Source organism: Nocardia flavorosea NBRC 108225 (assembly GCF_001613385.1).
GTDB lineage: Bacteria > Actinomycetota > Actinomycetes > Mycobacteriales > Mycobacteriaceae > Nocardia > Nocardia flavorosea.
Genome location: NZ_BDCG01000002.1, coordinates 688167 through 730311 on the forward strand (window position 1 = coordinate 688167; position 42145 = coordinate 730311).

Here is a 42145-nt window from a genome sequence, read left to right on the forward strand (position 1 = left end):
TGCACGTCTGGCCCACCGCCCACTGCTTCCGCGCGGGCCATCGCCTGCGGATCCAAATATCCAGCGGGGCCCACCCCGTCTACGCCCGCAATCCCGGCAGCATCGGGGAACGCCTCACCGGCACGACACTCCACGTGGCCGACCAGGAAATCTTCCACGACCCAGAACACGAGTCGGTTGTGCTGCTCCCCACTTCGCCATCGCGGAGCTGAAGACGAGGATGCGGGGAAGACAAGTGGTGGTCTTCCCCGCATCCGCCGACGCGGCGGCCGTCACCGGGACACCAATTACTGTCGACTCACCACCGATTCCCTCGCCACAACCGAAGGGATAACGGCGACGGTGGCCTCGTCCGCCGCCGCATTCCGTGCCCTGTTCCGCCCCGGAATGGACAGTCCGGCGAGCGCGGCGAGTCCGAAGACCACACCGAGCAGGAGAAACCCGCGGGTGTAGCCGACTTCGGCGGGAAGCCCCGACGGCAGTACTTGGGCGGCAACGATACTCGACATCACCGCGGTGCCGATCGAGCCACCGATCGTCCGGATATTGGCATTCATACCGCTCGCGATCCCGCTCTGGCCGGCGGGCACGGCGTCGATGATGAGCCCTGCCAGGCAGGCGAAGGCCAGCCCGACTCCCAGCCCCGACAACGCGTTGACGATCATCACCGCGAGCACGCCGTCGTGCGTGACCGCCATGAGGAGCATGCCCGCCGCAGCGAGCAGACATCCCGTGATGACCACCGCTTTAGCTCCCACCCGCGCAGCCGTCGGCGCGGCGATGAGGCCGGCAACGAACGAGGCACACGCCATGGGCAGGATGAGCAGTCCCGATTCGGTGACGGTGGCGCCGAATCCGTACCCCGCCGAGGAAGGCGTCTGGATGAACTGCGGGAGGAAACCGAACGATGCGTACATACCCACGCCGACCAGCAACGCGACGAGATTGGTCGTCCATACACCGCGGCGGCGCATCATCCGCATATCGACCAGCGGGGTGGCGACACGGTGTTCGGTCGCGATCCATCCGGCGGCCAGGAGCGCGGCCGCGCACACACCGGCCAGGAATGTCCGCGAGGTCCAGCCCCACTCCGGAGCCCGGCTCAGCGAGAACAGCAGAGTCACCAGGAACCCGGCGAGCAGCACCGCGGGCAGCAACGACACCCGGCCCCTGGTCCGGACGGGCGAGGCCGGGATGAACAACAGGGCGGCGACCGCAGCCGCTCCGGTGACGATGGCCGGCAGCCAGAACAGCCACGGGTAACCGAGCAAGTCGACCAGCGGGCCACCCAGCACGATGCCGATACCGAATCCGAACGACGTGAGCGAGGAGACGACGCTCAGCGCGGCAGTGACCCGCCGCGGCGGCAGCTCGTCGCGGATGATGCCGAACGCCAACGGCATCACCGCCCCGCCGATGCCCTGCACCACGCGGGCGCCGATCAGCACCCCGATCGACGGTGCCAGGGCAGCGATGATCGACCCGGAGCACAGCGCGAGGAGTGCGACGACGAGAAGGCGCTCCTTGCCCACGGCGTCCCCGATACGCCCGAGAATCGGGGTGAACACCGAAGCCGACAGCAGGTACGCCGTGAGAACCCAGGTCGCCGTGGCCTGGTCGGTCTGCATTTCGGTTTCGATACGCGGGAGTACCGGGACCGTCATCGACTGCATCAGCGCAAAGGAGGCCGCCGCCACCGCCAGCACCGCGAAGATGAGCCAGGAAGGAGTCCGCTGCGGGCGCACTCTCCTCATCGGCTGATCGGGTCGATTCCCACCGAGGAGCGACGGCGCGTTCCGCTGATCATGTTCCGGTCACACATAGTGGCTCCTCGTTCGGCCTGCCGCGCCGGCGACAGCCGATCACAGCAGACAACAGCTAGATAGTTGAACTCTAAAAGCAAACCATTAGCGTAAGCAAGGAAATGGCCGGGGCGTGCGTGGAGTCCGGCGCCGGCTTTCCACCGACCTCTCCGTGGTGCACTGGTTGTTCGGTCGCGGAGATGGAGCAGCCCGAGGCTGCCGATCTGTTCGGCGTCCTCGGGCTGCACGTCGGTGCCGGGTTCGACACCGATGCGGGTCAGCGGTGTTACGGCGTGGGCGGAACCACCGGCAGGATGACGTGAGAGGGTCGCGCTGCGTCGTGGAAAATCGTCTGCTGAGCGGGGCGCATCGTGGCGGGGTCTCCCGTGTTGAGATTGCGGTCCCAGCGCGGGAAGTTGCTGGAGGTGATCTGGACTCGGATGCGGTGGCCGGCGAGGAAGACGTTGCTGGTCGACCACAGGTCGATCTCGTACTCGCCGGGCTCGCCGGGAACGGCCTGGACGCGCTGGATGCCGTCGCACAGGTTGCGTGAGATGCCGTCGGTGCCGACGTCGCACAGTCGCGCGACCCAGTCGGTGGTGGGTGCGTCGGTGGCGGCGTGTAGTCGTACGCGGACCCGGCCGGTGACCTCGAGGTCTTCGGTGAGGGGTTCGCTGGTGTAGACGAGCACGTCGGGACGTTGCTCGATTGCCGCCTGGTCGAACTGGCCGGCCGGATATTCGAGGGCCATGACGAGGTTGCCGCCGCGGGTGCGCACCGGGTCCGCGGGGTCGTAGCGGTAGCTGTCCGGGGTTTGCTCGGCAGTGGGCGAGCCCGGAGTCAGGGTGGCGTCGGCACCGAGATACCAGGGTGTGTCGACCGCTCGGGTGAGCGGCCACTCGGACTCGTCGCGCCACTGGTTGGTGCCCATGACGAAGATCTTTACCGGCGGCGCGGTGTCGACTCCGTTGTCCACACCCTTGATCCAGTGATCGAACCAGCTCAGCTGCTGCTCGTTGAAGGCGATGCTCCCATGGGCCGAGGCCAGGCCGAAGTTCGTCTCGCCTGCCACGGCACCAAACGATCCGGATTTGCTGAGGTGACTCCACGGGCCGACGATCAGCCGAGTGGGCTTTCCCAGGGCGGCCATGGCGGTGTGGTTGTCCAGGGTGCCCTGCAGGAAGACGTCGAACCAGCCACCGCTGTTGAGGGCGGCAGCCTCCACGCTGCTGTGCTTGCCCGCGATCGTGGCTCCGTCGGCATTGACCGGATCGGCCAGCGCACGCCGCACACCGATGTCGGGAGCTCCGTGCCGGGCGACGGCGGGCAGTTCACCCGCGGGCAATTCCCAGTAACCGGCGGGGACGAGCCCGTCGTAGTCCGCGGCGAGGCTTGCGAGGGCGGCCCCTGCTTGGGCTGGGTCCTGCGCCCGCGCCGCGATCTCGCCGGCGCCGGTCATCAGTGACCACCACCCGTTGAGACCCAGTTCGATCGCGCCACCGCGGAAGTGCAGGCCGTCGCTGGGGTCGCTCCAGGTGATCTGCGGGCTGATCGCGCGCAACTCCGGCGGCTTGGCGAGCGCGGCTGCCCACTGGGTGTTGCCGGTGTAGCTGGCGCCGATCATGCCGACCACGCCGTTGCTGCCGGGCAGTCCCGCTGCCCAGCGCACGGTGTCGTAGCCGTCTTCGACCTCGTAGGTGAAGGGCAGCCATTCGCCTTCCGAACGGAGCCGCCCGCGGCTGTCCTGGTGGACGAGCATGTAGCCGCGGGACGCGGCGATGTACGGATCGAGCACCGACTGTATCGAGACGCGCCGGTCGTAGGGCGTGCGGTGGACGAGAACGGGCCACGGGCCGTCCCCGGTCGGCCGATACACATCGGCGCGCAGGACGGTGCCGTCGCGCATCGTGGCCTCGACGTCGAATTCGATTTCCATTCCGGACATCGTTGTCTCGCTTTCGATCTAACTGGGTTGGTGCTGTGTTCAGCGGATGGACGAGCCGATGCCTAGGCCGCCGTCGACGTCGAGGACGATGCCGCTGACGTAGCCGGCGGCCGGTGAGCACAGATAGGCGGCGGCTTCGGCGATGTCGTCGGGGGTGCCGGTGCGGCGCTGGGGGACCTTGGCGATGAGTTTCTCGCGGGCGGGGCCGTTCATCGAGGCGAGCATGGGGGTGTCGATGAGGCCGGGAGCGATGGCGTTGGCGGTTATGCCCTGACGGGCGGTTTCCAACGCGAGGGTGCGGGTGAGCCCGACGATGCCCGCCTTCGCGGCGACGTAGTTGGCTTGCCCGAAGTTGCCGCGCCAGCTCATCGAGGAGAACGACACGATGCGCCCGTATCCGCGCGAGCGCATATGCGGAAGCACCGCTCGGGCGCAGTAGAAGGAGCCGGTCAGCGAGACGTCGAGCACGGCGTGCCAGTCGTCGTCACCGATGTCCTCGACGCGGTTGTCGCGGATGATGCCGGCGTTGTTGACCAGTACATCGATGCGGCCGTGGCGAGCGGCGACGTCGTCGGCCCAGGTAGTGACCTCGGCCGAGGAGGTGACATCGACGGCGTGACTTGTGCAGGTGCGCCCGGTTTCGGTCTGCAAGCGGGTCGCGAGAGCGGTGGCGGCGTCGATGTTGACGTCGGCGATCGCCACGTGCGCGCCTTCGGCGGCGAAGCGCTCGCTCATGGCGGCGCCGAGGCCCTGGGCGCCGCCCGTGACCAGGACGACCTGGTCGGTGTAGCGGTTCAACGGTTTTCCTCTCCGGTGCGGTCCGGTTGGCGGTGCAGGAACGCGGTCAGCGCCGCGGGGACATCGGTGCTGTTCCAGTGCTTCTCGAACTCGGCGAGCTCGGTGGCCAGGCCCTCGTCCTCGTTCATGCCGGTCAAGTGGTGGAGCAGGGATTTGAAAGCCGACTGGGCCGGTCCGGCGGCGGCTGCGAGTTCCGCGGCCAGGGCCGCGGAAGCGGATGCGAGTTCGGCGGGCGGCACAACGGCGTGCAGCCAGCCGGTGGCGGTGAGCTGCTCGGCCGGCAGCAGCGTGCCGGTGAGCGCGAGCCAGCGGGCCATGGAGTCACCGACCTTGCGCGGTAGCCGCACGCTGGATCCGGCCGCGGGAAGCAGGTTGTTGCGGATATGCCCGTCACCGATCAACGTGCCCTCGCTCGCGATCACGACATCACAGGCCAGCGCAAGCTCGAGCCCGCCGGCCACGGCGTGGCCGTGCACCGCGGCCACCACGGGCAGCCGGCTGCGTTCGAGCCGGGTGACGACCGCCGAGACCCGGCGCAGGAATTCCGTCGGCCCGCCCGGGGTGTCGCGCAGGCTCAGGAAGTACTGCAGGTCGGCGCCGGCGCAGAAGCTCTTCCCGGCACCGGTCAGGACCAGGCAGCCGATGCTCGCGTCGGCCTCCGCGTCGGTGAGCGCGTCGTCCAGGGCGTCGATCAGTGCGGGATCGAGGGCGTTGCGGCGGCCGGGCCGGTTCAGGGTGAGGGTGCGGACCGGCCCGGCGTCGGCGACCAGGACCGGGACAGGCGCGTTCATAGCCCGCTCGCGGCGGCCCGGTCGCGGCGCAGCTGCGCGCGCTGGATCTTGCCGCTGGGCGTCTTGGGCAGCGCGTCGACGAAATGGATACGCCGGGGGTAGGCGTGGGCGGCATAGCCGGTCTTGACCCACTGCTGCAACTCGGCGACGAGGTCGTCGGATCCGGCGGTGTCGCGGGCGAGCACGACGAAGGCCTCCACCACCTCCCCGCGCACCTGGTCGGGCGCGCCGACGACCGCACATTCGTCGACCGCCGGGTGGCGCAGCAGAGTCGATTCGATATCGAACGGGCCGATCCGGTAGCCCGCCATGATGATGACGTCGTCGTCGCGGGAGGAGAACCGGATGACGCCGTCGCTGTCGATCGAGGCCAGATCCCCGGTCAGGAAGTAGGCGCCCTCGGCCCGGAAGCGGTCCGCGCCGACACCACCGACATAGCCGTGGAAGGTCATGAACGGGCTCTCGGCCACGACCACGGCCAGCCGCCCGGACTTTCCGGGCGGGGCAGGCACGTCGCGGTCCTCGTCGAGCACGGTCATCGTCCAGCCCGGCAGCGCGACCCCCATCGCCCCGCTGCGCACCGGCACCTCGAGTTGCGGGTGGTGCGGGAAACCGATCGGCATGCCGAGTTCGGTCTGGCCGTAGTGGTCGTGCACCCGCAAGCCGAGTGCTTGCTCGGCCCACTCGTTCACCTCCGGGGTCAGCGGCTCCCCGGCACTGGACAATCGTTGCAGCGCAAGCCCGGCGGGGATCGTCACGGCCGAGGCGCGCAACCCGCGGTAGACGGTCGGGGCGGCGGCGTAGTCGGTCACGGCGAGCTCGTGCAGCAAATCCCAGGTGGTCTCGGGCGAGAATCCGCCACGCAGCAGGATCGTCGGCACACCGGCGGCCAGTGGTGCCACGATCGCGGTGTAGAGACCGTAGGCCCAGCCCGGATCCGCCCCCGACCAGAACGTGCTGTCTGCCCGCACCCCTAGCCCGAATTCGAGGTAGCCCTGCCAGCCCGCGACATAGCGGACCGGATGCACCACACCCTTGGGTTTGCCGGTCGTACCGGAGGTGAACATGTGCACCAGCGCACCGTCACCCCCGACCGGCACCGAAGTGATCCCCCCGGGGTTCTCCGCTGCCATCCGGGCCTGCAGCCCGTCGGTGGCGTCGGTGCCGGCCACCAGCACCGACCAGGGACCGTCGGGTACCTTGGCCAGCTGGTCGTCATCAGCCACCACCAGCACCGCCCCGGCGTCGGTGAGCCGGGAACCGATCGCCTCGCTCGCGAAGGCGGTGAACAACGGCGTGTACACCGCGCCCAGCCGCCAGATACCCAGCACCACCGCGACCAGATCGGCGCTCTTGCCCATCACCGTCGCCACTCGATCACCACGCCCCACCCCGGCCCCGGCCAGCACCGCCGCGACCCGCCGCGACGCCTCGCCCAGCTCACCGTAGGTCCAGGTCGTGACCGACCCCGGTCCCTGCGCCACCGTCAACGCCGTACGGCCGGCCGGATGGCGATCGCACAGCAGCCACGCCACATCGGCCTGCGGCGCCCCGAACTCGTCGAGCAATCGGCCGACCCGCGCTCCGACTTCGTCCATCGACACTCCTAGATTGGGTACTAAACTCACGCATTAAGTACCGAGATAAGTACCAGGCAACCTACCTCACAACCGGAAAGGAGGGAAGAGGGTAAGTCAGAGCACATCTGAGCACCGGGAACCCGATTCGGGGAGACCGGTGCGGCCGCCCCAGCCGCACCGACGGCGGCCGAATGGAGATGTGTCAAACTCGCCGAATGGCCGCAACCTCGTCCAGGGACCGAACTCCAGTGAAGACTCCCCGCCGCCGCCGGGTCGACCTCGCCCGCCGCGAGGAACTGCTCGGCAGTATCCAGCGGATCTTCCTCGATGAAGGCTTTACCACGGTCACCATCGGAGAACTGGCCGACCGGCTGCACTGCTCACGCGCGACGCTCTACAGCGTGGCCTCCACCAAGGAGCAGCTGGTCGTGCTGGCAACCAAGGCCTTCTTCCGCTCCTCCGCCGAGGTCATCGAGCGCCGCGTGAGCGAGCACGACGATCCGCGCCGGCGCATCCTGACCTACCTCGACGGCGTGGCCGAGGCCATGCGGCGCAACTCGCCGGCCTTCTATGACGACATGGTCGCCTTCGCCCCGACCGCCGAAATCTACGCCCGCAACACCGCACGCGCGGCCGCACGCGTGCGCGAACTCATCGAGGAGGGCATCACCGCCGGCCAATTCCGGTCCACCGACGGCAACTTCGCCGCTCACCTGGTCGCACTGGCCATCGAAGGCGTCCAATCCGGAGTACTGCTCGACCGCACCGGCATGACCGCCGCCGACGCCTTCGCCGAGCTCGGCACCCTGCTGCTCAACGGGCTACTCTCCCGCCCGGACTGAACTGACCGCAGCGCGTGGGCCGCCCGGTTCCGTGCCGCAGAGAGCCGTCGTCGTGACCCGCACCGGCCAACGCACTACCGGCTCCGGAACACCGCCTAGGTCGCCATGGCGAGTGCGGCAATGTGTTCGAGAAGTTGTACCAGGACATACTTGGCCGAGTCCCGGTCCCGGGCGTCGCAGAAGACGATCGGCGTTCCGGGCGACACGTCGAGCGCCGCCCCGACTTCGTCGGTGTCGTAGTCGTCGGCGTCGTCGAAGCAGTTCACCGCGACAATGAACGGGATCGCGCGCGACTCGAAGAAGTCGACAGCGGCGAAGCTCGATTCCAGTCGACGGGTGTCGACCAGCACCACGGCTCCCAAGGCGCCCGCGGACAGTTCCTTCCACATGAACCAGAAGCGATCCTGCCCGGGGGTGCCGAACAGATACAGCACCAGTTCCGGACTGATGGTGATGCGCCCGAAGTCCAGCGCCACGGTTGTCGTGGTCTTGCCTTCGATCCCGCTCAGATCGTCGACCCCGGTGCTCAACTCGGACAGTCGTTCTTCTGTCCGCAGCGGCGCGATTTCGCTGATCGACTTGACCAGGGTGGTCTTGCCGACGCCGAATCCGCCGGCGATCAGAACCTTCACGGCCTGGAACCCGCCGAGATCGCGCCCCGTGGCGCGGTCAGAGCTTGCGAACACCTTCGAGCACCGCCTGTATGACATCGAGATCGGGGCCGCGATGGTGTTTCGGCGGCGACCGGAAAATGACATGACCTGAATTGATCAGATCGCTGATCAGAACCTTGACCGCGGCGACCATGAGATCGAGACGCGCGGCTATTTCGACAATGGATTGCGGTCTGCCGTGGCACATCCGCAGGATCTCCCCGTACTCACGATCCCACGACAAGTCGTCGGCACTGGCCTGCACGGTGACCACCAGTGTCAGCAGGTCGAGATTGTGCAGATCGCGTCCCGCTCGGCCCCGAGTCACCGCGAACGGCCTGACCAAAGGCCCCGGATCATCGTCGAACGGCGAGAATATGCCGTCGTTTGCGCTCATGGTGCGTACGACTGTCTGAGCGGCGCCCGCGAAACCCGGGGCGCGGCGGAGAGATGGTCCCGGACCTGGCCGACGATGACGTTCATTTCATACGCCACCATGCCGAGATCGGCGTCCACGGACGCGAGCAGCGCCAAGCAGGCCCCGAAGCCGGCCTCGGTCACGACGAGATAGCCGCCTTCCAGCTCGATCACCGTCTGCTGCAACATGCCTTTGCCGAAATGCAAACCCACCCCACCGGCCAGGCTGTGCAGTGCCGAGGACATCGCGGCCAACTGCTCGGCGTCCTCACGACCCAGGCCCCGCGATTTGGCCAGGGCCAAACCATCGGCCGACAGCACCAGCGCACTCTCCGCTTCCGGCAGCCTGTTGACGAGATTGTCCAGTAGCCAGTCCAGCGCCTCCGGCGAGTTCTGCATTCCCAGTTCGCTATTCATTGTCCGACCGTCCGTTCCACTGCGTGCTGTCTGTTGCTGTCGTTCTCGCACGGCGCGTCCCCTGCTGGAACGACGACATGGCCCGACGAGCCCGGCCGGCGTCACGGGGCGCTCGGCCCACGTCGCGCGCTTGCGGCGCCGAGTCCTCCGGTCCCCGCGCGAGCGAGAGATCCTGCCGAAGTTGCGGAGCGAGGTTGGCGTTGCGTTGTCGCTGCGGAAGCGGCCGGCGAGTCCCACGCGCACGCCCCGGGCGGGTGGCGGGTCCGGTATCCGGTGATGCCGGTCTGGTGGACGGCGCGGCGTTCCAGTGGCTGCCCATGCCCGGCGGGGAGGGCTGCACGGGAGCGGCCGCGATATCCATGCCATCGGTGATGGCAAGATTGTTTGCCGGTAGCGGGCGTGGGACCAATTCTGTCCGTGGAGCGGGAGTCGGATCCGGCGCCCGATGGGTGTGGGTTTCGCGCGCGAAGCCGGAATCGTCCGCATATCCCGGAGCGGGGTCGGCGGCCGATTCCATGAGCCCGGACGGAATCAGGACGACAGCCTTGACCCCACCGTAGGCCGATTCCTGCAGGTTCACCGAGAAGGCGTGCCGCTGCGCCAGCCGGCCGACCACGAACAGGCCGAGGTGCCGCTGCCCGGACAAAGTCATCGCGGCGAAATCCGGTGGATCTCGCAGAAGTTCGTTCAAACGCTCACGCTCCTCGGGACGAATTCCGAGGCCCTGGTCTTCGACCTCGATCACCGCGCCCCGTCCGACGAGATTGCCGCGAACCGCGACCGGCGCCGCCGGCGGCGAGAAAGCCGTGGCATTGTCGACCAGTTCCGCCAGGAGGTGGATGAGGTCGGCCACCACGCTGCCGAGAATGCGGACCCGGGGCAGGCGGACCGCGCTCACCCGGGTGAATTCCTCGGTCTCGGAGATCGCACTGCGCACGATCTCCTCCAGCTCCACCGGCTCACGCCACTTCCGGCCGGGCTGGGCGCCGCCCAGGATCAAGAGATTCTCCGAGTTCCGACGGGAGCGGGTGGCCAAATGGTCGAGTTTGAAAAGCAATTCGAGATGCTCAGGGTCGCCCTGCTTGTTCTCCGCGACTTCCAGGAGATCGAGTTGCCGGCGCACGACGACCTGACTGCGATGCGCGATATCGAGGAATACCCGTTTGAATCCGTCCCGAGTCCCCGCTTCGGCCACAGCAGCGGCTACCGCGGTGCGCTGGGCGATGGCGAAAGCCTCGGCGACCTGGCCGATTTCGTCTCGCCCGCGGTCGACAGGTGCCGTCTCGGCGTCGACGTCGATCGTCTCCCCACCGTGGATGCGATCGATGATCGACGGAAGCTTTTCGTACGCGAGATCCAGACTGTTCGTCCGGAGCCGGCGCAGGCGCCGGATCAGCCGATTCGCCAGGCCGACGGAGATCGCCACCGCCCCCGCGGAAATCAGCGCGACCACGATTCCGGCGGCAACAGACTGGAAGAACAACCGGTCTGCCGCATCCTCGGCCAGGTCGAGGGCATAGTTCGTATGGTCGATGAACACATCGAGCAATTGGGTTCGAACCACCTGCTCGGCGGACCGCCAATCCTCGTACGGCACCGGCAGAACCCCGTTGCCGGTGAGTTCATCCTGCGCGAAGAGCGCCGTACCCCACTCGTTGCTCGACGAAATCTCTTGGAGCCGGCCCCGCTCTGCCGCGGTCAGCCGGGAGGCCAGCCGGTTGAACTGATCGCGATAGGCGCCGACGACGTGGGCTACTGCTCGCCGCTCGCCAGGTTCCAGCACACCTTGCGCCATACCGGCTGCGGCCAAGCCAACGGTCCGCGATTGCAGGTCCGCGACCGCCAAAAGATCAGCGGCTGCCAACTCCTCACTGGCAATGGGCGCATCCGGTGCGTTGTGCGCCGCATTCGCCCGGATACCTGTGGCGACCACGTCCGCCATACCGGTGTAGAAATTGTCGATCTCGGCCGCGTCGCCGCGACCGGACTCGACGGTGCCCCCTATCGCCGGAAGTCTCGATACCAAAGTGGCGAATCCCGAGAGGGTGTCTTCGATCGCTTCCGAGCCTGCGACCTGAGCGGAGCTCGTGATCTGCTTGATCTCCGTCAGAGCGGCGTCCGTCGCAGCGCGATCGGCCGGCAGCGTTGCCGCTGCCCGGCCGTCACCGCCGAGGGTGGCCAGACTGGTTGTCCGCTCGTCCTGGACGGCGGTGAGGTAACGCACCAGCTGATCGGTGACGGTGCTGCGGTACTCGGACCAGTTCCCGGCAGTCCGCGCTTCGGAACCCAGCAGTGCGACCACCGAGATCCCGACGAGTGACAGTGCCACGCTCGGCACCATGACTATCGCGAGCAGCACCGTTCGTATGCTCGCTGTGGAACGGCCCGCGAAGCGACTCAGGAACCTGGCACGCGGTTTCCCCGCATCGGCTTCGCCGGCCCCACGCGAACTCATCCGAAACTCCTCGTCAGTGTGAATACCGGAAGTGAGCGCGCCGAAGTGCTCGCCGAGGCCAGCTGGGCGACCTCGGCGATGTGCATACGAACAGGCAGACCACGATGCGGTAGTGCCGATCTGCACATGGCTACAGCCAGAGGATCGACAATCCCGGTACATAGCTCATTCATTAAGCTGTTTGGGAGCGTATCCTCGGCTCACCACACTGTCAACGGATGTAGTAAGCATGTCCAGGGCATTGACCACGAGAGTCGAGTATTGGCTTGGGTTCACGCGGTCATCGCAACACTCACAACTCTCGAGCGTGAAGGCGTGGCTGCGCGAGCCGCGCACCGGTGTCGTGGCGATATCGCCCCGAGCGACTCGCCATCAGAGCAGGGGATGCAGACCACCGATAAGCCGACCGGACAGCACCTGAATCCGCTCGGCGGAGTCGCTGAGCTCCTTGCCGAGCATGTTGAGCGCGTCGTTGTGCTGGTGTCGCGCGAACGCCTCGTCATCGCGGAAACACTCATAGACGAAGAACTCCCCGGCACCACCACGGAGGCGGTGTATCGACCACGCCTCGGTGCCGTCGTCCTTCTCGGCTTCAACGGACATCCGGGTGAGCAGGTCGAACATCGCCTCGCCGCCGCCGAGGCGCGCGACAACATGCACGCACGCGGCGACAGGGCCTTTCTCGGCGGGTCCAGTACTCATACGACTCCTTCGTGAGTGGCGAGCGCGGCCAGGTCGCGCAGATCACCGAACGTGAGAACCCGGCCGGTGAACGACGTCGGCTGATCGACGAGCCACCGCACCGCTTCGCCGAACTCCTCCGGCGAAGCGCCGGTTCCGGGCGGATCGGCGGTCTCACCGATCATCGCGGCCAGCGCCTCGCTGCGGAGGGCCTCGTCGACCCGCACACAGTTGGCGGCGACGCCGGTGCCGGCGAGCTCGGCGGCCAGGCCGGTCGTGAACCGCTCGAGCCCGGCCTTGGAGACCGCGTAGACCAACTGGGTGCCGAAGTCGGTGGTGGCGGCAGCAGATCCGATATTGACGACCCGGCCCCGCCGCGGACCAGCATGTCCGGCAACAGGATGCGCGTCAGGTCGACGGCGGCATTGAGGTTGACTTCCAACACAAGGTCGGGCGCGCACTTGGCCAACGCATTTCGGTACTGCTCGGTGGCGGGCGACTTGTCGAACCACGGGAACGGTCCGCCGGCCGCGACCGTACCGTCGACAGCCGCGCTCTTCAGCCAGTCGGAATTGATGGCCGGCGCATTGGTGAGTAGTTCAGGCCGGTAGCCCTGCTGTGCGCACGCGTTCGCGCCCCGGAGTACCACCCGCGCAGGCGCGCCGATGCCGAGCGCGTCGACGCCGGCGTACTTTGCCGCAAGGCACGGCGCGGTGTAGTCCGGTGCCGTCCCCGAGATCTTGGCACCGTATGTGAACGACATACCCGCGAAGTGCCGATCGACTGGTACTACGGCGCCTTTCGGTGCGAGCGGGTCGCCGACTGGGGGCGTGGAGTCCCGGCTCATGACGTCGAGCGGCGATATTGCGGTCCAGGCGATCGTCCGACGCCGGCGGTAGAGCCCGCGACGGTGGCCGCGAGCTCTCAGTCTCCGCCCTCCTACCGCCATCGGGCGAAGAAGGTCCCGACCTCCTCGGCGAAGTCGGCCGGCTCCTCCCACGCGGCGAAGTGTCCGCCCGACGGCATGTCCGTCCAACGAACGACGCCGAGTCCACGCTCGACCGCAGATCGCGGGGGCGGTCGGAACAGTTCGTCGGGATAGTTGGCGAACCCCAGGGGGACGGGCGACCGCTCGTCGAACTGCTCCTCCTCCACCACCCCTCGATACATCCAGATCGCCGACTGCACACTGTCCGTGGCCACGTAGGTCATGACGTTGGTGATGACTGCATCGAGACCGAACTTCTGCTCCAGCTCCCCGCGACCACCCGACCACCGGTGGAGCTTCTCCATGACCCAGCACGCGAAGGCCACGGGCGATGAGGCCAAGGCCAGGCCGATGGTCTGCGGCTCGGTGCTCTGCTCGCGCATGTAGGCCGACTCGCGCGCCATGATCCGTGCATGGTCCCGCTTCCACGTCCGGTACTCCTCACTGCCGTCGTCGCACGACGCCCCGAAGAGGATGTTGACGTGTGCGGCCGCCACAACGTCAGCATGGTCGTGAGCCAGAGCGCGAGTCACCATCGCACCCCAGTCGCCACCCTGAGCCCCGAAGCGCTCATACCCGAGAACCTCCGTCATGAGCTCACGCCACATTCCAGCGACCCGTCGGGGACCGATCGGTCGCGGCGGGCGTCCCGAGAAGCCGTAACCGGGCAGGGACGGCACGACGACGTCATGCCCCCTGGCCACGAGCAGCGGGATGACCTCCAGGAACTCCACCACCGAACCCGGCCACCCGTGGGTCAGGATCAGCGGAAGACCGCTCCCACCCTCGGCGCGCACATGGTAGAAATGCACGTCGATGCCGCCGACCCGGGCCACGAACTGCGGGTGGGAGTTCAACGCACGTTCGTGCTCACGCCAGTCGTAACTCGTCAGCCAGTGGTCACGCAACCGCGTGAGAGCTGCGGCATCCGTGCCGTAGCGCCAGTCCGCATCATCGCTGGGTGCGTACCCGATGGGAGCCGCTGCGATGAGGCGCTCGAGCGCCTCGAGCCTCGCCTGCGGCACATCCACGGCGAATGACCGCACGCCGACGTTCTCGCCCTGCTGCTCCATACCGGTGCCTCTCTCCCATCGACCTCGTCGCGTGGAGGTGAGCCTATACCGGGCTCCTAGAATCGTATAAATCATTTGCATGACTTGACGTACAGGGGGATACACCTGCCGGCATCGTTGAACGATTCGAGTGACACTCCTCGCTGCCGGGTCGGCATCGGCACAGATGATGGTCGGTGACTTTCCGCCGAGCTCGAGGTTGCAGCCGATGACCCGGTCGCCGCATAGGTCGGCCACCGCAGTCCGTCGCGACACAGCCAAGATGGCCCGGACCACCCTGGCCAAGACCTACAGCGACGCCGGGGAACTTCGCCCGCAGTGCCCGCACGATCGAAGTGCTCGTCGACCGCGACGCCGTCACTTCTTGAAATTAGTGCATTATTTGATATGTAAATGCGGCGCTACCCCACGCAGCTCACCGACCTGACGAGAACAAGGATTCCCCATGACCGAGATGTCGTCGTCCACCTGGTTGTTCGTGCCCGGTGACCGGCCCGAGCGATTCGCGAAAGCCGCAGCAAGCGGCGCCGACGAGATCGTGATCGACCTCGAAGACGCGGTGGCCGACGACCACAAGCCCACGGCCCGCGACGCCGCAGCGGCCTGGCTGTCGAACGGCGGCCGCGCATGGGTCCGGATCAACGGGGTCGACACCCCATGGGCGGAGGCCGACCTCGCCGCTCTCGTGGCTTCGCCCGGGTTGCGCGGCGTCATGGTGCCCAAAGCGGAATCCGCTAGGCACCTCGCCATGACCGGTGAACGGCTCGGCAGCGAACGTGGCGTAGTCGCTTTGGTAGAAACCGCGCTCGGCGTACACAACGCGTACGAACTGGCCGCATGCCCCGCCGTCCGGCGGCTGGCATTCGGTTCGATCGATTTCGCCCACGATATCGACGCGGCCGAGAACAGCCGCTCGCTACTCCTCGCCAGGTCCACGCTGGTGCTGGCCTCGAGAGTCGCCGGGCTTCCGGCACCGATCGACGGTGTCAGCGTCCGGATACAAGACAGCGAATACGTCGCCGAGGAGGCGGCGCAGGCTCGCGCGCTGGGTTTCGGCGGCAAACTCTGCATTCACCCGGCGCAAGTGTCCGCCGCGGCCGCCGCGTTTCTGCCGAGCGACGAAGAGGTGGAGTGGGCACACCGAACTGTCGCGGCGTTCACAGGGCAGGACGGAGCTGTCCGTATAGACGGGGCCATGGTCGACAAGCCCGTGTTCGAACGCGCCCAGCGGATCCTGGCGCGAGCTTCGGTCACCGAATAGTCATGAGCGGGCCGTGCGGGTCCGGGCTGTCGTCACGACGTCTGTACCCGCGGCTCACGGTGTCGCCTGCCTTCTCCCGGAGCACCGAAAACCACCGAGACGTCGTGCACGAGCACACCTTCCCCCTCCGCACCGACAGTCACCCGCGGCAGTTGTAGTTCGGCCAGCGACGGCAGTTCCTCGACCAGCCACGCCACCCGCAGGATCACGTCCACCACCGCGTCGACGTCTCGTCCCGCCAGCAGCGGGAATGCCCGCACGGAGCGCACCATGCGCGCGGCATCGAGGTCGCTCACCGGGGTGATGTGGAAAGCGATATCGCCGTACAGCGTCATCGACTCGCCGGCGATCCCGAACATGAGCAACGGCCCGAAAACGCTGTCCTCGACGACCGAGAGCGATACCTGGGGTCCGGTGATTCCGGCGTCCGGCCGCCCCGCCAGCCCGGCGGCCGCCAGCAGGTCGCCGGCCTCCGCGGCGCCCGCCGGACCGATTCCGGCGCGCTCGGCGACGGCGCGGACCCGATCGGCCGAGATTCCCCCGGGCTGCCGGACCACGCCGGCGGGCTGGCGCCGCCAGGCCCCGTACGAGGTTGCCCGGCCGAGCGCCGCGGCAGCCGCCTCCGGGAAGGTATAACTCGGCACCGCGAGGTCCTGATCGCCGGCGCCGCGGAGTACACCTTCCGTCCCGTCGAAGCTGGCAACGAGGGTTTTTCCGGGAGCCGACTCCCCCGCTCTCAACAGAGCAGCCACAATCGCTTCGCGGCTCAGCACCAGCGGCGGTATGAACAACGCCAGCACCGAATCGACGGCATCGTCGGCCAGCAGTGCGCGTAACGCCGACTCGTAATGCTCGGCGTCCGCACGGGGTGACAGATCGAAGAAATCGGCCGTATCGCCGGCCGGCGCGATCTCGCGCAATGCCACCATCGTCGGTTCGCTCACCCGAGCCGGACGCAAACCCGCCGCCCGGCAGGCGGCGGCGGTCAGCGCGCCGGGCTGTGTCGCGTTGGTGACCACCGCGACCCGATCCCCACGCGGTACCGGCTGATGGGCGAAAAGCAGTGCGACATCGAACATTTCCGCGAGCGTCCGGGTCACGACGATCCCCGTCTGCGAGAACAGCGTATCGGTCACCGCACCGCGGTCGACGCCGGACGGCACGGCCGCGCTGTCCAGCGACAGCTGCACCGCACTGGTCACGGTCACGATGGGTTTGCGCGCACTGACGCGCCGGGCCAGGCGGGCGAATTTACGTGGGTTGCCGACACGTTCCAGATCCAACAGGAGCACCGAGGTGGTCGGATCCTCCTCCCACCACTGCAGCAGATCGTTCGGCGAAACATCGGCCGATCGACCCAGCGAGGCGAAACCGGAGAACCCGAGCCCGATCCGGCGGGCGTATTCCAGCACGGCGAGCCCCAGAGTGCCGGACTGGCTCGCCATCGCCACCACTCCGGGCTCGGGCAACGACAAGGAGAAGGTCGCGGCCAGGCGCCGCGTCTGCTGCTGCGCGAGAATACCCATACTCGCCGGACCGATGAGCCGCATGCCCTGGCCCCGCGCGTAGCGGACCATGTCCATTTCGGCGGCGCGGCCCTGTTCACCCAGCTCTCCGAACCCGACCGACACCACTATCACGGCCGCCACCGAAGCGGCCGCGCAGTCCCGCAGAATCTCCGGCACGAGTTCGGCCGCGACCGCCACCACGACCAGATCGATCGGTTCGCCGATCGCGCTCACAGTGGAGTAGGTCGGCAAGCCCATCACCGCCGGGGTGTTGGGGTTGACGGCATAAACCTTTCCGGGGAATCCGTGCGTCACGAGATTGCGCACCACCGCGCGACCCAGATTTTCCGGCCCGATTCCGGCTCCGACTATCGCGACGGTCCGGGAATCGAAAATACGCTGCATGGACGAGCGCACTGCCCGATGCTCCCGGCGGTCGGAGCGAGCCAGCACCTGCGCCCGCGGGTGGATGGCGATATCGGCGTGGACAACCGACCCGGGCGGCCCGAACTGAACCGCGTATCCCGAGCTTTCCAGGGTTCGCACCATGGCTACGTTTTCGACGAGTACGTCGGCCTCGAGTACCGCGACCCCGTTGTCGCGGGCAGCGGCCGCGATATGTTCCAGCAGCAGCCCGCCCAGCCCGAGGGACTGGAATTCGTCGATGATCGTGAAAGTCACTTCGGCCCGGTCCGGATGGCCGGCGACCCGGGCGAAGTCCGCGATCCCGACCGCCCTGTTCTCGTGCACGGCGACGAGCGCCAGTTGTTCGTGCGCGTCGAAGTCCATGAACCGGGCCAGGCCGGCCCGGTCCAAGGTGACCACCGGCCCGAGCATGCGCATCGAGATGGTGCGGCGCGACAGCCGATGGCTGAAGTCGACGATGAGCTCGAGATCGTCCCGGGTCAGCCGGCGGACGAGAACCGATCGTCCGTCCTTGAGCAACCCGGGCGTACCGTCGTCGAGATTGCGTTCCGCACCCGCCACACCGCCGCCTCTCGCTCGGAAACTTCACGGTTCGCGGCGCCCGCCCGGGATCGATCAGGACGAGCGCCTGCGGTTACACCTCGATCAGCAGGGTATCGCCGTCCGCGGTCACCCGCCCCGAGATACCGGCCGGGACGTCGGTGATTCGTGCTTTGCGGGCGTCGGTACTGGAGAGCAGAAGCGTACCTTCCGAATCCCGGATGGCCCATTCGGCGCCGTTGACTCGCAGAACGCCCGGAGCGGTGGGCAGTGCCAGCCCGAGAGCCGGCCCGAGCAGGGCGATCAGGGCGGAGTCCACCCCCGCCGCCGCGAGCCGGGCGCGCGCGGCAGGCCTCGCCCAGATGAGCCGGACCTTCCCCAATACCTCCGCCAGATCCGGGTTCTGCGCCGCGACCGCGTCCACGGTGTCTTCGGACAGCCCGATCACCACGGTGATCGGCATCCGTTCCAGCACCGAGAGGAACCGGGCGGAATCCCAGTTGTAGGTCTCGGCCGGTGTGTAGGTCGCCCCGATCTGCCGCAACGCCCGGACGACCGGGCTCAACCAGGGGTTCTCGTGGTTGGGCGTGGTGAGGAGCACATGGTCGTCCGCGGTCACCCCGGCGGCGAGCAATTGCGCGTGGGCCCAGGCGGTATCCCGGCCCAGATCGTCCCAGCCGATTTCGTAGTCCAGGAAGCCGTCACCCACGCGGCACACTCCGATTCCGTAGATCGGCGATCGGGGCAGCCGCCGGGCGGCTTCCAGCATCGTATTTCGTGTCATTCTTTGGCCGTCCTCGGGAATTTGGCAACGCTGGAGCTGTACTGAAGGATGTCCTCGACCGTGAGCAGGACGAGGTCGACACCGACACCCAGCTCGGACTCCAGAACTTCGGTCAACCGGCGCTCGAGGTCGGCGAGATCGGTGGTTCGTTCGGGCGCGTAACCCACCCGCAGGCGCAGCCGGGCCATCGGGCCGTCCGAGCGGATGATCTGGAACATACCGTCCGACAACTCGGGCAGGGTTTCCACCAACTGCCAGACATCGCTGACCACAATCGCTTTGCCGTCGACGACGGTCTCGTCACCACGCCGGCCCGCGAACCACATCCGGGCGTGCGTCCGGCCGATGGGCGACGACTTGCGGGTAACCCGCACCAGATCTCCCGACCGGAACCTGATGTAGGGCGCGACCCGATTGTCGAGATCGGTGGCGACGAGCTCACCGATCTCCTTGTCGCCCACCGGCTCGCCGGTCACGGTATCGAGAACCTCGGGGAGCATCGTGTCCTCCCACAGCTGGAACCCGTCGAAGTCCGGCCCCTCCCACGCGGTCCCGGTGTCACCGGCGCTCGTGTAGGTCACCACCTTCACGCCCCAGTCCTCGGTGACCTTGCGCTTGAGCGCCGCGCCCATGGGCTGACCGGCGAACGAGAAGAACTTCACCGAAGCGAATGCCTCCCGCAGGTCGTATTTCGCTTCCAGCTTCTCGAACTCCATGATGGCCGGCAGGTGTACCTGCATATAGGCCACATTGTGCTTGCGAATCGCCCGGAGCATGGCTTCGCCCTGCCCGAGCCAGCTGTCCGCGAACACCGGAGTCACGCCGAGCGCCGCGTAGAAGTCGTCCCAGTAATTGCGGAAGGCGCCCGCCGGGACGATGACCCGGTCACTCGGTCGTAGTCCGTGCGCGTACAGATCGCGGGCGGAGACGGCCGGCAGGGGCGGAGCGACGGTCCAGATCTCGGGTAGCAGTTCGGGTGCCGAGGTGGTCCCCGATGTCGTGGTCACCGAGGTCAGAGTCTTGGGATCCACACACAGCAACCCGCCGTAGGGGTCGCCGGTACGCTCCCGATACGCCTTGATCTCGGCCTTGGTCAGGGTCGGGATCTTGGTGGTGAAATCGTCGAGGCTGCGGATATCGTCCGGCGAGACACCGGCGGCACCCCAGTGCTCGCGATACAGGGGCGAGTTGTCCCATGCGAACGCCACCAGATCCAGCACCGCGGCTTCCTGGTCCGCTCGGATCGACTCCCGCGAAGCGCACTCCACCTCCGGTTCCAGGAACTCGCAGGCCGCACCATCGACCGTGGTCTGCGGGTTCGCCGGCCCACTGATAGTCGTCACAATCTCCTCCATCGCCGGGGCACTGCCACGCTCGGGACGCTCCGCGGCACAGTCTGAACGGCGGGAACATCCCGCGTGATCCGACGCACAGACTAACAGGATAAATATCTACCTGTATAGAGGAGGAGTGAAACGAATCTATTCCGATACGTCACGCTGCGTGTCGAGCCACCGATAGTGCTGCTCGAAGTGCGAGTCGGGTCGCCTGACCATGATCGCGTCGGCCTCGGCCACAACGGCTCCGGAGCTCTCCAGTTCCAGTGTCGCCCGGACGAAAACCCGCCGGCCCTCTTCCTTCACCGCCCACGCGCGCCCGATCAGCTGCCACCCGACAGGCACCGGACGCACGAACTTGACGGTCAAGCTTCCGGTGACGCCGAATTGGTTGTTCAGCATCAACGCGTGCCCCACGAGCTCGTCCATGACACCAGCGGTCCAACCGCCGTGCGCGACCTCCGGACCACCCTCGTTCTCCAGTGCGCACACCACCCGGCTGACCACCACTCCGTCGTCGCCCATATGTTCGCTCTCGACCCCCAGGCGGCACCGGTTCAGCGCGTGACAGCCATAGCAGAGGCGCACCCCCTCCGGCGATACCGGCGTATCGAGAGCTGCCGACAGATCGCTGCGGTCGACCGCCGCGTGCTGCCGGACATCCCCCGCAATCGCGTTCGTTCCGGATTCGGACACAGGCAAACCCCTTCGATATCGGTGAGCCGCGCCCGGAAGCCGAGACGCGGACGATGAACGGACCCGGACACGGATCCACGGAGTGGAACACCCCGGAAAGAAGGAAGCCGTACGGTTCGCCGACCGGCGCTGGGCCGGCCATCGAACCGTACGGCCATATCAGAGCGGGCGACCCGCGGGTGCCGGCCGATCAGGCGGCAGCCGCCACCGGGAAGAGTTCGTCGAACGCCCCACGCAGTACACGGTCGCGGATCCGCGTATCGACGTCGTCGAAGATGGTGTGCAGCGTTTGCTGCGTATGCCCGTAGGTGCCTTCCAGATGCGGGTAGTCGTCGCCCCACAGCACATTGTCGTAGGCGGTGTCCTCGATGACCTGGACCGCACTGATGTCGTGCTGGAACGAGGCGTACACCTGCTGGCGGATGATCTCGCTGGGCAGCCGCGACAACCGCGGACGCACGAACATACCGTGCTGCCGGTAGGCCTCGTCCATCCGGTCACCGATGGCCGGCACCCAACCCGCGCCACCCTCGGCGACCAGGACTTTCAGGCCCGGATGACGGTCGAGCGCACCACCGGCGACCAGGTGCGTGACCACGCGCATACCCGGATATGTGGTCTCCATGTAGTTCACCACCGCGCCGCCGGGTCCGCGGTAGACGACGTTCGCCGCGCCCGTGCCGATATGCCAGCACAGCGGTAGCTTCAGCTCTTCGGCGGCCGCCCACAGCGGCTCCCACAGGTCCAGCCCCCAAGCCCGGTCGTCGTCGATCCCGCACGGGAAATAGAGCGCCCGGAAGCCCATTTCGGCCGCGCGTTCCGCCTCCGCCACAGCGTTCTTCACATCCCGCAGCGGCACGATCGCGGGGGCGAAGATCCGGTCCTGCCGGCCCATCACCTCTTCCATCGCCCAGTCGTTCCACGCGCGAGCGACCGCGACCTCCAGTTCCGGGTCCTTGATATTGCAGGTCCAGAAGCCCATCGAGGGAAACGCGAGCTGGTTGCGCACACCCTCCTGATCGAGGTCCTGGAGCCGGATGTCCAGGTCCTTGAAGCCCGGCGGGCGCATCGCATCCATGAAGTCGTTGAGCTGACGATCGATCTGCGTGCCGTCGATGTAGACGATCTCGTACTTCTCACCCCGCTCCGAGCGGGGCGCCCGGTCCGCCAGCCGCTTGGGGAGCCGCGAGGTCCACAGATCTTCCGGTTCCATCAGATGGGAATCACCGGAATTGGCCCAGATCTTGTCCTCGTCGGCCTGTTCTGCGACGGCGGCCATCGCCTCTGTCATGGATTTCTCCTCGATCGAGTGACTTCCGGGCCGAACCACGGCGGACCGGCCCGCTATATTATTTACACTGTAACGAAAAAGGGGCATCCTGTATAGCGAAACTCGAACCCAGCCTGGGAGGGCACCATGGAACCGACGACCGGCAGTACGACACTCACCCGCGAACAACGCGACAGCTACCTCCGCGACCTGAACGAGGAGAGTCTGCCCGCACTGATGCGTTCCACCTGGACCTGGGATGATCGCGCGCTACGCCGCCGGTTGAGCGAACTGCTCACCGGTTTGACCGCGGTCGATCGACTACGGGCCGGCAAGGTCGAATGCCCCCGGCCGGTCCTCGACGCGGCGGAGGCCCGGGTCCTTGCCTCAGCAGGCGAATTCGTCGCCGAGGTGCTGGGACCGCGACTGCTCGCGGATGCGGGCAATCCCTTTCGGGCACAGCTGCTTCCGCTCGTTCGCGCGACCGGCGAACTCACCGCCGAAGCCGCAAGAGCCATCGATACGCTCGCCGTGGACGTCACCGGGCAGGTGATCGAACGCGACGAGGAATTGTCCGGAATCCTCCCCGAGGACACCTGGGAGGCCAAGGCGTTCGGCCCGAAGGCCACCGGGCTCGCACGGGTCGCCTATTCGGCCGGCTACACCCTGTCCCGGACCGACTATTTCCCCGCCGCCGGACTCGGCGCGCAGGCGTTCACCGTGGCGGGTTCACCCACCGACGACAGCGTCGATCTGCGCCGTTGCACTCTCGCGGCGGCCGAGAAGACCGGCTCCTGGGATCCGGCACTCGTTCGGACCCGCGCGAAGGCAACCGACACCGGCTGGCAGCTCACCGGCGAGAAATGGTTCGTACCCGGTGCCGAGACAGCGGAAAAGATCTTCGTCGTAGCCCGCAACATCGGCGGCCCGTCGTTGTACCTCGTCGACCGGAATGCACCGGGTGTCACCGTCGAGCGCCTGGATTCACTCGACGATGTACGGCCGCTCGCACGCATAGTCTTCGAGTCGACTCCCGCGGTCCTCATCGGACACGAAGGGGCGGGCGGGCGCATCATGAACCGCACGGTCGACCGGGCGACGACAGTTCTTGCTGCCGAACAGATGGGCATCGTCGACCGGGCGCTGAAATGCCTGTCCAAGGCCCTGCCCTCCGCCGACGACAGCGAGTCGTGGCGGAGCTACACGAAGAAGCTCGCGGATCTGGAGGTGATCCGGGCCGGAGCCACCGCGCTGTGGTACCGGGCGGTCGAACTACAGAGTGGAGACGATCTCGATGCCGCCGCCGCGGCCGCGGCGATGGCACATATCGGCTGCTCGAATGCGGTTCGCCAAGTGGCGTTGCGCCTCACCGCCGTGGCCGATGACCTGGACGCCGCGGACGTCACCACCATCGTGACGCGAGCGCGCGGTACCGACCTGCTGCTCGGCGGTCCGGCGCTGGCCCACGAACGACTGCTGGAACGCCTGGGAATCTGACCCAGTGGGTGCCATGGAGCCCGACGCGGTACTCACCCGGCCTGCGGGGACGGGTGAGTACACTGCGCCTGTGGGAGCGAGCGAAGGAGCGAGGGCCGAGACCGACTCGGCGCAGCCGCCACGCAGGCCCCGCGGCCGCCCGCCGTCACTGACCGAGGACCAGATCGTCGACGCCGCCCTCCAGATCATCCGCAGCGAGGGACTGGACGCGCTGTCCATGCGCCGCTTGTCCCGGCAGTTGGGGCGTTCCCAGATGGCCGCGTACTCCTATGTCGCCGACAAGCAGGAACTCCTCGACCTGGTGACCCGGCGCACGCTGGCCGACGTCGCGATCCCGGGCCCGGAGGACGGACCGTGGGACGTCCAACTCCGATTGCTCATCGACAGCATCGATGCGCAGCTGCGGCGGCATCCCGGTATCGCCGGACTGCTGCTGCAGCGGATGCTGCATTCGGATCGGCGCCTGGTGGACGCACTCATGGCGATCATGATCGATGCCGGGTTACGCGAGAAGCAGGTCCTGCTCGCCTACTCGACGATCCATACCTACCTCTTCGGCCGCTACCAGGTCGCCCTCGCCGATGTCCCGCGCGACGACTCGGTTCCGCTGCCGACACTCGCCCGGGTGACGCCGTTTCTCGACGAACTGCACCGCGCGGACTACTACAACTTCGGCATCGACATATTGCTCGACGGCCTGCGCACCCGGGTGGCCGAGAATCTCCAGAGTTCGGCCGCCGAGCACCACTGATGGCAGCCGGGCGCACGGCTCACCCGGCGTCCGGTGGTGTCACCCCGTCGGCCAGGGCGACGAATGTGGCGAGCACCGAATCGACACCGATATCCAATCCGTCGCCCGGGCCCGACGACCACTGCTCGACCACCGTGAGCGCTCCGATGAAGGCGGCCGCAAGTCCCTTCGGATCCGCTGACCGAGGGAATTCGCCACGCGCACAGGCGCGTTCGAATACCGCGACAACCCGCTGGTTACCGGGCACGATCACCTGCTGCTGGACGCGTGTGTACAGATCGGGATGCCGTGCCGCCTGCCCCGCGAAGGTGAACAAAATCTGTAACCCGGCCCAGGCGTCCGGACGGTCGAAGGCTTCGACCAGTAGACGCAACTCCTGCCGGAGGTCGCCCAGGTCGGGAACCTCGGGCCAGGTGGCGATGGAGGCGAACGCATCGATGATGAGTTCCTGTGCGCTCGACCACCGCCGATAGAAACCGCTGTTTCCCACCCGCGCCCGGCGCAGCGTGGCAGTCAAGCTGAAGGCATCGACACCGGCGGAGACGAGTTCGGCCCGCGCTTCGCGCAGCACCCGCTGTTCCAGGGTGGTATCGGGTGGACGGCCGGCGCGCCGGCTTCCGTCATCGGTGGACCGGGCCGCCTTCCTTATCGCCATGGCCCGACTGTAACGACGGGAGCAGCGGCGCGGCCCGCCGAGTCACCGGCGCCGGCGGTCACCGTTGCCGGGCACGGATTCTCCCCACGCCATCCATACGTCCGGGACCCGGGTATCGGCCACCCGGTGCATCCGGCCTTCTTGCTGGGGGTTGGGAATCCGGCCCAGTTCCATACGCCCGTGGCGATCGGGTTCGCAGACCCAGCTCTCACCGTTGATCGTGTAGTCGATACCGTCATGCCAGTACCCGTCCGGATCACGCCGGACCACCGCGTCCATCGTCCGCGCAGTGGTCACCGTGCCGTCACTGTGCCCGATGACGCCGACGTGGAAATCGCCGTTGCCGAACAGGAAGTGGCCGACTTCGGCGCTGCCGTCGGCGTAGTGGTTGGCCCACGAGTACCAGGTGGTGTACTCGGCATCGTGCAGCGGGTCTTTGTCGACATAGAGGCGGCCGCCGGGACGCATCCACGCCTCTTCCCAGAACAGAAACCCGCGGACACGTTTCCCGAGCAGCTCACCTTCCACCAACCAGGTCTGGGTGAGATACAGCAGTGAAGAATCCGGGCCGGGAAGGAACCACTGCAGCGGTGGCGCGACCAGGTCACCGGAGACATCGATGATCCCCGTCTCCTCGTAACGCAAGGTTTCGGTGGACAATGTCAGCGCCACCGAACGCCCGTGTTCGTTTGCGGGAGCGGTCAGTTCCGCGACCTCGCCGCCGAGCGTACGGCGCGTCATCTCGTTGCTGTCGGGCGCGTGGCGAGGTTCGCGGCGCATCGTCAGCTGTTCGCCGCCACCGCCACTGGACAAGACAATGAGCTTGCCACCCAGCGACCGGATATCCGAACCGGCCGCTCCCGTATCCCGGGTGGCCGGCACCCGGCGCATGACGGAATGCAGGCCGCCCTCGTCGTCACGAAGGGTGCCCCAGATGTAGCCCGCCTCGGGAACCAACCCGTGGATGCTGGTGGCCTCGGCGAGAACAGCTGCGGGTTCGAAGCGCCGGCCGGAGCAGACCGCCGCGTAATCGAACGATCCGGTGGGTGAGAGCTCGGTGTATCTGGCGGTCACGGTGATCGGTCCTTCCATAGCCTTCGGCCGTCCCGGATGCGGCGGGGTCACAATTCGTTTCCTGAATATTCGCGGAGTGCCCCACCGCATCTTCGGTCCGGAACCGGCATATCGTCTCCGGATCATCGCCGGAAACAGCAGCACGGCATTTTCGGTAACACCACTTACCGTAATATCCCGCGGCTGGATAGGGCAATGATTTCGCGATATCCGATGTGGACAAGCCGCGAGAGCCCGCAGCACGGACCGCGACGGCCTATCCCTCGATCACCAAGGCACGTTCCGGACAGGCGCCGACCCCCCGGCGGGCGTGGTCGACCTGGTCCGCATCGAGATCAGTAGCGGCAACAGTCGAATAGCCGTCGTCGTCGAGAGGGAAGAGGTCGGGGTCCATGACGTGACACAGCGCGTGCCCGGCACACCGCCCGGTCTCCAGCCGCAGCCTCATCGGAGCGTCACCGGAAGATTGGTGACCGCCCGCACCGCCACGTTGTCGTAGACCAAGTCGGCGACCTCGATGTCGAACAGGGGTATTTTCCCGAGTATCTCCTGCAACGCGATGCGCAGTTCCAGCCGGGCCAGATGAGAACCGAGGCAGCGGTGGGTCCCACTCGCGAACGTCATATGCCCCGTGCGTTCGCGGCGGAAATCCACCCGGAGCGGATCGTCGTGATATGTCGGATCCACGTTGGCCGCGGCCCAGAACGCATTGATCTCCTCGCCGGCGGCAACGACCAGCCCGTCACCGAGATCGATATCGCGCTCCGCGTATCGCATACCGGACGGGACCGGCGATTCGAACCGGAGCAACTCCTCGATCGCGGGTGCCAGCAGGTCAGGCGAATCGATCAGCTCCTGGCGCTGGTCCGGATGGCGGCCGAGCCAGGCAACAAGGCACGACAACGAAGAGGTCACGGTATCCAGACCCGCGAACATCAGCAGGAACAGAATGTTGACGAGTTCGAACTCGGTGAGCGGCTCGCCCGCCACCTCCGCTCGCATGAGGTCGGCGATGACATCGTCATCCCGGTCCAGGCGGCCGCGCTTATCGACGAGGAAGCTGCTGAAGTACTCCAGCAGCTTTCCGCCCGCTGCCGCCATATGGGCGTCGATCTCCTCGGTGGTCTCCCCTTCGGGGTGAATGACTCCATCCTTGAACTCGAGGAAGAAGTCGAGGTCGGATAACGGCGCCCCGACGAGCCCGAGGAAAATTTGGCAGGGCAACGGCGTACAGAACGCGCCGTACCATTCGGCACCGCCGGACGCCCGAGCATCATCGATGAGCTCGCTCGCCAGCCGGCGAATACTCTCTTCCAGCCGCTGCACCTGTTTCGGAGCGAACAGCGGATCGAGCAGCCGCCGCCATTTCTTGTGTTCCGGGCCGTCGATCTCGAGTGGGATCAACCGTGCGTCATGACCGAAACTTCCGCCTCGCCCGCCATTGCCGAGGATATCCATATGTTTGTTGAGGGCGAGGATGTCCTCGTGGCGGTAGACGTGGAGGGCCCCGTCGAGATGCTCGGCGCGCACATCTCTGGCCTTCTCGAGATAGATGTGTTGCGGTTCCGCCAGGTTCTTCACCTGTTGGGACAGGCCCGATACGCGCGGATCGAACCGGGAGCTGGTGGGCTGCATACTTTTCCTTCGGTATCGGAGGACGGCGGCGATCGTTGCGGGGCGTCACCGTCGAGGGGGACGGTTCGGCGGCATTCGTGAACGCCGAGAGTGCCTCAGCGGTCGATCTGGTCCCGGAGATCGTCCGGGATCGAACCAGCGGTGATATCTGTCTCTTCACCGAGGTCGGTCGGGAAGATGATCGACGTACGCGCGAATTGCCCGCCGTCGGTGGCCTGGATCGTCTGACCGGACATATAGGCCGACTCGTCCGAGACCAGGAACAATGCGAGATGGGCATTGTCGCGGAGCACCGGCGGCCGGTCGACACGCAACGGCATGGCCCGTTTGTCGGGATCCCACGGTTGCATCTCTTCGTAGGATTTCCCCAGCACCTCGGCATCCGGCGGCAACGCGAAGTTCACCGACATACCGTGCGTGGGACACAGCGCGTTCGCCCTGATCCCGAACTTCCCGAATTCGAGCGCGGCCGCGCGGACGAGACCGTTCACCGCGGCCTTGGACGCGGTGTACATCGGGAAACCGGGATAGGCGGTGAACGACGCGGCCGACGACGTTGCCAGCAACGCACCGGCGGTCTTGTCACCGATCATTCGCCGGGCCGCCGCCCGCCAGGCCAGATAGATACCGGTGGTATTCACCGCGAAAATATTGTTCCAGTCGTCCAGCGACGACTCGGCCAGCGGCTGCATCCCGAAGCCCGGTTCCGGAATACCGGCGTTCGCCCACATCACATCGATCCGGCCGTAGGCATCTACAGCTGTTCCGACCAGAGCGTTCATATCGGCTTCGCTCCGCACATCCGCGTCCACCGCGGTGGCGGTTCCACCGAGCGACCGGATCTCGTCCGCGACTTTCTGCGATCGCCCCGCAACGACATCGCTGACAATCACCCGCGCGCCCTCGGCAGCGAAGAGCAATGCGCCTTCCCGCCCGAGACCGGAGCCTGCTCCGGTGATGGCGACGACCTTGTCCTGCATACGCATGCTGATGACTCCTTCTACTTCGCCGGGCTGGCGATCGATTTGATCCGCAGGTACTCGCGGAACCCTGCGACGCCGTGCTCCACACCGTCCCCGCTGATGCCGTAGCCACCGAACGGCGCGTCCGGCGACAGATAGAACGAGTTGTTGATATTCACCGTCCCGGCGCGCAGCTTGTTCGCGACTGCCCAGGCCCGTTCCTCGTCGGCCGACTGCACATAGGCCGAGAGCCCATAACGGGAATTGTTGGCCACGCGCACGGCTTCGTCGTCATCGCCCTCGTAGCGGATTACCGAAAGGACCGGGCCGAACACCTCGGTCTGCGCGATTTCGGAGTTCTCGTCGACATCGGCCAGCAGGGTGGGCTCGTACCAGAAGCCACGGTCGAACCGCTCACCACGCTTGCCGCCGGCGAGTAGCCGGGCACCGGCCGCGACGGCCCGGTCGACCAGGCCCTCCATCCGCTGCAACTGGTCCTCGCGGATGATGGGCCCGACCAGGTTCGCCGGATCCGTCGGGTCACCCCAGGGCAGGTTCGCGATCATGGATTCGAGCCGGACGAGTACCTCGTCGTAGATATCGGCGTGCACCACCATCCGGGTCGCCAGGGCACAGCCCTGGCCGCTGTTCGACATGCACATCGCCACACCCAGCCCGCATGCCATGTCCAGGTTCGCGTCCGGCAGCAGCACATTCGCCGATTTGCCGCCGAGTTCCAGCACCGAATGCCGGATGCCGTTGGCGGCGCGCTCGGCGATCCGCTGCCCGACGCCCGGGGAACCGGTGAAGTGATAGAGGTCGATTCGCTGGTCGGCGGTCATGGCGTCGCCGACGATGGCTTTGTCCGCGGCGCTGAGCGTGTGGAATGCGCCTTTCGGGATATCGGTGGACTCGCTGACGACCTGTGCCAGCAATCCCGCCGTGAGCGGGGTATCCGGCGAGCTCTTCAGAACCACCGCGTTGCCGGTGGCCAAGCCGTGGTGCACTTTCCAGATCGCCGTCATGAACGGGGCGTTCCACGGGGTGATGGCCCCGACCACGCCGTACGGCTCGTAGCGGATGCGACGCAGGCTGGGATTGCCGAGGATCTCGTAGGCGGGCAGGTCTTCTTCCCACTGGAACGACGTGATCAGGTCGTTGAAGAAATCCATCCCGTCGATCATCACATCGACGTGCGTCGCCATATTCGCCGCGCAGACGCCCGCTTCGGCAGTGAGCAGCGCCTTGAACTCGGCGGCCCGTTCGCGCAGCCCCTGCTGCAGCTGCACCAGACATTTCCGCCGGAACTCGTGGTCGCCACCCCAATCCGAGGTGTCCGCGAAACGGCGGGCGGCCTCGATGGCATCGGCCGCGTCCTCGGGTCCCGCGTCGGCGGCTTCCGCGATCACGGACTCGTCGGCCGGGTTGACAACCGGGTAGCGGCGACCGGATCGCGCATCACGGAACTCGCCGTCGATGAACAGGCGGCCTTCGAACGTAGGCATCGTGAGTCTCCTCGTGGGTGGTGTCTGAATGAAGCTGCACCGGACAGGCTTTGCAGGTGCGGCAAGCGGCGACACGCTCGGTCCGCCGGCGCCGAAACGAAGCTCGTGTACGTCACCGTGACGCGTATCTCATAATGATCTAACTGTAATTCAGATCACCTGTCAAGGGAGTGTCACTCCCCTAGTTTCCCCGCCGACTCCCGCGGACGCAATCGCGTCATGCGAGGATGAATCGATGACGACCAGCACCGACCGCAAGCGCCGATCGTCTGCCGAGGTCAGGCAGCTCATCGCCGAAGCGGCCGCGGCGGAATTCGTGGCGAACGGATTCGAGCGGACGACGATCCGTTCCGTCGCGCAGCGCGCCGGCGTCACGGAGTCGATGGTGTTCCGCCACTTCGAATCCAAACCAGAGCTCTTCCGGGCAACCGCCGCCGCGCCACTGGTCTCGTTAATGGAGGAATACGCCCGAAGACTGGGAGCGGAACCCTCGCAGAAACCGTGGGATGTCACCTATCGCTTCGTCTCCGGCATGTACGACTTGTGTTCCACCAACCGGCAGATCGTGCTCTCACTCGCAGGCACCGGCATCGGCGACTCCGTATCCGACGGCTCACCACTGGCCCCCTGCCTGCACGCCCTCGTCGACGGCGTCCACCGCTACATGGAGGCGAACGGAAACGAGGCGACGAACGATATCCGCGACTCCGTCCGGCTCACCGTGGCACTCGTACTCGGTGCCTCACTCAGTGCCGACGCCCTGTTCCCGGCGACCTACAGCCCGGACGACGTACGCACCGCACTGACCCGTTATGTACTGCACGGAGCCGGATACACACGGAACGACATCGCGGACCCCAGCTGACGGCGGACAGGCCCCGCCCTCGGCGGCGTCGGAGTGGACGCGCTCAGTTTGTGTTTCACGATCCGAGCGGTGTCGACAGCACTCCAGCCGATCAGGCTCGAGCGAGAGCGTGTCGCCTGATCCACATCGGCATCTCGGCCCAGGCGACAGGAAATGGGGACACCGCCCAGGAGTCCCTCAGGCCTGAGCCTTCTTCTGCGGGCACCTTCGGGCGAAGCCCTCGATGGCGTCCCAGATTTCGGTGCGGGTGCGGGCGAAGTTGTGCATATGCGCCATGCGTGGCACGACCTTCACGGTGATATCCCACGTTCCGCGATAGGCGGTCGGCTCCGCCCAGGGGTCGGGCAGGGTGTCGCGCTCGCCACCGGCCACCAGCACCGGCACGTCGATCGCCGCCGCTTCGGCCGAAACAGCACCATCGGTCATCATGGTTATCGCGCACGCGGGAACGGTGGCGCTACCCCAGGGCGTGGACTCGTCACCGCGTACCATCCCGGTGTAGGGCCGGAAGGTCGCGAGGTCGGCCTCCATGAGTTCCGGCTCTTCATCCGGCCAGTGGAAACAGAACCGGTAATGGGAGTCGTCCGGGTTGACTCGGCCGAGGACCTGATCCGCGATGGGCCGCAGGTCGGTTCCGCGCGAGGGCATGGGGTAGGTATGCCGGCTACCGTCGGGAGCGGGAAAGTTGGTGAAGGTCCCACTCCAGCCCAAGAAAGCCACACCGTCGAAGGTGCGGTGATTCGCCTGCTGCACGGTCAGCAGACAGCCTCCCATCGATTGGCCCATGCCCACGGCGGCGACATGCTCGATCGGTGGAACGCCCGCGATCAGCGTACCTATCGACAATCCGTCCAGTACCGCCACCACGGTGGCGTGGTTCGCCGCCGCGAGATTCTCGTAGGTGAGGCCGAACATGTCCGGCTGATCACTGTCGCCGACATAGAGGTGATCGCAGGCAACGAAAGCGAAGCCATGATTCGTGTGATACTCGGCTTGGCTGTAGCCGGGCAAAGTCTGTATGTCGAAGTATCGTCGGCCGAACCCGCCGCCGGGGAATCCGAACAGGACTGGCAACGGACCGTCGGCCCGGTCGGGTAGGTGCACCGTCACTGCCGTACACAACTCACCCGGCAGATCGGTGGCTCCGGTGACGTCGATTTTGAGGTCATACGAGCGCATTACGACTCCTACAGCTATTTCAGCTATTTCTCGGTAGCGGGCCAGGATGCGTCAGTCCGCGCCGTCGGCCGCATACCGCTCGATGCGAGCCACACGGTCCGCGCCTGGTCTGAACTCAGGACTTATTCGGTATTGATCCGCGGGCCCGGCAAACCACAGGTGCACGGCGCCTCGACGATCGCCCCATTGATATCGAGAGCGATATCGCGACCCCGGAACAGCCTGTCCCCCACCACCGTCAGGGCAAGACCACTGGCCGTGGCGGTGAACCGCCATTCCGCGGGGTCGATATGCAGCCCTTTCCGCTCCGGGCAGGAGAACGCCGGCACGGGGCCGAGCATGGCCATTTCGGCGGGTTGCAGGCCGGCCCGGCGGAGTTGTTCGACGGCATCGCCCCGCGCCCAGAGCACCGGCACCTCCGCGAGCCTGGCCGCCGCCTCGTCATCGGCGAGCAACGCATCGGCCGCCTCACCGGACAACCCGGCGACGACCTTGATCGGCAGAGCACTCAGCAGCGTCGCCACCCGGCGGGCATCCCAGGCGTAGGGCTCGGCATTGCTGAACACCACGCCCGTGTCGCGTATTGCTCGGACCAAGGGGCCGAACCACGGACCTTCGGAGTTGCGAGCTGTCAGCAGCGCATGATCGCCCGGACCGACCTCCCAGGCCTCCAGCAGGCGCCGGGCCCATATCGTGTCGCGCTCGACCTCGGGCCACCCGATCTCGAAGCCGACCATCCCGTCCGCGCGACGGAACTGTCCGATACCGGCCAGCGACGGATGCCGTCCCGCCATGGTCGCAGCTATCGAATTACGGCTCATGCCTTCACCACTCTCGGGAACTTGGCCACACTCGAACTGCGCGCCACCAGATCGTCGACCGGTACCAACTCGATCTCGGGTTCGACACCCACCCGGTCGGTCACCGCGGCACGCAACCGGACGCCCAGATCGGCCAGGTCCAGACCGTCGGCCGGCGCATAGCCGACCCGCAGCCGCAATCGGTCGACCACCCGCTCCTCCCGGATGATCTGGAACATCCCGTCATGGGTCTCTTCCTGTGTTTCGACTGCCTTCCACACCTCACCGACGACAACTGGCCGGCCTCGCACGATCGTCTCGTCGCCCAACCGGCCGATGATCCACTGCCGCAGATGTGTGCGCCCACATCCGCACCTACCCGGGTCGAACCGGACGAGATCTCCACTGCGGTAACGGATCAGCGGCGCGGCCTGGTTGTCGAGGTCGGTGGCGACCAGCTCACCGACCTCACCCGCCGGCACGGTTCCACGCCCTTCGGGCTCCAGGTTCTCGGCGAGGACCAGGTCCTCCCACAGGTGGAATCCGTTGTGCTCCCGGCATTCCCAGGCCGTTCCGGTGTCACCGGCACTGGAGTAGATGAACAGTTCCACGCCCCACTCTTCGCTGACCTTGGCCGCCAGCGCGGCACCGAGCGGTTGTCCCGCGAACGACGCGCCCCGGAGCGAGGACAACGCATCCCGCAGGTCATATGAACCTGCGAGGCGCTCCAGCTCGAGTACTGTCGGCATGATCAACTGTATGTAGGTCGGCCGGTATCGCTGCAGAGCGGCGATGATCTCCGCGCCCTGACCGATCCAGGCGTCGACATAGATGGGCACGAGTCCCATCTCCTGGTAGAACGTGTCGAAGAAACCACGGAACACACCCGCCGGGACGATCACTCGATCTCCGGGCCGGACGCCGAGTTCCCAGAGATCACGGGCCGAACAGGCCGGCAACGGTGGCGCGGCGTCCCAGATCTCGGGTAGCAACTCCGGAGCGCCGGTCGTGCCCGAGGTGGACATGACCGAGGTGAGCCGGCTCGTCGGAACCTGCAACAGGCCCGAGAACGGGTCGCCGGTGCGGGCCCGGTAGGCCCGCAGGTCGTCCTTCGCGAAGGTCGGGACCATCTCGAAGAAATCGTCGAGCGAACGCACCCGAGCCGGATCTACCCCGGCCGCGGACCAGAGCTCGCGATAGAACGGCGAATTCTCGTACGCGGCGGGAACGAGCTCGAGTACCCGCTTCTCCTGTGCCGCTCGTATGCCTTCGCGGGACATCGTTTCGATATCCGGCTGGAAGAACCGCCGGTTCGGGTCGTCGGCATTCGATTCGAATGCACTGGACGGTGCTACATCCACGTCGTCTTCCTTCGTAGGTCCGACCTCAGCAAGAGATGTGGATCACACCGTAGGACGGTTGGAGCCGTGCAGCCAGGGAACATTGTTCTCTTCGCTTCTGGCCCCGCCGCTGAAGACTTAGTAGAATAATATAAAGGTTTGTTGGAAAACGCGTATCGCGATCAGTGAGCAGAGGTGCCCGAGTTGCAGCCGCCCGTCATCATGTGCGCAAACGACGAACAGGGTGATGCCTACGGCCCGCACCCGGCGCGTGATGCCGAGACCCGGAAAATTCTCGGTGCGGCACGGCTGGTGCTCGAACGATCACACTTCCGATCCCTGAAGATCCGCCAGGTACTCGCGGCGTCGGGCACCTCCGCGAGCAATTTCTATCGCCGATTCCCGAGCAAAGCCCACCTGCTCCTGGCCGTACTCGAGGACGAGGTGCGGCTGGCCGACCGCCGATACCGCAACGAGGTCGACTGCGCCGCCCCGATCGCCGACCAGCTGAACACCTGGTTGCGGCACACCCTCGGCACAGCTTCCGGCCGAGCACACGCTCTGCGTACCAGGTTGTTCCTGGACCGCGACCTGCTCGAGGCATTTCCGGAGCAGGTCCGAGGATTACACCGGATAGCCGACGATCAGCTCGGTGAGATCATCCGACGCGGCATGCGTACCGGAGAACTACGGCCCGGCGATCCCGAGGCCGATGCGATGCTCATGGGACAGCTCGTCCGCGGACTCCTGCCCAGCAGCATCAGCATCGGCCTTCCCGGCGACGAGGACCCGGTGGCCCGAGTGCAAACCTTCGTGCTGCGTGCCCTCGGCGGCACCCACTGACCTCCCGCGACGCCCTGCGCGACACGGGCCGCCCGAGGAGCTACCGAGGAACAACTCCCTGCCGTTCTCCGCAGGTGATAGCGCCGCGGTCCGCACACGGATGCCGCCGACTTTCAGAGAGGGCCTCAGGGCAGGCTCGCGTCGGCAAACCATCCGGACCTGGAGGCAGCCACCGTTTCGCCCACCCTCGCCCCGCAAGATAGAGTAATTATTAATCTATTAAGGCTTGACTGAAGATGAGGTTCCGACCATGAGATTGCGGCTCGATCAGGAACTCGAGGACTTACGCGCTGCGGTCGACGGACAGGCCGCGCGGACCATCGCACCGCTGGCGGAAAAGGTCGACCGCACCCAGACGTTCTCACCGGAGCTGTGGGCAGCGGTGCGCGAGACCGGACTGTCCCGGCTGCCCTTCGCCGAAGAGTACGGCGGGGAGGGCGGTACGGTGCGCGCCTACGTTGTCGCCACCTGCGAGGTCGCCCGGCACTGCCCCGTCGCGGCCCTGTATCCGGGCACATCCATCCAGGTCGCGATGACACTGCTCCGGCACGGCACGCCCGAACAGGTCGAGCGCTATGTGCCCGGCCTCGTCGCCGGGGACACCATCGCATCGTGGGCATTCACCGAGCCGGCCACCGGCTCCGATCCGCGCCAGATCACCACGCGTGCCGAACGGGACGGAACCGGATGGCGGTTGACCGGTGCCAAACAGTTCATCTCCTTCTCGGGACAAGCCGATATCGCCTTGGTATTCGCGCGGACCTCGGAAACGGCGCTGGGCGCGTTCCTGGTGGATACCACCGATCCCGGCTGGCAGACCGGCCCACCCAGCGAGGTCTTGTCGATGGGTGGCACCGAGGCGAGGCCGGTAACTCTGGACGGTGTCCGAGTCCCGGAAGCGGGCCTCGTGGGCGGCATCGACGCGGGATTCGACGTGATGCTCGCCGGAGAGGCATTCGGCAAGGTCCGCGCCGCGACGATCAGTGTCGGCATCGCCGCCCGCGCGCTCGAAGAAGCCGGAGCCTACGCACTGACACGGGAACATCGGGGCACACCGATCGGACGAAGATTCCCTACGGTCCAGGCATTGCTCGGCCGCGCGCAAGCCTCCGCTCTGAGCGCGGAATCGCTTGTCCTGACGTGCGCGGACCTGCTGGATCGGGGACTGCCGGTACCGGCCGAGGCCGCTTCCGCACGACTGGTGGCCGGACGGGCAGCCCGCGAATCCACCGAGGCCGCGCTACACGTATGCGGCGCGTACGGCCTCACCCGGGACATGGTCGTGGAACGGCTCTACCGCGAGGCGGTGTTCTTCGATGTCTCCCAGGGTGTGTCCGAGATCCAGCAAATCATCGTCGGCCGCGAACTGCTGACCGACGCCGGCAAACGAGGTGTTTCACGATGACGAGCACAGCTCATCCACTCGATCTCACCGGGCACGTCGCCCTCGTCACCGGCGGCAACTCCGGTGTCGGACTAGGTATGGCGGACGGTCTCGCCCGCGCCGGAGCCGATGTGTGTATCTGGGGCCGCAGCCCCGACAAGAACAAGGCAGCCGTCGAGCAACTGCTCGCACACGGTCGCCGTGCCGTGGCATACGAGGTGGATATCGCCGACGAATCCGCCGTCGTCGCCGGGTTCGCCCGGCTCGTCGAGGAGTTCGGCCGGCTCGACTCCTGTTTCGCCAATGCGGCGAAAGCCAATGCGATGACCAACCCGCCGTTTCTGGAGTCGACTCTGGACGACTGGCGCGAACTGATGCGAGTCGATCTCGACGGTGCCTATCTCACCACCCGGGAGGCCGCCCGGCATATGAAGGCCTTGGGCAACGGCGGCAGTATCGTCCTGACCTCCAGCATCGCGGCCCTGTTCGGCTCGCCGCGGGAGGAAGCATATGCGGCGGCGAAAGCCGGCCTGCTGGCGCTCGCCCGATCGCTCGCTGTGGAGTTCGGCCGGCATCGGATCCGGGCGAATGCCGTTCTCCCCGGCTGGACCCGTTCGCCGGTCTTCGACGGATGGCTGGACAATCCCGCGGTCAGCGAGAAGATCCTGTCCCGGATCCCCCTGCGGCGCTGGGGGACTCCGGAGGACTGGGCGGGGATAGCCATCTACCTGGCCAGCCCGGCATCGTCGTTCCACACCGGCGACTCCTTCCGGCTCGACGGCGGGTTCGGGGTCTTCTGAATTCTGTCCGGCAGATCGTCATGATGTTTCACTCGGAAAGGACTTGAATGAGCGACAGCAATCCCATCTCCCTACTCGTCACCGGCGCCACCGGTATGCAGGGCGGCGCCGTCGCCCGGGCGGCACACCGGTCCGGCATCGAGGTGACGGCGCTGGTGCGCAATCCCGACACCGACCCGGCTCGCGCGCTGGCGGCAGAAGGTATCCGGCTCGCTGTCGGTGACCTCGAAGACGCCGCCTCGCTGCACGCCGCCTGCGAAGGGTGCTCCACGGTCTTCTCTGTCCAGTTGCCGCCGACCCGGGACCAGGACTCCGAGCGGCGCCAGGGGTCGAACTTGGCGCGGGCCGCGGAAAAAGCAGGCGTCCGCCACCTCGTCCACACGTCGGTGTCCGGGACCGGATGGCGAACCGACCACGCCCATGTAGACCCCGGCCCGACAGCCAACTACTGGGAGAGCAAGGAAGACGTCGAAGCGCTGGTCCGTGCGGCGGGCCCTGCCTACACCATCGTGAAACCGGCGTTCTTCCTCGAGAATTTCGTGAACCCCAAAGCCCGCCACATGTTCCCGCTGCTTTCCCGCGGCGAGTTGCCGGTCGCGAGCGCGGCGGACACCCGTGTCGCGGTGATCGGCGCCGAGGAATTCGGAAGTATCGTCGTGACGATCGCCCGCGATGCCGAACGCTTCGCCGGTGCGGAGATCGAGCTCGGCAGCGACGCCGTGACCTTCTCGGAGATCGCGGAGATCATCAGCGCGGTCACCGGGCGGCGGGTTACGGCGGCGCATCTGTCCGCGGCGGAACTCGATCGTCTGCTCGGCAAGCGTTCCTGGTCGCCCACTCAGGTCTGGCTCGACGAAGTCGGCTACCCGGCACGACCCGAACACGCCGCGGCACACGGCCTCGAGATCACCACGACAACCCGCCGATGGGCTGAACGCCACCGCGACGAACTGCTCGCCGTCACCGAACCGCGGGACTGAACACACTCGACCGACAATGCGATGGCCGCCAGGGTTCTCCCTGGCGGCCATCGCATTCGATGCGGGATACGGTCCCGCTGAGGGCGGGTTGCTGCCCGCCCTCAGTACAGTCCGATCAACGAGGACCGAACCGCTGGGCGCCGTCGAGCCGGACCACTTCGCCGTTGATATAGCCGTTGGTCAGCAGATGCTCGACGAGGGCCGCGAATTCTTCCGGAGCACCGAGACGTTTCGGGAACGGGATATTGCCGGTGAACTTCGCCAGCGCCTCCTCGCCCACCGATTCCATCATCGCCGTATGCATGGTCCCGGGCGCCACCGTGTTCACCCGGACACCGACCGCACTGAGATCCCGTGCCGCCGCCAGCGTGAGGCCCACAACACCTGCCTTCGCCGCCGCGTAGGACGTCTGGCCGATCTGTCCTTCGTACGCAGCGATCGATGCGGTGGCGACCACCGAACCGCGCTCGCCCGCGGCGGTGGGCTCGCCGGCAGCCATCCGCGCCGCGCCGAGCCGCAACACGTTGTATGTCCCGACCAGATAGAGATCGAGCGTTTTGGTGAAGCCTTCGAGACTCGCCGGGCTACCGTCCCGGTTCACGACGCGTTCGGCGACTCCCCAGCCCCCGTGAGCGATCACGATATGACGCAGCGTGCCCAGTTCCGCTGCCGCGTCCAGCGCCGCGGACACCGATTCCTCGGAGGTCACATCGGTTCGCACGTACCGGGCGCCGGTGCCGAGGTCGGCGACCAGCTTCTCGGCGCGATCGTCGGCGAGGTCGGCGACGACCACGGCCTTTCCCGCTTTGTGCAGGCGACGGACGACGGCCTCGCCCAGCCCGCCCGCGCCACCGGTCACCAGCGCCACATCGGTTGCGGGGGTGCTCATATGTTCTCCGTTCGGTAATTCTGCGGTGGGATCGAATACGAGGAGCGGCTCATTCGCCGGTCCACACCGGTTCGCGCTTCTGTGCGAAAGCTTCGGCGCCTTCACGGGCGTCCCGGGAACTGAATACCGGCGCCATCAGCGTGCGCTGCCGGTCGAATGCCTCGGCATCGGACCAGCCGGCCGATTCGACAAGGATCTGCTTGGTGGTGGCGACGGCGAGCGGACCGTTGCGGCAGATACGGGCCGCGAGCTCGAGCGCGCCGTCGAGCGCCGCACCGGGCTCCACCAGGCGATTGACCAGACCGTACCGGTGACCCAGTTCGGCGGAGAAGGTATCGCCGGTCAGCGCCAGCTCCAGCGCGATCTGGTAGGGAATCCGCCGCGGCAGCCGCAGCAGACCGCCGCCACCCGCGACCAGGCCACGCTTGACCTCGGGTATTCCGAAAGCGGCGGTATGCGAGGCCACGATCAGGTCGGTCGCCAGCGCCAGCTCGGTGCCGCCGGCCAACGCGAATCCCTCGACCGCGGCGATAAGAGGTTTCTTCGGCGGTGCCTCGGTGAAACCGAGGCCCCGGCCTTTCACCTCCACATCCTCGCCCGCGAGAAACGCCTTCAGATCCATCCCCGCACAGAAGTTCCCACCGGCGCCGGTGAGCACACCGACCGAGAGATCGGCGCTGCTGTCGAGCAGTTTCATCGCCTCGGCCAGACCGTGACTGACCTCGGCGTTGATCGCATTGCGGGCTTCGGGCCGGTTGATCGTGACGACGAGGACACGCTCCCGGCGTTCGACGAGGAGGGCATCGGTGCGGGTCGACTCGGGCACCTTCGACGCACCCATGTCAGATCCGCTCGTAGATGGTCGCGTTGGCGGTCCCGCCACCCTCACACATGGTCTGCAGGCCGTACCGCTTGCCCGTCCGGACCAGGTAGTGGATCAGCGTGGTCGCCAGTCGGGCACCGGAGCAGCCGAGCGGATGCCCCAGGGCGATGGCGCCGCCCAGCGGATTGAGTTTCGCGTCGTCGGCACCGGTTTCGATCCGCCAGGCCAGCGGTACCGGAGCGAATGCCTCGTTGACCTCGAAGGCGTCGATATCGTCGATGCTCAGCCCGGATTTGCGCAGGGCCAGGGCGGTCGCCGGGATCGGGCCGGTGAGCATTTTGACCGGATCGTCGCCGGTCACCACTGCGGTGTGCACCCGGGCCAGGGGCTTCAGGCCGAGCCGGGCGGCATTCTCCGAGGTGGTGATGAGGACCCCGGCGGCGCCGTCGGAGATCTGCGAGGCATTTCCGGCGCTGATCAGCCCGCCGTCCTTGAAGGGCGTTTTCAGAGTCGCGAGCTTGTCCACGGTGGACCCGCGACGGATCCCCTCGTCCGCTTTCACGGTGGCGGCTCCGGTGGGAACCGCGATGGTCTCGGCGTCGAAGTCACCGGCGTCCTGTGCCGCAGCGGCGCGTTCATGGGAGCGCACGGAGTACTCGTCCAGTTGGGTGCGGGACAGCTTCCATTCTTCGGCGATCTTCTCGGCGCCGTATCCCTGGTTGAACATGCCGCCGAAACCGGGATCGGTCAGTTGGTCGGCATACCGGGTCACCGCCGGCCCGCCCATCTGACCGGTGCCCGGTACGGCGGAGGCGCCCATGGGGATGGCGGACATCATCTCTACGCCGCCCGCCACCACGACATCGGCCTGGCCGGAGACAACGGCGGCGGCAGCGGTGGAGATGGCCTGCTGCGAGGAGCCGCATTGCCGGTCCATGGTGAAACCGGGGACCGATTCCGGCCAGCCGGCGGCCAGCACCGCCATCCGGCCGATATTGCCCGACTGCTGGCCCACACTTTGTACGCTGCCCCAGTGCACATCGTCGACGACGGCGGGGTCGATACCGGTTCGCTCGGCGATCGCACTCAGTATCAGCGCGGACAACTCGACGGCGTGCACCTCGGCGAGGCCACCCCCTCGTTTGCCGATCGGTGTGCGCAGAGCCTCGACGATCACAGCGTCACGCATCTGGAAGTCCTCTCGCGTCAGGTTCATCGCCCGTATCCTTGCTACAGACACACGCACGATACGGGGTTATTAACTAAATAATTGCATTCTAACGGACGAGGTGCAACGACCCTGCACGGGTCGAGTTACCTGACCCCGGCCAGCGGGTCGACGCTGCCGGGTAGTGGTCGTCGACCTCGGCGCGCCGCAACTCAGCGTTCCCGTTATCCCGCGACCGAGTGGGGGTCCGGGGTCCCGGCCTCCCACTCTGCTCGATCCGATTCGGCGTCGACACCGGCCGTGTCTCACATTCCGCCGGTAAGCATGAGTGTGTCGCCTGTCAGATAACTGAGGTCGTCCGACATCAATGCGACCACCGCGCGCCCGATATCGCCTTCACAGTCACCGACCCTGCGCAGGGCCAGCGAGTTCTGCATGGCCTCGAATCGGTCGGGCTGCGTCCGGCTGAAGTCCTCCGACGCAGGCGACATCGCCACGGGCACAACGACGTTCACACGGATCCCGTACCGCCCCCACTCCCTGGCAGCGACCCGAGACAGTCCACGGATCGCTTCTTTCGCCATCGCGTACGCGCCGAACACGGCGTTCCCCATTACCGCCGTGCTCGAACCGAAGTTGACGATCGATCCGCTGCCCGCTTCACGCAGATGCGGAAGCGCTGCCTGCATCATGTAGAGCGTCCCCATCGCGCCGGTATTCCAGCAGAGGTT

At 66.7% G+C, this 42145-nt stretch carries 40 protein-coding genes and 1 pseudogene (1 of these 41 running past the window's edge); 10 read left to right on the top strand and 31 right to left on the bottom strand.

Features of this window, described 5'->3' with window-relative positions; translation table 11 throughout:
• Positions 1 to 212, top strand: partial view of a CocE/NonD family hydrolase gene (locus tag NFL01S_RS03295; protein ID WP_063915806.1) — the 3' end only. 1453 nt of this gene lie to the left of the window's left edge; 212 of the gene's 1665 nt are visible here — the last part of the coding sequence; its start codon lies off the left edge, out of view; the stop codon is at positions 210 to 212.
• Between the two features lie 75 nt (positions 213 to 287).
• Here NFL01S_RS03295 and NFL01S_RS03300 read toward each other — a convergent pair whose 3' ends face one another.
• The 5 genes from NFL01S_RS03300 to NFL01S_RS03320 form a co-directional block, all read right to left on the bottom strand.
• Positions 288 to 1754 carry an MFS transporter gene (locus tag NFL01S_RS03300; protein ID WP_062971163.1) on the bottom strand — a complete coding sequence of 489 codons (1467 nt, stop codon included), beginning with the start codon at positions 1752 to 1754 and terminating at the stop codon, positions 288 to 290.
• 334 nt (positions 1755 to 2088) lie between these two features.
• Positions 2089 to 3738 (bottom strand): CocE/NonD family hydrolase, encoded by a 1650-nt coding sequence (locus tag NFL01S_RS03305; protein WP_245670488.1) that lies wholly within the window; start codon positions 3736 to 3738, stop codon positions 2089 to 2091.
• A gap of 48 nt (positions 3739 to 3786) precedes the next feature.
• Entirely contained in the window at positions 3787 to 4545 is a 759-nt protein-coding gene (locus NFL01S_RS03310) for an SDR family NAD(P)-dependent oxidoreductase (protein ID WP_062971166.1), read from the bottom strand.
• Complete coding sequence (locus NFL01S_RS03315) at positions 4542 to 5336, bottom strand: enoyl-CoA hydratase/isomerase family protein (RefSeq protein WP_062971168.1); 795 nt, start codon at positions 5334 to 5336, stop codon at positions 4542 to 4544. Before NFL01S_RS03315 ends, NFL01S_RS03310 begins: the two co-directional genes overlap by 4 nt.
• The gene (locus NFL01S_RS03320) at positions 5333 to 6934 is read right to left on the bottom strand and encodes an AMP-binding protein (RefSeq protein WP_062971417.1); all 1602 of its coding nucleotides are present in this window, start codon (positions 6932 to 6934) and stop codon (positions 5333 to 5335) included. Before NFL01S_RS03320 ends, NFL01S_RS03315 begins: the two co-directional genes overlap by 4 nt.
• Before the next feature lie 197 nt (positions 6935 to 7131).
• Between NFL01S_RS03320 and NFL01S_RS03325 the strand changes: the two genes are divergently transcribed.
• Entirely contained in the window at positions 7132 to 7758 is a 627-nt protein-coding gene (locus NFL01S_RS03325) for a TetR/AcrR family transcriptional regulator (protein WP_062971169.1), read from the top strand.
• A 95-nt stretch (positions 7759 to 7853) separates the two neighbouring features.
• Here the strand turns inward: NFL01S_RS03325 and NFL01S_RS03330 are convergent, their stop codons facing one another.
• The 8 genes and pseudogenes from NFL01S_RS03330 to NFL01S_RS03360 form a co-directional block, all read right to left on the bottom strand.
• Positions 7854 to 8390, bottom strand: coding sequence for a GTP-binding protein (locus NFL01S_RS03330; RefSeq protein WP_062971419.1), 537 nt, complete (start codon positions 8388 to 8390; stop codon positions 7854 to 7856).
• A 37-nt stretch (positions 8391 to 8427) separates the two neighbouring features.
• Positions 8428 to 8808: a DUF742 domain-containing protein gene (locus NFL01S_RS03335; RefSeq protein ID WP_062971171.1), complete on the bottom strand. Its 381-nt coding sequence runs from the start codon at positions 8806 to 8808 to the stop codon at positions 8428 to 8430.
• The gene (locus tag NFL01S_RS03340; protein WP_062971173.1) at positions 8805 to 9245 is read right to left on the bottom strand and encodes a roadblock/LC7 domain-containing protein; all 441 of its coding nucleotides are present in this window, start codon (positions 9243 to 9245) and stop codon (positions 8805 to 8807) included. Before NFL01S_RS03340 ends, NFL01S_RS03335 begins: the two co-directional genes overlap by 4 nt.
• The gene (locus tag NFL01S_RS03345) at positions 9238 to 11700 is read right to left on the bottom strand and encodes a sensor histidine kinase (RefSeq protein WP_062971175.1); all 2463 of its coding nucleotides are present in this window, start codon (positions 11698 to 11700) and stop codon (positions 9238 to 9240) included. Before NFL01S_RS03345 ends, NFL01S_RS03340 begins: the two co-directional genes overlap by 8 nt.
• A gap of 372 nt (positions 11701 to 12072) precedes the next feature.
• A complete protein-coding gene (locus NFL01S_RS03350) occupies positions 12073 to 12402 on the bottom strand; it encodes a putative quinol monooxygenase (RefSeq protein ID WP_157116191.1) in 330 nt (109 codons plus the stop codon).
• Positions 12399 to 12893: an SDR family oxidoreductase gene (locus tag NFL01S_RS34110; RefSeq protein ID WP_307614606.1), complete on the bottom strand. Its 495-nt coding sequence runs from the start codon at positions 12891 to 12893 to the stop codon at positions 12399 to 12401. The genes NFL01S_RS03350 and NFL01S_RS34110 overlap by 4 nt, the downstream gene beginning before the upstream one ends.
• Positions 12842 to 13330, bottom strand: a pseudogene (locus tag NFL01S_RS37810) (hypothetical protein); the annotation flags it as partial. The pseudogene NFL01S_RS37810 and the gene NFL01S_RS34110, both read right to left, overlap by 52 nt.
• Positions 13321 to 14442, bottom strand: a complete 1122-nt coding sequence (locus NFL01S_RS03360; protein WP_062971180.1) for an epoxide hydrolase family protein — start codon at positions 14440 to 14442, stop codon at positions 13321 to 13323. The pseudogene NFL01S_RS37810 and the gene NFL01S_RS03360, both read right to left, overlap by 10 nt.
• 445 nt (positions 14443 to 14887) lie before the next feature.
• Between NFL01S_RS03360 and NFL01S_RS03365 the strand changes: the two genes are divergently transcribed.
• Complete coding sequence (locus tag NFL01S_RS03365; RefSeq protein WP_210744330.1) at positions 14888 to 15703, top strand: HpcH/HpaI aldolase/citrate lyase family protein; 816 nt, start codon at positions 14888 to 14890, stop codon at positions 15701 to 15703.
• A 32-nt stretch (positions 15704 to 15735) separates the two neighbouring features.
• Here the strand turns inward: NFL01S_RS03365 and NFL01S_RS03370 are convergent, their stop codons facing one another.
• The 5 genes from NFL01S_RS03370 to NFL01S_RS03390 form a co-directional block, all read right to left on the bottom strand.
• Positions 15736 to 18198 (bottom strand): GNAT family N-acetyltransferase, encoded by a 2463-nt coding sequence (locus NFL01S_RS03370; protein WP_062971182.1) that lies wholly within the window; start codon positions 18196 to 18198, stop codon positions 15736 to 15738.
• A 73-nt stretch (positions 18199 to 18271) separates the two neighbouring features.
• Complete coding sequence (locus NFL01S_RS03375; RefSeq protein WP_157116193.1) at positions 18272 to 18961, bottom strand: hypothetical protein; 690 nt, start codon at positions 18959 to 18961, stop codon at positions 18272 to 18274.
• Complete coding sequence (locus NFL01S_RS03380) at positions 18958 to 20304, bottom strand: phenylacetate--CoA ligase family protein (RefSeq protein WP_245670489.1); 1347 nt, start codon at positions 20302 to 20304, stop codon at positions 18958 to 18960. Before NFL01S_RS03380 ends, NFL01S_RS03375 begins: the two co-directional genes overlap by 4 nt.
• 138 nt (positions 20305 to 20442) lie before the next feature.
• Positions 20443 to 20994 (bottom strand): PaaI family thioesterase, encoded by a 552-nt coding sequence (locus NFL01S_RS03385; RefSeq protein ID WP_245670490.1) that lies wholly within the window; start codon positions 20992 to 20994, stop codon positions 20443 to 20445.
• 190 nt (positions 20995 to 21184) lie between these two features.
• Positions 21185 to 22285, bottom strand: coding sequence for an amidohydrolase family protein (locus NFL01S_RS03390; RefSeq protein WP_062971186.1), 1101 nt, complete (start codon positions 22283 to 22285; stop codon positions 21185 to 21187).
• Positions 22286 to 22411: 126 nt separating this feature from the next.
• On the opposite strand from NFL01S_RS03390, the gene NFL01S_RS03395 reads away from it, so the two are divergent.
• Both NFL01S_RS03395 and NFL01S_RS03400 read left to right on the top strand, forming a co-directional pair.
• The gene (locus NFL01S_RS03395; RefSeq protein WP_062971189.1) at positions 22412 to 23761 is read left to right on the top strand and encodes an acyl-CoA dehydrogenase family protein; all 1350 of its coding nucleotides are present in this window, start codon (positions 22412 to 22414) and stop codon (positions 23759 to 23761) included.
• A 70-nt stretch (positions 23762 to 23831) separates the two neighbouring features.
• Positions 23832 to 24512 (top strand): TetR/AcrR family transcriptional regulator C-terminal domain-containing protein, encoded by a 681-nt coding sequence (locus tag NFL01S_RS03400; RefSeq protein ID WP_245670491.1) that lies wholly within the window; start codon positions 23832 to 23834, stop codon positions 24510 to 24512.
• Between the two features lie 19 nt (positions 24513 to 24531).
• On the opposite strand, the gene NFL01S_RS03405 is transcribed toward NFL01S_RS03400, so the two are convergent.
• From NFL01S_RS03405 to NFL01S_RS03430, 6 genes are all read right to left on the bottom strand, one after another.
• Positions 24532 to 25167 carry a TetR-like C-terminal domain-containing protein gene (locus tag NFL01S_RS03405; protein WP_062971190.1) on the bottom strand — a complete coding sequence of 212 codons (636 nt, stop codon included), beginning with the start codon at positions 25165 to 25167 and terminating at the stop codon, positions 24532 to 24534.
• Positions 25168 to 25209: 42 nt separating this feature from the next.
• Positions 25210 to 26241, bottom strand: a complete 1032-nt coding sequence (locus tag NFL01S_RS03410) for a hypothetical protein (RefSeq protein WP_245670492.1) — start codon at positions 26239 to 26241, stop codon at positions 25210 to 25212.
• Between the two features lie 256 nt (positions 26242 to 26497).
• Complete coding sequence (locus tag NFL01S_RS03415) at positions 26498 to 26689, bottom strand: ferredoxin (protein WP_062971193.1); 192 nt, start codon at positions 26687 to 26689, stop codon at positions 26498 to 26500.
• Positions 26686 to 27876: a cytochrome P450 gene (locus NFL01S_RS03420; RefSeq protein ID WP_062971195.1), complete on the bottom strand. Its 1191-nt coding sequence runs from the start codon at positions 27874 to 27876 to the stop codon at positions 26686 to 26688. Before NFL01S_RS03420 ends, NFL01S_RS03415 begins: the two co-directional genes overlap by 4 nt.
• Before the next feature lie 95 nt (positions 27877 to 27971).
• The gene (locus NFL01S_RS03425; RefSeq protein WP_062971197.1) at positions 27972 to 28862 is read right to left on the bottom strand and encodes an SDR family NAD(P)-dependent oxidoreductase; all 891 of its coding nucleotides are present in this window, start codon (positions 28860 to 28862) and stop codon (positions 27972 to 27974) included.
• 14 nt (positions 28863 to 28876) lie between these two features.
• Positions 28877 to 30343: an aldehyde dehydrogenase family protein gene (locus tag NFL01S_RS03430; protein WP_062971199.1), complete on the bottom strand. Its 1467-nt coding sequence runs from the start codon at positions 30341 to 30343 to the stop codon at positions 28877 to 28879.
• Between the two features lie 235 nt (positions 30344 to 30578).
• Here NFL01S_RS03430 and NFL01S_RS03435 point away from each other — a divergent pair, with 235 nt between their 5' ends.
• Positions 30579 to 31208 (top strand): TetR/AcrR family transcriptional regulator, encoded by a 630-nt coding sequence (locus tag NFL01S_RS03435; protein ID WP_062971201.1) that lies wholly within the window; start codon positions 30579 to 30581, stop codon positions 31206 to 31208.
• Positions 31209 to 31385: 177 nt separating this feature from the next.
• On the opposite strand, the gene NFL01S_RS03440 is transcribed toward NFL01S_RS03435, so the two are convergent.
• The 3 genes from NFL01S_RS03440 to NFL01S_RS03450 form a co-directional block, all read right to left on the bottom strand.
• Positions 31386 to 32387, bottom strand: a complete 1002-nt coding sequence (locus tag NFL01S_RS03440; RefSeq protein WP_062971203.1) for an alpha/beta fold hydrolase — start codon at positions 32385 to 32387, stop codon at positions 31386 to 31388.
• A 122-nt stretch (positions 32388 to 32509) separates the two neighbouring features.
• Entirely contained in the window at positions 32510 to 33208 is a 699-nt protein-coding gene (locus tag NFL01S_RS03445) for a hypothetical protein (protein ID WP_157116196.1), read from the bottom strand.
• Positions 33205 to 34548 carry a phenylacetate--CoA ligase family protein gene (locus tag NFL01S_RS03450; protein WP_062971207.1) on the bottom strand — a complete coding sequence of 448 codons (1344 nt, stop codon included), beginning with the start codon at positions 34546 to 34548 and terminating at the stop codon, positions 33205 to 33207. The genes NFL01S_RS03445 and NFL01S_RS03450 overlap by 4 nt, the downstream gene beginning before the upstream one ends.
• A 174-nt stretch (positions 34549 to 34722) precedes the next feature.
• Between NFL01S_RS03450 and NFL01S_RS03455 the strand changes: the two genes are divergently transcribed.
• From NFL01S_RS03455 to NFL01S_RS03470, 4 genes are all read left to right on the top strand, one after another.
• On the top strand, positions 34723 to 35370 hold the full coding sequence (locus NFL01S_RS03455) for a TetR/AcrR family transcriptional regulator (protein ID WP_157116198.1): 648 nt from the start codon (positions 34723 to 34725) through the stop codon (positions 35368 to 35370).
• 250 nt (positions 35371 to 35620) lie between these two features.
• Complete coding sequence (locus NFL01S_RS03460) at positions 35621 to 36775, top strand: acyl-CoA dehydrogenase family protein (protein ID WP_062971209.1); 1155 nt, start codon at positions 35621 to 35623, stop codon at positions 36773 to 36775.
• A complete protein-coding gene (locus NFL01S_RS03465) occupies positions 36772 to 37554 on the top strand; it encodes an SDR family NAD(P)-dependent oxidoreductase (protein ID WP_062971211.1) in 783 nt (260 codons plus the stop codon). The genes NFL01S_RS03460 and NFL01S_RS03465 overlap by 4 nt, the downstream gene beginning before the upstream one ends.
• Positions 37555 to 37601: 47 nt before the next feature.
• Positions 37602 to 38534: an NmrA family NAD(P)-binding protein gene (locus tag NFL01S_RS03470; protein WP_062971213.1), complete on the top strand. Its 933-nt coding sequence runs from the start codon at positions 37602 to 37604 to the stop codon at positions 38532 to 38534.
• Between the two features lie 115 nt (positions 38535 to 38649).
• Here NFL01S_RS03470 and NFL01S_RS03475 read toward each other — a convergent pair whose 3' ends face one another.
• From NFL01S_RS03475 to NFL01S_RS03490, 4 genes are all read right to left on the bottom strand, one after another.
• Positions 38650 to 39423, bottom strand: a complete 774-nt coding sequence (locus NFL01S_RS03475) for an SDR family oxidoreductase (RefSeq protein WP_062971215.1) — start codon at positions 39421 to 39423, stop codon at positions 38650 to 38652.
• 49 nt (positions 39424 to 39472) lie between these two features.
• Positions 39473 to 40264 carry a crotonase/enoyl-CoA hydratase family protein gene (locus NFL01S_RS03480; RefSeq protein ID WP_062971218.1) on the bottom strand — a complete coding sequence of 264 codons (792 nt, stop codon included), beginning with the start codon at positions 40262 to 40264 and terminating at the stop codon, positions 39473 to 39475.
• Between the two features lies 1 nt (position 40265).
• Entirely contained in the window at positions 40266 to 41435 is a 1170-nt protein-coding gene (locus NFL01S_RS03485) for a thiolase family protein (protein WP_062971431.1), read from the bottom strand.
• A gap of 284 nt (positions 41436 to 41719) precedes the next feature.
• On the bottom strand, positions 41720 to 42145 hold a 426-nt coding region (locus tag NFL01S_RS03490), incomplete at its 5' end, for an SDR family NAD(P)-dependent oxidoreductase (protein WP_157116200.1).

Excerpts from the sequence above, each read along its gene's own strand:
- NFL01S_RS03350 (WP_157116191.1), bottom strand. The coding sequence starts at position 12,402 with ATGAGTACTGGACCCGCCGAGAAAGGCCCTGTCGCCGCGTGCGTGCAT.
- NFL01S_RS03425 (WP_062971197.1), bottom strand. The coding sequence starts at position 28,862 with ATGCGTATGCAGGACAAGGTCGTCGCCATCACCGGAGCAGGCTCCGGT.
- NFL01S_RS03305 (WP_245670488.1), bottom strand. The coding sequence starts at position 3,738 with ATGGAAATCGAATTCGACGTCGAGGCCACGATGCGCGACGGCACCGTC.
- NFL01S_RS03405 (WP_062971190.1), bottom strand. The coding sequence starts at position 25,167 with ATGGCGATAAGGAAGGCGGCCCGGTCCACCGATGACGGAAGCCGGCGC.
- NFL01S_RS03430 (WP_062971199.1), bottom strand. The coding sequence starts at position 30,343 with ATGCCTACGTTCGAAGGCCGCCTGTTCATCGACGGCGAGTTCCGTGAT.
- NFL01S_RS03345 (WP_062971175.1), bottom strand. The coding sequence starts at position 11,700 with ATGAGTTCGCGTGGGGCCGGCGAAGCCGATGCGGGGAAACCGCGTGCC.
- NFL01S_RS03300 (WP_062971163.1), bottom strand. The coding sequence starts at position 1,754 with ATGAGGAGAGTGCGCCCGCAGCGGACTCCTTCCTGGCTCATCTTCGCG.
- NFL01S_RS03320 (WP_062971417.1), bottom strand. The coding sequence starts at position 6,934 with ATGGACGAAGTCGGAGCGCGGGTCGGCCGATTGCTCGACGAGTTCGGG.
- NFL01S_RS03340 (WP_062971173.1), bottom strand. The coding sequence starts at position 9,245 with ATGAATAGCGAACTGGGAATGCAGAACTCGCCGGAGGCGCTGGACTGG.
- NFL01S_RS03470 (WP_062971213.1), top strand. The coding sequence starts at position 37,602 with ATGAGCGACAGCAATCCCATCTCCCTACTCGTCACCGGCGCCACCGGT.
- NFL01S_RS03365 (WP_210744330.1), top strand. The coding sequence starts at position 14,888 with ATGACCGAGATGTCGTCGTCCACCTGGTTGTTCGTGCCCGGTGACCGG.
- NFL01S_RS03445 (WP_157116196.1), bottom strand. The coding sequence starts at position 33,208 with ATGAGCCGTAATTCGATAGCTGCGACCATGGCGGGACGGCATCCGTCG.
- NFL01S_RS03435 (WP_062971201.1), top strand. The coding sequence starts at position 30,579 with ATGACGACCAGCACCGACCGCAAGCGCCGATCGTCTGCCGAGGTCAGG.
- NFL01S_RS03325 (WP_062971169.1), top strand. The coding sequence starts at position 7,132 with ATGGCCGCAACCTCGTCCAGGGACCGAACTCCAGTGAAGACTCCCCGC.
- NFL01S_RS03480 (WP_062971218.1), bottom strand. The coding sequence starts at position 40,264 with ATGGGTGCGTCGAAGGTGCCCGAGTCGACCCGCACCGATGCCCTCCTC.
- NFL01S_RS03335 (WP_062971171.1), bottom strand. The coding sequence starts at position 8,808 with ATGAGCGCAAACGACGGCATATTCTCGCCGTTCGACGATGATCCGGGG.
- NFL01S_RS03460 (WP_062971209.1), top strand. The coding sequence starts at position 35,621 with ATGAGATTGCGGCTCGATCAGGAACTCGAGGACTTACGCGCTGCGGTC.
- NFL01S_RS03465 (WP_062971211.1), top strand. The coding sequence starts at position 36,772 with ATGACGAGCACAGCTCATCCACTCGATCTCACCGGGCACGTCGCCCTC.
- NFL01S_RS03315 (WP_062971168.1), bottom strand. The coding sequence starts at position 5,336 with ATGAACGCGCCTGTCCCGGTCCTGGTCGCCGACGCCGGGCCGGTCCGC.
- NFL01S_RS03415 (WP_062971193.1), bottom strand. The coding sequence starts at position 26,689 with ATGAGGCTGCGGCTGGAGACCGGGCGGTGTGCCGGGCACGCGCTGTGT.
- NFL01S_RS03395 (WP_062971189.1), top strand. The coding sequence starts at position 22,412 with ATGGAACCGACGACCGGCAGTACGACACTCACCCGCGAACAACGCGAC.
- NFL01S_RS03420 (WP_062971195.1), bottom strand. The coding sequence starts at position 27,876 with ATGCAGCCCACCAGCTCCCGGTTCGATCCGCGCGTATCGGGCCTGTCC.
- NFL01S_RS03390 (WP_062971186.1), bottom strand. The coding sequence starts at position 22,285 with ATGACAGAGGCGATGGCCGCCGTCGCAGAACAGGCCGACGAGGACAAG.
- NFL01S_RS03440 (WP_062971203.1), bottom strand. The coding sequence starts at position 32,387 with ATGCGCTCGTATGACCTCAAAATCGACGTCACCGGAGCCACCGATCTG.
- NFL01S_RS03475 (WP_062971215.1), bottom strand. The coding sequence starts at position 39,423 with ATGAGCACCCCCGCAACCGATGTGGCGCTGGTGACCGGTGGCGCGGGC.
- NFL01S_RS03375 (WP_157116193.1), bottom strand. The coding sequence starts at position 18,961 with ATGACACGAAATACGATGCTGGAAGCCGCCCGGCGGCTGCCCCGATCG.
- NFL01S_RS03485 (WP_062971431.1), bottom strand. The coding sequence starts at position 41,435 with ATGCGTGACGCTGTGATCGTCGAGGCTCTGCGCACACCGATCGGCAAA.
- NFL01S_RS03360 (WP_062971180.1), bottom strand. The coding sequence starts at position 14,442 with ATGGAGCAGCAGGGCGAGAACGTCGGCGTGCGGTCATTCGCCGTGGAT.